52 protein-coding genes (2 of these 52 only partly in view) are annotated in these 56637 nt (G+C 66.9%); 29 read left to right on the forward strand and 23 right to left on the reverse strand.

Annotated features, from left to right (window positions below; translation table 11 throughout):
* The 6 genes from GQE99_RS00630 to GQE99_RS00655 form a co-directional block, all read left to right on the forward strand.
* Nucleotides 1–177: the 3' end of a CmpA/NrtA family ABC transporter substrate-binding protein gene (locus tag GQE99_RS00630; protein ID WP_161349654.1), read on the forward strand. The gene continues 1194 nt to the left of window position 1, outside the view; only the last 177 of its 1371 coding nucleotides appear in the window; its start codon lies off the left edge, out of view; it ends in the stop codon at nucleotides 175–177.
* Between the two features lie 80 nt (nucleotides 178–257).
* The gene (locus GQE99_RS00635; RefSeq protein WP_161349655.1) at nucleotides 258–1334 is read left to right on the forward strand and encodes an ABC transporter permease; all 1077 of its coding nucleotides are present in this window, start codon (nucleotides 258–260) and stop codon (nucleotides 1332–1334) included.
* Between the two features lie 5 nt (nucleotides 1335–1339).
* Nucleotides 1340–3031: an ABC transporter ATP-binding protein gene (locus GQE99_RS00640; RefSeq protein ID WP_161349656.1), complete on the forward strand. Its 1692-nt coding sequence runs from the start codon at nucleotides 1340–1342 to the stop codon at nucleotides 3029–3031.
* Nucleotides 3032–3036: 5 nt separating this feature from the next.
* Entirely contained in the window at nucleotides 3037–5469 is a 2433-nt protein-coding gene (nirB, locus tag GQE99_RS00645; RefSeq protein ID WP_161349657.1) for a nitrite reductase large subunit NirB, read from the forward strand.
* Nucleotides 5466–5798 (forward strand): nitrite reductase small subunit NirD, encoded by a 333-nt coding sequence (gene nirD, locus GQE99_RS00650; RefSeq protein WP_161349658.1) that lies wholly within the window; start codon nucleotides 5466–5468, stop codon nucleotides 5796–5798. Before nirB ends, nirD begins: the two co-directional genes overlap by 4 nt.
* The gene (locus tag GQE99_RS00655) at nucleotides 5798–8428 is read left to right on the forward strand and encodes a nitrate reductase (protein ID WP_161349659.1); all 2631 of its coding nucleotides are present in this window, start codon (nucleotides 5798–5800) and stop codon (nucleotides 8426–8428) included. The genes nirD and GQE99_RS00655 overlap by 1 nt, the downstream gene beginning before the upstream one ends.
* Nucleotides 8429–8439: 11 nt before the next feature.
* Here GQE99_RS00655 and GQE99_RS00660 read toward each other — a convergent pair whose 3' ends face one another.
* The 3 genes from GQE99_RS00660 to GQE99_RS00670 are packed head-to-tail and all read right to left on the reverse strand — an operon-like array spanning nucleotide 8440 to nucleotide 12995.
* Nucleotides 8440–9678 carry an L-rhamnose isomerase gene (locus tag GQE99_RS00660; RefSeq protein WP_161349660.1) on the reverse strand — a complete coding sequence of 413 codons (1239 nt, stop codon included), beginning with the start codon at nucleotides 9676–9678 and terminating at the stop codon, nucleotides 8440–8442.
* Between the two features lie 27 nt (nucleotides 9679–9705).
* Nucleotides 9706–10851, reverse strand: coding sequence for an alpha-hydroxy acid oxidase (locus GQE99_RS00665; protein ID WP_161349661.1), 1146 nt, complete (start codon nucleotides 10849–10851; stop codon nucleotides 9706–9708).
* A gap of 44 nt (nucleotides 10852–10895) precedes the next feature.
* On the reverse strand, nucleotides 10896–12995 hold the full coding sequence (locus GQE99_RS00670) for a bifunctional rhamnulose-1-phosphate aldolase/short-chain dehydrogenase (RefSeq protein ID WP_161349662.1): 2100 nt from the start codon (nucleotides 12993–12995) through the stop codon (nucleotides 10896–10898).
* A 188-nt stretch (nucleotides 12996–13183) separates the two neighbouring features.
* Between GQE99_RS00670 and GQE99_RS00675 the strand changes: the two genes are divergently transcribed.
* The 7 genes from GQE99_RS00675 to GQE99_RS00705 all read left to right on the forward strand — a co-directional run bounded on the left by GQE99_RS00675 (nucleotide 13184) and on the right by GQE99_RS00705 (nucleotide 20287).
* Nucleotides 13184–13984 carry a DeoR/GlpR family DNA-binding transcription regulator gene (locus GQE99_RS00675; RefSeq protein ID WP_161349663.1) on the forward strand — a complete coding sequence of 267 codons (801 nt, stop codon included), beginning with the start codon at nucleotides 13184–13186 and terminating at the stop codon, nucleotides 13982–13984.
* Nucleotides 13985–14028: 44 nt separating this feature from the next.
* A complete protein-coding gene (gene rhaS, locus GQE99_RS00680; protein ID WP_161349664.1) occupies nucleotides 14029–15030 on the forward strand; it encodes a rhamnose ABC transporter substrate-binding protein in 1002 nt (333 codons plus the stop codon).
* 71 nt (nucleotides 15031–15101) lie between these two features.
* Nucleotides 15102–16649: a sugar ABC transporter ATP-binding protein gene (locus GQE99_RS00685; RefSeq protein ID WP_161349665.1), complete on the forward strand. Its 1548-nt coding sequence runs from the start codon at nucleotides 15102–15104 to the stop codon at nucleotides 16647–16649.
* Nucleotides 16646–17635: an ABC transporter permease gene (locus tag GQE99_RS00690; RefSeq protein WP_161349666.1), complete on the forward strand. Its 990-nt coding sequence runs from the start codon at nucleotides 16646–16648 to the stop codon at nucleotides 17633–17635. The genes GQE99_RS00685 and GQE99_RS00690 overlap by 4 nt, the downstream gene beginning before the upstream one ends.
* Complete coding sequence (locus GQE99_RS00695; protein WP_161349667.1) at nucleotides 17632–18621, forward strand: ABC transporter permease; 990 nt, start codon at nucleotides 17632–17634, stop codon at nucleotides 18619–18621. Before GQE99_RS00690 ends, GQE99_RS00695 begins: the two co-directional genes overlap by 4 nt.
* Nucleotides 18621–18935 carry an L-rhamnose mutarotase gene (gene rhaM / locus GQE99_RS00700; RefSeq protein WP_202530522.1) on the forward strand — a complete coding sequence of 105 codons (315 nt, stop codon included), beginning with the start codon at nucleotides 18621–18623 and terminating at the stop codon, nucleotides 18933–18935. The genes GQE99_RS00695 and rhaM overlap by 1 nt, the downstream gene beginning before the upstream one ends.
* Nucleotides 18935–20287 (forward strand): FGGY-family carbohydrate kinase, encoded by a 1353-nt coding sequence (locus GQE99_RS00705; RefSeq protein ID WP_161349668.1) that lies wholly within the window; start codon nucleotides 18935–18937, stop codon nucleotides 20285–20287. The genes rhaM and GQE99_RS00705 overlap by 1 nt, the downstream gene beginning before the upstream one ends.
* Nucleotides 20288–20294: 7 nt before the next feature.
* On the opposite strand, the gene GQE99_RS00710 is transcribed toward GQE99_RS00705, so the two are convergent.
* The 6 genes from GQE99_RS00710 to GQE99_RS00735 are packed head-to-tail and all read right to left on the reverse strand — an operon-like array spanning nucleotide 20295 to nucleotide 26147.
* Entirely contained in the window at nucleotides 20295–21509 is a 1215-nt protein-coding gene (locus GQE99_RS00710; protein ID WP_161349669.1) for a four-carbon acid sugar kinase family protein, read from the reverse strand.
* Complete coding sequence (locus GQE99_RS00715; RefSeq protein ID WP_202530523.1) at nucleotides 21509–22771, reverse strand: RuBisCO large subunit C-terminal-like domain-containing protein; 1263 nt, start codon at nucleotides 22769–22771, stop codon at nucleotides 21509–21511. Before GQE99_RS00715 ends, GQE99_RS00710 begins: the two co-directional genes overlap by 1 nt.
* Before the next feature lie 2 nt (nucleotides 22772–22773).
* On the reverse strand, nucleotides 22774–23313 hold the full coding sequence (locus tag GQE99_RS00720) for a VOC family protein (RefSeq protein ID WP_161349670.1): 540 nt from the start codon (nucleotides 23311–23313) through the stop codon (nucleotides 22774–22776).
* 7 nt (nucleotides 23314–23320) lie between these two features.
* A complete protein-coding gene (locus tag GQE99_RS00725) occupies nucleotides 23321–24598 on the reverse strand; it encodes a TRAP transporter large permease (RefSeq protein ID WP_161349671.1) in 1278 nt (425 codons plus the stop codon).
* Nucleotides 24595–25134, reverse strand: a complete 540-nt coding sequence (locus GQE99_RS00730; RefSeq protein ID WP_161349672.1) for a TRAP transporter small permease — start codon at nucleotides 25132–25134, stop codon at nucleotides 24595–24597. The genes GQE99_RS00725 and GQE99_RS00730 overlap by 4 nt, the downstream gene beginning before the upstream one ends.
* Nucleotides 25134–26147, reverse strand: coding sequence for a TRAP transporter substrate-binding protein (locus GQE99_RS00735; protein ID WP_161349673.1), 1014 nt, complete (start codon nucleotides 26145–26147; stop codon nucleotides 25134–25136). The genes GQE99_RS00730 and GQE99_RS00735 overlap by 1 nt, the downstream gene beginning before the upstream one ends.
* A 155-nt stretch (nucleotides 26148–26302) precedes the next feature.
* Between GQE99_RS00735 and GQE99_RS00740 the strand changes: the two genes are divergently transcribed.
* The gene (locus tag GQE99_RS00740; RefSeq protein WP_161349674.1) at nucleotides 26303–27319 is read left to right on the forward strand and encodes a LacI family DNA-binding transcriptional regulator; all 1017 of its coding nucleotides are present in this window, start codon (nucleotides 26303–26305) and stop codon (nucleotides 27317–27319) included.
* Between the two features lie 75 nt (nucleotides 27320–27394).
* Here the strand turns inward: GQE99_RS00740 and GQE99_RS00745 are convergent, their stop codons facing one another.
* On the reverse strand, nucleotides 27395–28420 hold the full coding sequence (locus GQE99_RS00745; protein ID WP_161349675.1) for a LacI family DNA-binding transcriptional regulator: 1026 nt from the start codon (nucleotides 28418–28420) through the stop codon (nucleotides 27395–27397).
* Between the two features lie 148 nt (nucleotides 28421–28568).
* On the opposite strand from GQE99_RS00745, the gene GQE99_RS00750 reads away from it, so the two are divergent.
* The 6 genes from GQE99_RS00750 (at nucleotide 28569) to GQE99_RS00775 (ending at nucleotide 35808) form a co-directional block, all read left to right on the forward strand.
* On the forward strand, nucleotides 28569–29807 hold the full coding sequence (locus tag GQE99_RS00750) for an ABC transporter substrate-binding protein (RefSeq protein WP_161349676.1): 1239 nt from the start codon (nucleotides 28569–28571) through the stop codon (nucleotides 29805–29807).
* A 61-nt stretch (nucleotides 29808–29868) separates the two neighbouring features.
* The gene (locus GQE99_RS00755; RefSeq protein ID WP_161349677.1) at nucleotides 29869–30747 is read left to right on the forward strand and encodes a carbohydrate ABC transporter permease; all 879 of its coding nucleotides are present in this window, start codon (nucleotides 29869–29871) and stop codon (nucleotides 30745–30747) included.
* Complete coding sequence (locus GQE99_RS00760) at nucleotides 30740–31576, forward strand: carbohydrate ABC transporter permease (RefSeq protein WP_161349678.1); 837 nt, start codon at nucleotides 30740–30742, stop codon at nucleotides 31574–31576. The genes GQE99_RS00755 and GQE99_RS00760 overlap by 8 nt, the downstream gene beginning before the upstream one ends.
* A gap of 3 nt (nucleotides 31577–31579) precedes the next feature.
* Nucleotides 31580–32722 (forward strand): ABC transporter ATP-binding protein, encoded by a 1143-nt coding sequence (locus tag GQE99_RS00765; protein WP_161349679.1) that lies wholly within the window; start codon nucleotides 31580–31582, stop codon nucleotides 32720–32722.
* Between the two features lie 84 nt (nucleotides 32723–32806).
* Entirely contained in the window at nucleotides 32807–34150 is a 1344-nt protein-coding gene (locus GQE99_RS00770; protein ID WP_161349680.1) for a NosD domain-containing protein, read from the forward strand.
* Complete coding sequence (locus GQE99_RS00775; protein ID WP_202530525.1) at nucleotides 34147–35808, forward strand: glycoside hydrolase family 32 protein; 1662 nt, start codon at nucleotides 34147–34149, stop codon at nucleotides 35806–35808. Before GQE99_RS00770 ends, GQE99_RS00775 begins: the two co-directional genes overlap by 4 nt.
* 10 nt (nucleotides 35809–35818) lie before the next feature.
* On the opposite strand, the gene GQE99_RS00780 is transcribed toward GQE99_RS00775, so the two are convergent.
* Nucleotides 35819–36247, reverse strand: coding sequence for a MarR family winged helix-turn-helix transcriptional regulator (locus tag GQE99_RS00780; RefSeq protein ID WP_161349681.1), 429 nt, complete (start codon nucleotides 36245–36247; stop codon nucleotides 35819–35821).
* Nucleotides 36248–36461: 214 nt separating this feature from the next.
* Here GQE99_RS00780 and GQE99_RS00785 point away from each other — a divergent pair, with 214 nt between their 5' ends.
* The 8 genes from GQE99_RS00785 (at nucleotide 36462) to GQE99_RS00820 (ending at nucleotide 45089) form a co-directional block, all read left to right on the forward strand.
* On the forward strand, nucleotides 36462–37382 hold the full coding sequence (locus GQE99_RS00785) for a hypothetical protein (protein WP_161349682.1): 921 nt from the start codon (nucleotides 36462–36464) through the stop codon (nucleotides 37380–37382).
* Nucleotides 37379–38653: a 2-hydroxyacyl-CoA dehydratase family protein gene (locus tag GQE99_RS00790; RefSeq protein WP_161349683.1), complete on the forward strand. Its 1275-nt coding sequence runs from the start codon at nucleotides 37379–37381 to the stop codon at nucleotides 38651–38653. Before GQE99_RS00785 ends, GQE99_RS00790 begins: the two co-directional genes overlap by 4 nt.
* Before the next feature lie 48 nt (nucleotides 38654–38701).
* The gene (locus GQE99_RS00795) at nucleotides 38702–39835 is read left to right on the forward strand and encodes a CaiB/BaiF CoA transferase family protein (RefSeq protein ID WP_161349684.1); all 1134 of its coding nucleotides are present in this window, start codon (nucleotides 38702–38704) and stop codon (nucleotides 39833–39835) included.
* Nucleotides 39836–39869: 34 nt separating this feature from the next.
* Nucleotides 39870–40880 carry a TRAP transporter substrate-binding protein DctP gene (dctP, locus tag GQE99_RS00800; protein WP_161349685.1) on the forward strand — a complete coding sequence of 337 codons (1011 nt, stop codon included), beginning with the start codon at nucleotides 39870–39872 and terminating at the stop codon, nucleotides 40878–40880.
* 62 nt (nucleotides 40881–40942) lie between these two features.
* The gene (locus tag GQE99_RS00805; RefSeq protein ID WP_161349686.1) at nucleotides 40943–41458 is read left to right on the forward strand and encodes a TRAP transporter small permease; all 516 of its coding nucleotides are present in this window, start codon (nucleotides 40943–40945) and stop codon (nucleotides 41456–41458) included.
* Nucleotides 41459–41461: 3 nt separating this feature from the next.
* A complete protein-coding gene (locus tag GQE99_RS00810; RefSeq protein WP_161349687.1) occupies nucleotides 41462–42739 on the forward strand; it encodes a TRAP transporter large permease in 1278 nt (425 codons plus the stop codon).
* Complete coding sequence (locus GQE99_RS00815; RefSeq protein ID WP_161349688.1) at nucleotides 42712–43917, forward strand: cytochrome P450; 1206 nt, start codon at nucleotides 42712–42714, stop codon at nucleotides 43915–43917. The genes GQE99_RS00810 and GQE99_RS00815 overlap by 28 nt, the downstream gene beginning before the upstream one ends.
* Complete coding sequence (locus tag GQE99_RS00820; RefSeq protein WP_161349689.1) at nucleotides 43914–45089, forward strand: cytochrome P450; 1176 nt, start codon at nucleotides 43914–43916, stop codon at nucleotides 45087–45089. Before GQE99_RS00815 ends, GQE99_RS00820 begins: the two co-directional genes overlap by 4 nt.
* Before the next feature lie 22 nt (nucleotides 45090–45111).
* Here GQE99_RS00820 and GQE99_RS00825 read toward each other — a convergent pair whose 3' ends face one another.
* The 11 genes from GQE99_RS00825 to GQE99_RS00875 form a co-directional block, all read right to left on the reverse strand.
* Nucleotides 45112–46404, reverse strand: a complete 1293-nt coding sequence (locus GQE99_RS00825; RefSeq protein ID WP_161349690.1) for a hypothetical protein — start codon at nucleotides 46402–46404, stop codon at nucleotides 45112–45114.
* Between the two features lie 210 nt (nucleotides 46405–46614).
* Nucleotides 46615–47784, reverse strand: a complete 1170-nt coding sequence (locus GQE99_RS00830; RefSeq protein WP_161349691.1) for a helix-turn-helix transcriptional regulator — start codon at nucleotides 47782–47784, stop codon at nucleotides 46615–46617.
* Nucleotides 47785–48133: 349 nt separating this feature from the next.
* Entirely contained in the window at nucleotides 48134–48421 is a 288-nt protein-coding gene (gene csgH / locus GQE99_RS00835; protein WP_161349692.1) for a curli-like amyloid fiber formation chaperone CsgH, read from the reverse strand.
* 227 nt (nucleotides 48422–48648) lie between these two features.
* Nucleotides 48649–48990 (reverse strand): hypothetical protein, encoded by a 342-nt coding sequence (locus tag GQE99_RS00840; RefSeq protein WP_161349693.1) that lies wholly within the window; start codon nucleotides 48988–48990, stop codon nucleotides 48649–48651.
* 188 nt (nucleotides 48991–49178) lie between these two features.
* Nucleotides 49179–49559, reverse strand: coding sequence for a hypothetical protein (locus GQE99_RS00845; RefSeq protein WP_161349694.1), 381 nt, complete (start codon nucleotides 49557–49559; stop codon nucleotides 49179–49181).
* Nucleotides 49560–50001: 442 nt separating this feature from the next.
* Nucleotides 50002–50667 (reverse strand): NapC/NirT family cytochrome c, encoded by a 666-nt coding sequence (locus GQE99_RS00850; RefSeq protein WP_161349695.1) that lies wholly within the window; start codon nucleotides 50665–50667, stop codon nucleotides 50002–50004.
* 8 nt (nucleotides 50668–50675) lie between these two features.
* Entirely contained in the window at nucleotides 50676–51143 is a 468-nt protein-coding gene (locus tag GQE99_RS00855; RefSeq protein WP_161349696.1) for a nitrate reductase cytochrome c-type subunit, read from the reverse strand.
* Complete coding sequence (gene napA / locus GQE99_RS00860; RefSeq protein WP_161349697.1) at nucleotides 51140–53635, reverse strand: nitrate reductase catalytic subunit NapA; 2496 nt, start codon at nucleotides 53633–53635, stop codon at nucleotides 51140–51142. Before napA ends, GQE99_RS00855 begins: the two co-directional genes overlap by 4 nt.
* Nucleotides 53636–53666: 31 nt before the next feature.
* Nucleotides 53667–53927, reverse strand: coding sequence for a chaperone NapD (locus tag GQE99_RS00865; protein WP_161349698.1), 261 nt, complete (start codon nucleotides 53925–53927; stop codon nucleotides 53667–53669).
* Entirely contained in the window at nucleotides 53920–54414 is a 495-nt protein-coding gene (locus tag GQE99_RS00870; RefSeq protein ID WP_161349699.1) for a ferredoxin-type protein NapF, read from the reverse strand. The genes GQE99_RS00865 and GQE99_RS00870 overlap by 8 nt, the downstream gene beginning before the upstream one ends.
* A 5-nt stretch (nucleotides 54415–54419) precedes the next feature.
* The gene (locus GQE99_RS00875; protein WP_161349700.1) at nucleotides 54420–54593 is read right to left on the reverse strand and encodes a hypothetical protein; all 174 of its coding nucleotides are present in this window, start codon (nucleotides 54591–54593) and stop codon (nucleotides 54420–54422) included.
* A gap of 147 nt (nucleotides 54594–54740) precedes the next feature.
* Between GQE99_RS00875 and GQE99_RS00880 the strand changes: the two genes are divergently transcribed.
* Nucleotides 54741–55379: a Crp/Fnr family transcriptional regulator gene (locus GQE99_RS00880; RefSeq protein WP_161349701.1), complete on the forward strand. Its 639-nt coding sequence runs from the start codon at nucleotides 54741–54743 to the stop codon at nucleotides 55377–55379.
* 105 nt (nucleotides 55380–55484) lie between these two features.
* Here the strand turns inward: GQE99_RS00880 and xylB are convergent, their stop codons facing one another.
* Nucleotides 55485–56637, reverse strand: the 3' portion of a protein-coding gene (gene xylB, locus GQE99_RS00885; RefSeq protein ID WP_161349702.1) for a xylulokinase. It continues 293 nt past the right edge of the window; 1153 of the gene's 1446 nt are visible here — the last part of the coding sequence; its start codon lies beyond the right edge, outside the window — the gene reads right to left on this strand; its stop codon occupies nucleotides 55485–55487.

A 56637-nucleotide genomic window follows, 5' to 3' on the forward strand; every position in this document is an offset into this window, starting at 1 on the left:
GCCACCCCCGACATGTTCCCCGGCGCGGATGAGGACGGCTACAAGGCGCCGACCCCGGCCGAGGACATCATCGACGGCATCCCCTTCGATGGCACGCAGCCCAATGCCTATCTCGACAGCCTGCCGATCGGCCTGAAGGGCGACCAGCGCGTCGTCGGCAACGAGATCCAGGGCTGACACGCCGCTCCTCCGCCCACCCGAGCGACATCGCTCGACGGGCGGAGGAGCGCCCCATCCATTCCACCGAGGACGTGACCATGACCACCGTCGATCCCAATTTCGCGGATGCCGAGACCCGCAAGGCCCGGCGCTTTACCCGCATCAACAAGGCCGACTCCTACTTCCGGGTCCTCGGCCTCGCCTGGATCACACCGATCCTGAAAGCCATCGCCGGCGACAACCCGAAGGCGCAGATGAAGGACCTGTGGCGCCTGCTGGGCGTGCCGCTTCTGGCCATCGCCGCGTTCCTGCTCCTGTGGGGCACGCTGGCCCCGCGCGTGCAGACCTCGCTCGGCGCCATTCCCGGCCCCGCCGCGGTCTGGACCGAGGTCGTGAGCCTGCACCAGGACGCCGTGGACAAGGCCGCAAAGGAGGCCGACCACCTGGCCCGCGTCGAGGCGCGCAACGAACGCATGCTCGAGCAGGGCCGCCCCGAGGACGTGCGCGACATCCCGTTCACCGGGGCGCCGAGCTACTACGACCAGATCTGGACCTCGATCCAGACCGTGTTCTTCGGCTTCCTGATCGGTTCGCTCATCGCCATTCCGCTGGGCATCGTCGCGGGGCTCTCGCCCACCGCGAACGCCGCGATCAATCCGCTCGTGCAGATCTTCAAGCCCGTGAGCCCGCTGGCCTGGCTGCCGATCGTGACGATGATCGTCTCCGCCGTCGCCGCCTCGGGCACCGAGGGGCTTCTGCCCAAGAGCTTCATCATCTCGGCGATCACCGTGACGCTCTGTTCGCTCTGGCCGACGCTCATCAACACCGCGCTGGGCGTGTCCTCGATCGACAAGGATCTCGTCTCGGTCTCGAAGGTGCTCAAGATGAACACGCGCACGAAGATCACCAAGCTGGTGCTGCCCTCTGCGCTCCCGCTCATCTTCACCGGTCTGCGCCTGAGCCTCGGCGTCGGCTGGATGGTCCTGATCGCGGCCGAGATGCTCGCCCAGAACCCCGGTCTCGGCAAGTTCGTCTGGGACGAGTTCCAGAACGGCTCCAGCCAGTCGCTCGCCCGGATCATGGTCGCCGTCTTCACCATCGGGATCATCGGCTTCCTGCTCGACCGGGTGATGTACGCGCTGCAATCCGCCTTCACCTTCTCGAACAACCGGTGAGCCCCATGTCAGTCATCGAATTCAAGAACGTCTCCAAGAGCTTCGGCGAAGGGGTGCACGAAACCCCGGTGCTGCGCGACGTCGACCTGAGCGTGGAGGAGGGCGAGTTCCTGGTGCTCCTGGGCTTCTCGGGCACCGGCAAGACCACCCTCATCAACCTGATGGCCGGCCTGGAATTCCCGACGAAGGGCGAGGCCCGCTTCAAGGGCCGGCCGATCGACGGCCCCGGACCGGAGCGCGGCGTGATCTTCCAGAGCTATTCGCTCATGCCGTGGCTCACGGTGCACGGCAACGTCATGCTGGCGCTGGAATCGGTCTTCCCGAAAATGCCCCGCGCGGAGAAGGAGGCGACCGTCGCGAAATACGTCGAGATGGTCGGGCTGACCCACGCCGTCGGGCGCCGCCCGGCCGAGCTGTCGGGGGGCATGCGCCAGCGGGTCAACGTGGCCCGCGCGCTCGCCATGAACCCCGAGGTCCTGCTGCTGGACGAGCCGCTGTCGGCGCTCGACGCGCTGACGCGGGCCAACCTCGGCGACGAGATCGAACAGATCTGGAACCGCGACAAGAAGACCTGCGTGCTCATCACCAACGACGTGGACGAGGCCATCCTGCTCGCCGACCGGATCATCGCGCTGAACCCGGACGGGACGCTCGGAGAGGCGTTCGAGGTGGGGCTGGCGCGGCCGCGCGACCGGTCGGCCATGAACCACGACGAGACGTTCAAGGCGCTGCGCGCGCAGGTGACGAATTACCTGATGGACGTGGGGATCGAGGCCAAGGTCGAGGGCACCCGCGAGCTGCCCAACGTCACGGCGATCCACGACACGCCGGAGCTGCCCACCGCCCAGGCGAAGGCGGCCGCCTCGAAGATCGAGGACCGGTACCTGGAGTTCTCCAAGGTCCACAAGGTCTACCCGACCCCCAAGGGGCCGCTCACCGTGGTCGAGGATTTCGACCTCATGATGAAGAAGGGCGAGTTCATCTCGCTCATCGGGCACTCGGGCTGCGGCAAGTCGACGGTGCTCACCATGACCGCCGGGCTCAACGCGATCTCCAAGGGCGGGATCGTGCTGGACGGCAAGGAGGTGGTGGAGGCCGACCCGGAACGCGCGGTCGTGTTCCAGTCGCCAAACCTCTTCCCGTGGCTCACCGCGAAGGAGAACGTCGCGATCGGGGTCGACAAGGTCTATCCGAAAGCCAGCCAGGCCGAGCGTCAGGACGTGGTGGAATACTACCTCGAACGGGTGGGGCTGGGCGACGCGATGGACAAGTCCGCCGCCGACATGTCGAACGGCATGAAGCAGCGGGTGGGCATCGCACGGGCCTTCGCCCTGTCGCCCAAGCTCCTGCTGCTCGACGAGCCGTTCGGGATGCTCGACAGCCTGACGCGCTGGGAGCTCCAGGAAGTCCTCATGGAAGTCTGGAGCCGCACCAAGGTCACCGCGATCTGCGTCACCCACGACGTGGACGAGGCGATCCTGCTGGCCGACCGCGTGGTGATGATGACCAACGGGCCGCAGGCCACGATCGGCAAGATCACCAACGTCGACCTGCCGCGCCCGCGCACCCGCAAGGCGCTGCTCGAACATCCCGATTACTACCACTACCGCGAGGAGGTCCTGGGCTTCCTCGACGAATACGAACACGGCGCCACGCCCAAGGCGAAACCGGCGCCCAAAGCGATAGCCGCGGAGTGAAAGCCATGACGCAGAAACTCGTTGTCATCGGGGCCGGTATGGCCTCGGGCCGGATGCTGGAGCATCTCTTCGATGCCGATCCCGACGCCTATGACGTCACCCTGTTCAACGCCGAGCCGCGCGGGAACTACAACCGGCTGATGCTGTCGCCGGTCCTGTCGGGCGACAAGACCTACGACGAGATCGTCACCCACGATGCCGACTGGTACGCCGCGAACGGCGTGACCTGCCGCTTCGGCGAGCGCGTGGTCGAGATCGACCGCGCGCGAAAGGTGGTCGTCGGCGAGCAGGGCGAAGTGCCCTACGACAAGCTCGTTCTCGGCACCGGGTCGAACCCGTTCATGATCCCGCTGCCGGGCCATGACCTCGAGGGCGTGATCCCCTACCGCGATCTCGAGGACACGCAGGCCATGATGGGTCTGGGCGATACGCCGGGCGCAAGGGCCGTGGTCATCGGCGGGGGTCTCCTGGGGCTCGAGGCGGCGGCCGGCATGGCCGCGCGCGGCATCGACGTGGCGGTCGTGCACATCATGGGCCACCTGATGGAGCGCCAGCTCGACGAGGCGGCCGGATACCTCCTGCGCAAATCGCTCGCGGACAAGGGTATCACGGTCATGTGCCAGGCGAACTCGAAGGAGATCGTCGGCGAGAACGGGCGGGTGAAGGCGCTCAGGCTCGACGACGGCACGGAACTGCCCTGTGATCTTCTCGTCATGGCGGTCGGCATCCGGCCCAACATCAAGCTGGCCGAGACGGCCGGGCTTGCCACGGGCAAGGGCATCCACGTGGACGACCGGATGATCACCTCGGACGCGGACGTGCTCGCGCTGGGCGAATGCGTCGAACACCGCGGGGCGATCTTCGGCCTCGTCGCGCCGCTCTACGACCAGGCGAAGGTGCTGGCCAGCACGCTGCTCGGCGAAGAGGCGGCGTTCGTGAACAAGGAGGTGTCCACCAAGCTGAAGGTCACTGGCTGCGACCTGTTCAGCGCGGGCGACTTCGCCGAGGGCGAGGGGCGCGAGGACATCGTCTTCCGCGACCCGGCGCGCGGCGTCTACAAGCGGCTCGTGCTGCAGGACAACCGGATCGTCGGGGCCGTCATGTACGGCGACACGGCGGATGGCGCGTGGTTCTACAACCACATCAAGGAAGGCACCGATGTCGCCGACATGCGCGACACGCTGATCTTCGGCCCGGCATTCCAGGGGGGCGGCACCGCGGACCCTTTGGCAGCCGTTGCAGCCTTGCCGGATGATGCGGAAATCTGCGGCTGCAACGGCGTTTGCAAAGGCACCATCGTCGAAGCGATCGAGGGCGGGGCAGTGGACCTGGGCGCCGTGCGCGCCACGACCAAGGCGTCGAATTCCTGCGGGACCTGCACCGGGCTTGTCGAGCAGGTGCTGGCCGTAACGCTGGGCGACGATTTCGCCATGCCCGCGGCGCAACCCGTCTGCGGCTGCACCGATCTCACCCACGAGGACGTGCGCCGGCTCATCAAGTCGCAGGAGCTGAAATCGCAGCCCGCGGTCTGGCAGGAGCTGGGGTGGAAGACCCCGAACGGCTGCCACGTCTGCCGCCCGGCGGTGAATTTCTACCTGTTGGCCGACTGGCCGCTCGACTACATGGACGACCCGCAAAGCCGTTTCGTGAACGAGCGCAACCACGCCAACATCCAGAAGGACGGCACCTATTCCGTCATGCCCCGCATGTGGGGCGGGATGACCGATGCGGCCGAACTGCGCGCCATCGCGGATGCCGCCGACAAGTACGGCGCGGCGGTCAAGGTGACGGGCGGTCAGCGCATCGACCTTCTGGGCGTGCAGAAAGAGGACCTGCCGGACATCTGGCGCGACCTCAACGCTGCCGGGATGGTCTCGGGCCACGCCTATTCCAAGGGCCTGCGCACGGTGAAGACCTGCGTGGGCAAGGACTGGTGCCGGTTCGGGACGCAGGACAGCACCGGGCTGGGCATCCGGCTCGAGAAGCTCCTTTGGGGGTCGTGGACGCCGCACAAGGTCAAGCTCGGCGTCTCGGGCTGCCCGAGGAACTGCGCCGAGGCGACCTGTAAGGACGTGGGCGTCGTCTGCGTCGACAGCGGCTACCAGGTGTCCGTCGCGGGGGCCGCCGGCATGGAGGTGAAGGAGACCGAGCCTCTGGTGAACGTGACCACCGAAGACGAGGTGGTCGAATGGGTCACCGCCTTCATCCAGCTCTACCGCGAACAGGCCAAGTACCTCGACCGCCCCTACAAGTGGGTTGCCAAGGTCGGGCTCGACTGGGTGCAGGAGACGTTGGGCGACCGGGCGGAACGCGCCGCGCTCGTCGAGCGCTTCGAGATCTCGCAATCGGTCTATCGCACCGACCCCTGGGCGGCGGAGGTCGCCAAGTCCGAGCGCTACGCGCCGCTCGCAAATCTCATGCTGGAGGCTGCGGAATGAACTGGATCGACATCGGCCATATCGACGACATCCCGGAACGCGGCGCACGGTTGGTGAAAACCCGCGCGGGCTGCGTCGCGGTCTTCCGCACCGGCGCCGACGAGGTCTTCGCGGCCTCCGACAGCTGCCCCCACAAGGGCGGGCCACTGTCCGAGGGGATCGTGCACGGCCGCCACGTGACCTGTCCGCTCCACAACTGGGTCTTCAGCCTCGAGACCGGCGAAGCCCAGGGCGCCGACGAGGGCCGCATCGCGACCTACCCGATCCGGGTGGAGGAGGGGCGCCTGCTCCTCGATGCGGCCGAGCTCGCGGCGCGGAGCGCGGCCTGATGGCGACCGGCGACGGGACAGCCATTCGCTCGACCTGCCCCTATTGCGGGGTGGGCTGCGGCGTGCTTCTGCGCCCGGACGGGCAGGGCGGGCTCGACGTGACGGGCGACCCCGATCACCCCGCGAACCGGGGACGGCTCTGCTCCAAGGGTTCGGCACTGGGCGAAACGCTGGGGATGGAAGGCCGGCTTCTCACCCCGATGATCGGCGGGCAGCCCGCGGACTGGAACCGTGCGCTCGACACGGTCGCCGCTCGGTTTCGCGACGCGGTCGCCGAACACGGGCCCGACAGCGTCGCGCTCTATGTTTCGGGCCAGATGCTGACCGAGGATTACTACGTCGCCAACAAGCTCGCCAAGGGGTTCATGGGTACGGCGAACATCGACACGAACTCGCGCCTGTGCATGGCCTCGACCGTGGCGGGACATCGGCGGGCCTTCGGGACGGACACGGTGCCGGGCACCTACGAGGACCTGGACGAGGCCGACCTGGTCGTGCTCACCGGTTCCAACCTCGCCTGGTGCCATCCGGTCCTCTACCAGCGGATCATCGCGGCGCGCGAGACGCGCGGCACGAAGATCGTCGTGATCGACCCGCGCCGGACGGCCTCCTGCGAGGTGGCCGACCTCCACCTGCCCATCGCGCCCGGCGCGGACGTGGCCCTGTTCAACGGCCTGCTGGCCGAGGTGGCCCGGCGCGGGCTGATCGACGCGCATTTCGCCCGGAACCTTTCGGGGCTCGAGGACACGCTGCGCGCGGCCGGGGCCGATGATCTTGCTGCGACCGGGCTCGGCGAGGACGACCTGCGCGCCTTCTTCGACCTGTGGTGCGGGACCGAGAAGGTCGTCACGATCTTCAGCCAGGGGGTGAACCAATCGTCCTCCGGCACCGACAAGGTCAATGCGATCCTGAACTGCCACCTCGCCACCGGGCGGATCGGCAAGCCGGGGCAGGGGCCCTTCTCGGTGACCGGTCAACCCAACGCGATGGGCGGGCGCGAGGTCGGGGGGCTCGCCAACACGCTGACCTGTCACCTCGACCTGGAAAATCCCGCGCACCGCGCGACCGTGCAGGACTTCTGGGACGCCCCGGCGATGCCCGAGGCGGCCGGCCTCAAGGCCGTCGACCTGTTCGAGGCCGCGGGCGACGGCCGGATCCAGGCGCTCTGGATCATCCACACCAACCCGGCGGTCACGATGCCGGATGCCGACCGGGTGCGCGACGCCATCGCCGCCTGCGATTTCGTCGCCGTCTCCGACGTCACCGGCCACACCGACACGGCCCGGTTGGCCGACGTGCTTCTGCCCGCGGCAGCCTGGGGCGAGAAATCCGGCACCGTGACCAATTCGGACCGCACCATCAGCCGCCAACGCGCGGCCGTGCCCGCACCCGCCGGCTGTCGCCCGGACTGGGACATGCTGGCAGAGGTCGGGCGCCGGATGGGCTGGGCCAATGCCTTCGCCTACGACACCCCGGCGCAGATCTTCCGTGAATACGCGGCCCTGTCCGGCGCGGCCGCGCGACATGGTCGCGACTTCGATATCTCCGGCCTCGCCACGCTCACTGATGCGCAATACGAGACGCTTTCCCCTGTGCGCTGGCCCGTCTCGACCGGTCGGACCGGCGGGCGGTTCTTCGGCGACAGCCGCTTCTTCACCCCGGACGGGCGCGGGCGCATGGTCGCGGTCTCGGCGCGCGCACCTGCGGCGGCCCGGGACGACGCGCGGCCCTTCCGGCTCAACACGGGGCGTATCCGCGACCAGTGGCACACGATGACGCGCACCGCGAAATCCCCGCGCCTGTCCTCGCACCTGCCCGAGCCGTTTCTCGATATCCACCCGGAAGACGCGGTGCGGCTGGAGCTGTCCGAGGCCGCGCTGGTGCGCGTCGAAAATGCCCGTGGCAGCGCCATCCTGCGCGCCCGCGTGACCGACAGCGTGCGCCCGGGGCAGGTCTTCGCGCCCATGCACTGGACCGGCGAGACGGCGCCCTCGGCCCGGATCGACGCGCTCGTTCCCCCCGTGGTCGACCCGGTTTCGGGCCAGCCGGAGAGCAAGGCGGCGACGGTTTCGGTCGCGCCCTTCGCGGCCGCGTGGCATGGCTTCGCGGTCTCAAGCGTCGCGCCGGACCCGCGCGCAGACTACTGGGCGCTGTCTCGCAGCCGACAGGGCTACCGGCTCGAGCTGGCCGGGGCGCAGGAACCGGCGGACTGGCTGCGCACGGCCGCCGACCTGTTCGGCCTCGATCCCGACAAGGCGCAGCATGTCGCGGACCCCGCGCGCGGCGGACACCGGATCGCGTTCTTCAAGGGGGATCGGCTGCTGGCGGCGCTGTTCGTGGCCCGCGAACCCATGGCACTCGCGCGAGACTGGCTCGCCACCCAGCCGGGCGAAGCCGCGCCGGGCATCCTCGCCGGTCGTGCGCCGGAGGGGCTGGCGGACCCCGGGCCCGTCGTCTGTTCCTGCTTCTCGGTCGGCGTGAACACGATCGTGGACGCGATCCTCGACCAGCGCCTGACCACCGTCGACGAGATCGGCGCGGCCCTCCAGGCCGGCACCAACTGCGGTTCGTGCCGCTCGGAGCTCTCCGATCTGTTGGCCTCGCAATACGTGCAGGCCGCGGCAGAATAGCCCAGGCGGCCTCAGCCGCGCGTCGCGACCCGTGATTGATACCCGTCGAGCTCACCGACGAGCGCCTTGCCGGTGGGCCGGTCGTTGCGCGCGCAGAACTCGGCCCAGACCGTGCTGAAGGGCATGTCCTTCAGCTCTTCGGTCAGCACGAAGCGCGTGGTGAAGTCGAGCGCCGCCTCGGCTTCCTTCAACCGCGCCTGCGGCATCAGGAGCGCTTCGAGCAGCGCCTTCTGCATGTTGCGCACGCCGATGACCCAGGCCGCGGTGCGGCTGATCGTGGCGTCGAAGAAGTCGAGCCCGATATGTGTGCGACCCAAGAGATCTGCGAAGACCAGCTCCTGCGCCATGCCCCGGATCGCGTCGTCCAATAGGATCACGTGGTCGCTGTCCCAGCGCATCGGGCGGCTCACGTGCAGGAGCAGTTCGTTCACCGACAGCGCGACGGAGGACAGCTTGTCGGCGATGTTCTCGGTCGGGTGGAAATGGCCCATGTCGAGGCAGAGGAGCGTCCCCTTGCGGATCGCGTAGCCCAGGTAGAATTCGTGGCTGCCCACGGTCATCGCCTCGACCCCGATCCCGAAGAGCTTGCTCTCCACCGCGTCGCGCAGGTGCGCCGCGTCATGGGCAGGCGCCAACATCTGGTCGAGCGAGGCTTCGAGCCGCTGCCGCGCGGCCATGCGATCGACCGGCATGTCCTTCGACCCGTCCGGCACCCAGATGTTGTTCACCGCCGCCGTGCCGAGTTCCTCGCCCATCTTCGCGGCGATCTCGCGCGACCGCTTGCCGTGTTCGATCCAGAAGTCGCGGATGCCCTTGTCGGGATGCGACAGGGTCAGGTTGTCGTCGGCCTTGGCGTGGGCGAAGAACGTCGGGTTGAAGTCGAGCCCGATGCCCTGCTCGCGGGCCCAGTCGACCCAGGGCGCGAAATGACGGTATTCGATCTCGTCGCGGTCCGGCGTCTCTTCCGTGTCCAGGTAGAAGGCATGGAGGTTCAGGCGATGCTTGCCGGGGATCATCGAATAGGCGAACTCGAGATCGGCGCGCAGTTCGTCCGGGGTGCGCGCGCGGCCGGGGTGGTTGCCGGTGGCCTGGATGCCGCCGCCGGAGGCGCCGCTCTGGCCCTCGAACCCCACCACGTCGTCGCCCTGCCAGCAATGCACCGAGATCGGGATGCGGGCCAGCGCCTCCATCGCGGCTTCAGTGTCGACGCCCCATTCGGCGAACGCGTCCCTGGCGGATTGATAGCTCATTCTTCCTCCCTGCCGGCGATCCGGCGTTTATCTTGGTCGCAGCATGTCGCGGGTCAGGTCCGACACCGTCGCCGCGCCCATCAGGCGCATGTCGCGTTCGACCTCGTCCTTGAGCAGCCCGACCATCCGTTCGACCCCGGCCTGTCCGGCGGCGGCCAGCGGGAACAGGTAACCGCGCCCGATACCCACCGCCTTCGCGCCCATCGCGAGCGCCTTGACGATATGGGTGCCGCGCTGGATGCCGCTGTCCATCATCACGTCGAGCTTGTCGCCCACCTGGTCCACGATGCCGCCGAGCGCATCGAACGGGGCGAGCGATCCGTCGAGCTGCCGCCCGGCGTGGTTCGACAGCACCACCGCGTCGCAGCCCAGCTCGGCCGCGCGGGCCGCGTCGTCGGGATGGATGACGCCCTTGAGGCAGAACTTGCCGTCCCAGAGCTCAATCATCTCGGCGAGGTCGTCCCAGTTCATCGTGGGGTCCAGCATCTCGGTGAAATAGCGCCCGATGGACATGGTGCCGCCGCCCATGTCGACGTGGTCGTCGAGCTGGGGCAGGGCGAATTTCTCGTGGCGCACGTAATTGATGCCCCAGGCCGGTTTCATGGCGAATTGCGCCATGCCGGCGAGCGTCAGCCTGAAGGGGATGGAGAAGCCGGTGCGCTTGTCGCGCTCGCGGTTGCCGCCGGTCATGCTGTCGACGGTGAGCATCATCACGTCGACGCCCGCCTCCTTCGCGCGCTGCATCATCGCGCGGTTCAGGCCACGGTCCTTATGAAAGTAGAACTGGTAGACCTGCGGCGTGTCGTGTTTGCGCCGCAGCTCTTCAAGCGACGTGGTACCCAGCGACGAGACGCCGAACATCGTGCCGTATTTCGCCGCCGCCGCCGCGACCGCGCGCTCCCCGTCGTGGTGAAAGAGGCGCTGGAGCGCGGTGGGCGACAGGTAGAAGGGCAGGGCCAGTTTCTGTCCCATGATCTCGACCGACAGGTCCACGTCCTTGGTCCCGCGCAGCACGTGCGGCACCAGGTCGACCGCATCGAACGCCGCCGAGTTGCGCCGCATCGTCACCTCGTCGTCGGCGCCGCCGTCGATGTAGTTGAAGATGGGCGATGGCAGGCGGCGCTTCGCGAGCCGCCTGAAGTCGTGGAAATTATGGCACTGAGACAGTCGCATGGGTCCTCCGCTCCGCAAATGGGGCGGCGCGCCGCCCCGCTCCGTCAGCGCGTGAAGGCTTCCTTGTTGCCCGCATCCACGTTGACGATGTTCCCCGTGGATTTAGCCGAGGTATCGGCGGCAAAGAAATAGGCAGCTTCGGCGATGTCTTCGGGCAGGACCGAGCGCTTGAGCAGGGAACGGTTGCGATACATCTCTTCCAGCCCCTCCTTGTCGGTGCCGTAGGTCGAGGCGCGCTGGTCGAGCCATTCGCCTTCCCAGATCTTGGAGCCGCGCAGCACGGCGTCCGGGTTCACCACGTTCACGCGGATGCCGGCCTCGGCGCCTTCGAGCGCGAGACAGCGGGCGAGGTGAATCTCGGAGGCCTTGGCCGTGCAATAGGCCGAGGCGTTCGGGCTTGCCGCAAGGCCGTTCTTCGACGCCACGAAGACCACGGACCCGCCGATGCCCTGCACGCGCATTACCTTGAACGCTTCGCGCGAGACGAGGAAATAGCCGGTGGACAGGATGTCCATGTTCTTCTGCCAAAGCTCGAGGGAGGTTTCCTCGACCGGGGCGGACGAGGCGATGCCCGCGTTCGACACGAGGATGTCGATGCCCCCGAACTCGACCGAGAGGTCGGCATAGGACGCCGTGACCTCGGCCTCTTCAGTGACGTTCATCTTCACCGTGCGCACCACGTCGCGCCCGTAGCGCTGGACGAGGTTCTCCTTGGTGGCTTCCAGGTTGTCCTCGTTGATGTCGGCGAGCATCACGCAGGCGCCTTCCGACAGGTAACGTTCGGCGGTGGCCGAGCCGATGCCGCCCGCGCCCCCCGTGACCAGCGCGACGCGGCCGGCCAGCGACTTGGGCTTGGGCATGCGCTGCAACTTGGCCTCTTCGAGGAGCCAATATTCGATGTCGAAGGCTTCCTGCTCGGGTAGACCCACGTATTCGGACACGGCCGAGGCGCCGCGCATCACGTTGATGGCGTTCACGTAGAACTCGCCCGAGATCCGGGCGGTGGCCTTGTCCTTGGCGAAGGTGATCATGCCGACGCCGGGGACCAGGTAGACGACCGCGTTCGGGTCGCGGATCGCCGGGCTGTCGTCGCGTTTGCAGCGCTCGTAATAGGCCGCGTAATCCTCGCGGTAGGCGGCGATCTGGTCAGCGAGCCCATCCATCACCTCGTCGAGGTTGTTCTTCGCAGGATCGAAATTCACCACCAGCGGGCGGATCTTGGTGCGCAGGAAGTGGTCGGGGCAGGAGGTGCCGAGCGCGGCCAACGGCTCCATGTCGCGCGCGTTGACGAATTCCAGCACCGTGTCGCTGTCCTCGAAATGGCCGACCATGTGCTGGTTGCCGGAGACGAAACCACGGATCGCCGGCATCAGGCGGGCCGCCACGGCGCGGCGTTCTTCGGGGGTGAGGCTCTCGTGGATCGCGCCACCGAAGGCATCCTGTCCGGCGGTCTTGTCGGCGAACCAGTCCATCGCGCGCTGGATGATGCCGATGGTCAACTCGTAGCATTCCTTGGCATCGTCGGCCCAGGTGAAGAGCCCGTGGCTCTCCAGCACGACGCCCTTCGCCTCGGGGTTCTTCTTGCAGAAATCCTCGAGCCAGAGGCCCAGCTCGTAGCCCGGCTTCTTCCACGGCAGCCAGCCGATCTCGTCGCCGAACACCTCCTGTGTCAGCTCCCTGGAGTTCTTCGAGGCGGCGATCGCGATGATCGCATCGGGGTGCATATGGTCGACGTGCTTCTTGGGCACATAGGCATGCAGCGGCGTGTCGATGGAGGCAGCGCGCGGGTTCAGGTTGAAGGTGCAGTGGGGCAGGTAGCCGACCATCTCGTCTTCATACTCGACGCCACGGTAAAGGTCCTTCAGCGCATTCAGCTTGTCCATGTAGAGGGTCGCGAACCCGTCCATCTTGATGGAGCCGACATCACCACCGGACCCTTTGACCCAGAGTACTTCGACCTGATCGCCGGTGAGCGGATCGGTCTCCATCACCTTGGCCGAGGTATTGCCGCCGCCGTAGTTCGTGATTCTCTTGTCCGAGCCCAGGAGGTTCGAGCGGTAGAGCAGTTTCTCGGGCTCGCTCATCCCCTTGGATTTCGCGTCATCCCACAGGTTTTCAAGCCGGTTATCGGCGCGCGTCAGCATGATGTTCCTCCCATGAAAGCCGCGATATGCAGCCAGAGCCATTGGCGGGAGCCTGCGAGAAACGCCGGCCCAAGTCAACCAAAACCAATCAAGAATGATCATGCTGCGTTGCAAAATGATCGAATATGAAAACTTTTGATTGACGCATGACCAGAATCGGGCATGCTGTCAGGAACGGGAGGACGAAGATGCACGAAACGGAACGCCACCGGCTTATCCTGTCCGCGGTACAGGAGCGCCCCATCGTCACGGTGGGTGAGCTGGTCGCCTTGACCGAGACCTCCGAAGCGACGATCCGGCGCGACATCGCCACGCTGGACAAGCAAAAGCGCCTGCGTCGTGTGCGCGGCGGGGCCGAGGCGATCACGCCGCCGCCCCTGCCGGGGCTGGCCGGCCGGCCGTTCGCTGTGAACCAGACGATCAACGCAGAGGAAAAACAGGTGATCGCGCGCGAAGCTGTCGCACTGTGCGACGACGGCGACCCGATCATCATCAACGGCGGCACCACGACGTTCCAGATGGTCCACCACCTTGCCAACCGGCGGGTACAGGTGATGACCAACAGCTTTCCGATCGCCGAGCACCTGCTCAAGCACACCAAGAACACCGTCATGGTGCCCGGCGGCGCGCTCTACCGTGAACAGAACATCATCCTCAGCCCGTTCGAGAACGACATGACGCGCCATTATTATGCCAAGCGCATGTTCATGGGCGCCTACGGGGTCGGCCCGATGGGGCTGATGGAGAACGATCCGCTGCTCATCCAGGCGGAGGAGAAACTGATCGGCCAGGCCGATGAGCTGGTCGTTCTCGTCGACAGTTCCAAGTTCGAGAACCGCTCCAGCCTCGTGCTGTGCGGGCTCGAGCGGATCGACGTCGTCATTACCGACGAAGGCATTTCGGACCGGGTCGCTTCGATGCTCGAAGCGGCCGAGGTCCGGGTGATCGTGGCCCAGTCAGGGGCCACGCGGAAAACGGACGCAAGCTGAACGATTACGCGTCCGCCAAGATACTCAGCCAGGGAGGTTATATCATGAGTATGACGAGGAGAATGTTCGGTGGCGCAGCGGCTGCGGCACTCATGCTGGCGGGCGGCGCGGCCCAGGCACAGGACGACAACGTCCGCATCGCGTTGGTGGTGAAGGCACTGGGCATCGGGTTCTTCGAAGCCGCCGCCGAAGGGGCCGAGGAGGCCGCGGAAGAGCTGGGCAACGTCGAGGTCATCTACACCGGCCCGACCGACACCACCGCCGAGGGGCAGATCGAGGTCATCAACTCGCTCATCGCCCAGCAGGTCGACGCCATCGCCGTGTCCGCCAACGACACCGACGCGCTGGTTCCGGCACTGAAAAAGGCGATGCAGCGCGGCATCAAGGTGATCTCCTGGGACTCCGGCGTCGCGCCCGAGGGCCGGATGCTGCACCTCAACCCGTCGTCCAATTCGCTGATCGGCAACATGATCATCAAGCTCGCCGCCGACGAGCTGCCGGAAGGCGGCGAAGTCGCGGTGCTGTCGGCCACCACCACGTCGACGAACCAGAACATCTGGATCGAAGAGATGAACAAGGTGATGGACAACTACCCGGACATCGAGGTGGTGGGCACCGTCTACGGCGACGACCTTGCCGACAAGTCCTACCGCGAGGCGACCGGCCTGATGCAGACCTACCCGGACCTCGACGCGATCATCGCGCCGACCTCGGTGGGCATCGTGGCCGCCGCGCGTGCCGTCGAGGACGCCGGCAAGGTGGGCGAAGTGAACGTCACCGGCCTGGGCCTGCCCTCCGAGATGGCCGGCGCCATTGAATCGGGCGCGTCCAAGTCCTTCGCGATCTGGAACCCGATCGACCTGGGCTACTCGGCGACCTATCTCGCCTACCAGCTCGCCACCGAGCAGGCCGAGGCCGAGCCGGGCGCGGAAATCCCGATGGGCCGCATGGGCACGCTCACCCTCGACGAGAACAACGAGGGCGCGATGGCCGATCCGTTCGTCTACGACGAGACGAACATCGACGACTTCAAGGACATCTTCTGATCTCCTCCCGCCCCGGCGCGCGGGTCCGCCCGTGTGCCGGGGCACCTTCATCCAACCGATCGGAGGCCGCGATGCAGATGAGCATCGAGACCCAAACACGCGAAGCGTCGCCGGTGTCGACCGACCCCGTGCTGACACTCGACGGGATCACCAAGACCTTTCCGGGGGTCAAGGCGCTCGACCAGGTGTCGCTCGAACTCTACCCGGGTCAGGTGACCGCGCTGGTGGGCGAGAACGGGGCGGGCAAGTCGACCATCGTCAAGACGCTCACCGGTATCTACCAGCCCGACGAGGGCACGATCCGTGTCGCGGGCGAGGACGTGCATTTCGCCACCGCGCAGGACGCCTCCGCCGCCGGGATCACCGCCATTCACCAGGAAACGGTGCTCTTCGACGAGCTCACCGTCGCCGAGAACATCTTCATCGGCCATGCCCCGAAGGGCCGCTTCGGGATGATCGACTGGTCCGAGATGCGCCGCCGGGCGCGCGAGATCCTCGACCGGATCGACGCCGATCTCGACCCGGACATGCCGCTGCGCGATCTGGGGATCGCCTCCAAGCACCTTGTCGCCATCGCCCGCGCGCTCTCGGTCGATGCGCGCGTCGTCATCATGGACGAACCGACCGCCGCGCTCAGCCACAAGGAAATCGAAGAGCTCTACGAACTGGTCGAGCGCCTGAAGGCAGAAGGCCGCGCGATCCTCTTCATCAGCCACAAGTTCGACGAGATCTTTCGCATCGCCGACCGGTTCACCGTGTTCCGCGATGGCAAGCACGTGGGCGCGGGCCTGATTTCCGAGATCACCGAGGCCGACCTCGTGCGTCTCATGGTGGGCCGGGACGTCGACCAGATATTCCCGAAACGCGAACACAAGCTCGACGGCGAAGTGCTGCAGGTCGTGGGCTATTCCCACCCGACCGAGTTCGACAGCATCGGTTTCACCTTGCGCAAGGGCGAGATCCTGGGCTTCTACGGCCTGGTCGGCGCCGGCCGGTCCGAGGTGATGCAGTCGCTCTTCGGGATCACCAAACCCTCGAAGGGCGTGGTCAAGATCGATGGTGACATCAAGGTTATCCGCTCGCCCGCCGACGCGGTCGACAACGGGATCGTCTATGTCCCCGAGGATCGCGGCAAGCAGGGTGCGGTGATCGGGCTGCCGATCTTCCAGAACATCACGCTGCCCTCGCTCAGCCAGACCTCGCGCGCGGGGTTCCTGCGGATGTCGGAGGAATTCGCGCTCGCGCGGGAATACACGGAGAGGCTCGACCTGCGCGCCGCATCGCTCGACCAGGACGTGGGCAACCTGTCCGGCGGCAACCAGCAGAAGGTGGTGATCGCCAAGTGGCTGGCCACCAAGCCCAAGGTCATCATCCTCGACGAGCCCACCAAGGGCATCGACATCGGATCCAAGGCGGCCGTGCATGCCTTCATGGCCGAACTGGCCGCGCAGGGACTTGCCGTGATCATGGTCAGTTCGGAAATCCCCGAGGTGATGGGCATGTCAGACCGCGTGATCGTCATGCGCGAAGGATTGATCGCGGCGGAACTGGAAGGCGACGACCTGACGCCGGAAACACTGGTGCGCCACGCGGCGGGCATCGGGGAGGAGGACCAATGATGGCGTTCCTGAAATCACGCGAGGCGATCCTCGGGGGCGCGATCCTCGTGCTCCTGGCCCTGATCGCGAGCCGCTTTCCCGGCTTCATCGCGCCCGCCAACCTCGCCCGCGTCTTCACCGACACCTCGCCGCTCCTTCTGCTCGCCCTGGGCCAGACCGTGGTGATCCTCACGCGCTGTATCGACCTGTCGGTGGCGGCGAACCTGGCGTTGACCGGCATGGTCTGCGCGATGCTGAACGCGGCGATGCCGGGCGTGCCGGTGATCGTGATCCTCGCCATCGCCGTCGGGCTCGGCGCGATCATGGGCGCGTTCAACGGCATCCTCGTGTGGAAGCTCGCGATCCCGCCCATCGTCGTGACGCTGGGCACGATGACGATCTATCGCGGTATCATCTTCCTTATCTCCAACGGCGAATGGGTCAACGCACACGAGATGAGCGCGGCCTTCACCGGCTTTCCGCGCGCCTCGATCCTCGGGCTGCCCGTGCTCGCATGGTTCGCCATCGTGCTGGCGGCGCTGTTCATCCTGATGATCGCGCGCACGCCGCTGGGCCGCTCCTTCTATGCCGTGGGCGGCAATCCGCACGCGGCCGTCTATACCGGCATCGACGTGGGCCGGACGCAGTTCTGGGCCTTCGTCATCTCCGGCGCGCTCGCGGGTCTGACCGGGTATCTCTGGGTCGCGCGCTACGCCGTGGCCTATGTCGACATCGCGGGCGGTTTCGAGCTGGAGGTCGTCGCGGCCTGCGTGATCGGGGGCATCTCGATCGCCGGGGGCGCGGGGACCATCCTGGGCACGATCCTGGGTGCGCTCTTCCTCGGGATCGTGAAGAACGCGCTGCCGGTCGTCGACATCTCACCCTTCTGGCAGATGGCCATCTCCGGCGCCGCGATCATCACCGCCGTGGCGTTCAACGCCCGCAGCGCGAAGGCCAAGGGCCGTATCATCCTGCGCCGCGCGCAGGCACAGGGAGCACAGGCATGACGGACGCATCCAACACCCGCCACATCCCCGATCGCCTGCAGTCAAATGCGGCGCGGATCCTGAAAAGCTGGGAAGTCCTGCTTGTGGGCGTCGCGATCCTGATCTTCGTCGCGAACAGTTTCGCTTCGCCCTACTTCCTGAACGCCTGGAACCTGTCGGACGCCACGTTCAACTTCACCGAGAAGGCGATGATCGCCTTCGCGATGGCGCTCCTGATCATCTCGGGCGAGATCGACCTGTCGGTAGCCGCGATCATTGCGCTCGCGTCCACGGCGATGGGGGCGGCAGCACAGGTCGGGGCCGGGACATTCGAGCTGGTGCTGATCGGTCTGGTCACGGGGCTGGCCGCCGGGGCGTTCAACGGCGTGCTCGTGACCATGATGGGTCTGCCGTCCATCGTGGTGACCATCGGCACCATGAGCCTCTTTCGCGGGATCAGTTACATCATCCTGGGCGACGGGGCCTTCCGGGGCTATCCGGACGGATTCGCGTTCTTCGGGCAGGGCTATGTCTGGTGGGTGCTCTCGTTCGAATTCGTGCTCTTCGCGGTGCTCGCGGTGATCTACTACGTCGTTCTGCACCGGACGAACTTCGGGCGCACGGTCTATACCATCGGCAACAACGCCACCGCCGCGTCCTTCTCGGGCATCCGGGTGGCGCGGGTGAAGTTCATCCTGTTCCTGCTCACCGGTCTCATGTCGGGCGTCGCGGCGATCTGCCTGACCTCGCGGCTGGGCTCGACGCGCCCATCGATCGCGTTCGGCTGGGAGCTGGAGGTCGTGACGATGGTCGTGCTCGGCGGCGTGTCGATCCTGGGCGGCTCGGGGTCCATCCCGGGCGTGGTGATCGCGGCTTTCGTCATGGGGCTAGTGACGTTCGGGCTCGGCCTTCTGAACGTGCCGGGCATCGTGATGTCGATCTTCATCGGCCTGATGCTGATCGGGGTCATCGCGCTCCCGCGCCTCTGGGCGAAACGGAGGGCCTGATGCACAAGCACGCTTTCAAGATGAAGCTCAACCCCGGCATGGCCGCGGAATACAAGCGGCGTCATGACGAGATCTGGCCGGAGCTCGTCGAGCTCCTGCGCGGGGCGGGGGTGTCGGATTACTCGATCCACCTCGACGAAGAGACTGACATCCTCTTCGCCGTGCTCTGGCGCACGGACGACCACCGGATGGACGACCTGCCGCGGACCGACATCATGCAGCGCTGGTGGGCGCACATGGCGGACGTGATGGAGACGCACCCGGACAATGAACCGGTGGCCAAGGACCTCATCCCGATGTTCCATATGCCCTGATGCATGTCGCGGTTCTCGACATAGGCAAGACCAACGCCAAGGTGGCGCTGGTCGACACCGACACCATGAGCGAGCTTGCCGTGGTGACGCGGCCCAACACCGTGCGCCCCGGGCCGCCTTATCCGCATTTCGACGTGGAAGGGATCTGGGACTTCCTGCTCGAGAGCCTGTCGGTCTTCCAGGCCGACCACGGCATCGACCGGATCAGCGTCACGACCCACGGCGCGACCTTCGTGCTGCTGGACGAAACCGGCGAGCTGGCCACGCCCGTCATGGACTACGAATTCACGGGGCCGGAGGCGTTGGCCGAGGCCTATGACGCGTTGCGCCCGGATTTCTCCGAGAGCGGATCGCCGCGCTTGCCCGTGGGGCTGAACGCTGGCGCCCAACTGCATTGGCTGCTCGAGTCGCAAGATGGACTGCGCGAACGCGTCGCGCAGGTGGTGAGTTATCCGCAATACTGGTCGGGCCGGCTGACCGGGCATTTCGCGAACGAGCTGACCTCGCTCGGCTGTCACACGGACCTTTGGAACCCGCACATCGGGCGGTTCTCTTCTTTGGTGGAGGCATTGGGCCTGTCCGCGAAGATGGCGCCGCTCGCGCTGGCGAGCGACGAGGCCGGAGCGCTCAGGCCGGATATCGCCGCACGCACCGGGATCGCGCCCGGCACATCCGTGATGTCGGGCATCCACGACTCGAATGCTTCGCTCTACCCGCACCTGCGCCGGATGGCGGCGCCGTTCTCCGTGGTTTCGACGGGAACCTGGGTCGTCGCGATGGCGATCGGCGCGCGGGAGGTGACGCTCGACCCCGCGCGCGACGCGCTGGTCAACGTGAACGGATTGGGCGATCCGACCCCCAGTGCGCGCTTCATGGGCGGACGGGAATACGAACGGATGCGCGGCGAAACAGCCGCGCCGAGCGGCGCCGATGTCGCGCGCGTCCTCGAGGCGCCGTTGTTCCTGCTGCCCGCGATCGAGATGGGCTCCGGGCCCTTCGCCGGACACCGCGGCGGCTGGAGCGTGCCGGACATGACACCGGGAGAGAAATCGGTCGCGCTGTCGTGGTACCTCGCGCTGATGACGGCGACCTGCCTCGACATGATCGGGGCGCGGGGACCCAGCGTTGTCGAGGGGCCCTTCGCGCGCAATGCGCACTTCGTGGACATGTTCGCCGCCGCCACCGGGCGTCCGGTCATCCTGTCCACCTCGGCCACGGGGACCAGCAGCGGGGCGGCGCTTCTGGCCGACCGGAACGCGACGTTCGAGATGCCCGGTCGGACGGTCGAGGTGGCGCGGCCAAACCTGAAAGCCTACGCCCAGGCCTGGGCGGAACGCGTGGCGCGAGCCTAGGTGCGGCTCAGAACCGGGCGGCGAACCTGTCGAACAGGTCGGCAGACCCCATCTGCCCGCCCTTCAGCATCACCGGCATACCGTCCTGCGCGAGGTCCGCGTGACGCCCGAGGCAGACGCAGGCCCCCTGTCCGAGATCCGCGAGGAAATCGAGCGCGTCGAAGCCCATCCGCGCCACGATCCGGCTCGAGGAATCGCCCCCGGCCAGCCCCAGGGCGCGCAGCGGGACCTGCCGGGCCACGGCGGTGACGAAGGCGGCGCAATCGTCGGCGAGCCGGTCGGGGCTGCGGCCGTAATCTGCGCCCGGCTCCAGGTGAACGAGAAGCGGCGCCTCACGGTTGAGGCGTGCGGCGACCCGGTCGATCGTGGCCGGATCGCCGAGGCGTGCGGGGGTGAGTGCGAGCGGTTCCAGGGACGCGGCGCGGGCGACCTGGTCCGCCGTTACGGAGGACCGGGATCCGGCGAAGACCAACAGACCGCCCGGACGCGTCGGGGGTAGGACCGGGGCGCGCCGTGTCGGCGGGCCGCCCAGGATCTCCGCCACGCTGCTCGCCCCGACCAGAAGCTGCCGTCCCCCTGCAATGTCGAGTGCGGCGCGGATGCGCGCCTGGTCCTCGGCCGTGGTCACGTCGACCAGAGCGGGCGCCCTGCGCAGCCGGGTGGCCACGTTGTCCGGGTCGGGCAGGTCGGCCAGCGTGATCCATTCGGACAGGTCCAGCCCCTGCGCGCCCAAGTGGCGGCCGAGGTCGGCTTCCGTCATCGGTGTCACCGGATGGTTGGCCATGACGGGGTGGCGGTCGATGCGGTGGACCATGCCGTCCGGTCCGCGCGCGAAGAGGGTGCCGAACGCGCAGTGGCGGCCAAGGCTGGGTTGCCCGCCGATCACGGCGGTCACGTCCGGTTCGAACCGCGCGATGAGTGCGCTCGCCACCGCGCCGATGGAGCCGACATGCGGTGCGCTGTCGAAGGTGGAGCAGACCTTGAGGTGCAGGCGGCCGGGCGCTTCGCATTCGATCATCGGCCAGAGCCGGTCCACGACCTCTTCGGCGCGCTCCGGGGAGAGCGAGCGCAGGTCGGTCGCGATCCCCAGCACGTCAAGCCCGGCTGCAGGTGCGGCCCTGCCGGTGACGAGCCGTGTTGCCAACCCGCGCCCTGCATATGTCGCGAGACTGTCGGAGGCGCCGGTGAAGTCGTCGCCGAGAAAGACGATCCCGGCGCCCATCACCGCGCCCCGAAGAAATCCATCGCCGCAGCGAGCGCCGGCCGCGCGGGCGCGACCGCGTCCAGGGGCTCACCCCGCGACAGGGCCTCGTGCGCCTCGCGCAAGGAAGCGATGCCGGCCGCCGGGCCGTCCGGATGGGCGAGGATCCCGCCGCCGCACATGAACATGAAGTCGGCGCCTTGGGCGGCCTCTGCCGCGGAGGGCAGGGTGCCCGCCCACTGGCCGGAGGAGAAGGCGGGCATCACCCGGTCGTCCGTGCTGGTGCTGAGCGGCGTGAGGCACGCGCGCGCGGCCTCGGTCACCTCGTCGGCGGAATCGACGAACTTGCCGCCGATCCCGTGGACATGCATGTGATCGACCCCCGTCAGCCGACAGAGCGCCTGGTAGGCCGGGAACGCCATGCCGAGGGCGGGGTGGCGGCTCATCGCGCCGAATCCGTTGCGGTGAGCGTGGATGGCAAGGTCGGTGTGGGCGCGCAACGTCTCCATCCCCGACAGACCGCACCAGTTGAGCGAGGCCATGACGCAGGTGCCGCCGTTCTGCGCCACAAGATCCGCGTGACGGCGCATCGCGTCGGTCTCGTCCGTGATGTTGAAGGCCATCATCACCCGGCGGCCCGATCTATCCTCGGCACGCTTGATCGCGTCCATCACGAGCGGCACGCGTTCGGACAGGGGTGCGGTGTCAGGGTTCGCGCAGACCTCGTCGTCCTTGATGAAATCAACACCTGCCGCGCAGAGATCGCCCACGAGGTTGGCGATGGCGTCGGGCGTCATGCCCACATTAGGCTTGATGATCGTGCCGAAGACGGGCCGGTCGGCCACGCCGACGCTTTCGCGGGTCCCGCCTATGCCCTGCGTGGGCAGGGGGAAGCGGGCGCGGTACGCGGCGGGGACAGTGACGTTCATGAGCTTGAGCCCCGTCACCTCGCCCAGGTCGTAGAGGTTGCCGGACACGGTCGCGGCGAGCGTCGGCAGGTTGCGCCCGATGTTGCCGGTGGGAAACGCGATGCGCACATGGGCGCGGCGGAAGGGCCCGGGCGCCCCCTTGCGCTCCACGTAGGCCGAGGCGAGTGTCGGGGCCGGGCGCTCTTCCAGCTCCTTGATGCTCAGCACCTCGGCGGCCGCCCGGGCGCGCAGTTCATCGGTTTCCCCCGCCACGCGCACGAAGGTGCCTGAGGATTGCTCGCCCGCCATCATGGCGGCGACATCCTCGAGCGGGAACGGGGTCTCGATCAGGTAGTCGGCGACGATCCGGCTCATGGTCAGATGGCCGAAAGGTCGGGGAAGGGCCGGACCGGATCCTTGCCGTCCCAGCCGACCGACTCCGCGCGGATCATTTCGAACATGCGCCCCTTGGGCCCCATCACCTCGGAGAGTTCTATGCAGGTGCCCGGGTGGTGTTCCTGCTCGAAATAGACGAAGCGCCCGTTCTCGCCGACGCAACCCGACATCTTCACGGTGAAGCCGCGTGCCTCCATCATGGCGAGGTCGTCGTCGAACCGCGTGGTCCAGAACGCCACATGCTGAAGGCCGCGCAGGCCCTTCTGCATGAAATCGCGGTACATCGACGGCACGTCGTTGCGGGTCTGGATCAGCTCCACCTGCATCTCGCCGGAATTGGCGAGAGCCACGGAATTGTGCGGCTCGTAGCTGTGGCCGTCGTAGATGTAATCCACAATCGGCACCTGGGGATTGTAGAACCACGGTCCGACGCCCATCGTGTCCGACCAGTGTTTCATGCCCGCCTCGATATCGTCCACGACGATACCCAGCTGGCGGATCGGGCCGAGAAGATTGCTCATGCGCGCCTCATTTCATCAGTGTTGTGGGGAGCCACGTGGACAGAGCCGGCACGGTCGTGACCACGAGAAGGGACAGGATCAGCGGGATGAAGAAGGGCATCACGCCGACGATCACCCGGGTGATCGGCATCTTGGTGATGATCGTGATCATGTAGAGTGACATGCCCACCGGCGGCGTCAGGAGCCCGATCATCAGGTTCAGCACGAACACGATGCCAAGCTGAAGCGGATCGACGCCCGCCATCGTCAGCGCCGGGGCCACGATGGGCGCGATGATCAGGATCGCGGCAATGCTTTCCAGCACCATGCCGACCACGAGGAGCAGCAGGTTCACCAGGAGCAGCAGCACCAGCGGGTTGTCGGACAGGCCCAGCAGCAGGCCCGATACCTTCATCGGCACCTGGTCGAGCGTCAGCACCCAGGCGAAGAGCGCGGCGGTGGCCACGACGAAGAGGATGTTGGCGGTCGCCGTGGTCGTCTCGCGCAGCGCCTCGATCAGGCCGCGCAGGCTAAGGCTGCGGTATATGAAGAGGCCGATGAGGATCGCGTAGGCGACCGTGACGCCCGCGACTTCGGTAGGGCCGAAGTAGCCCGACATCAGCCCGCCGATCAGAAGGACCGGGGCGAGTAGGGCGGGGATCGAGATCAGCGTCTTCTTCGCCACGTCCGCCGGGCGCGCCGCGATGTCGTCGCGCGGCAGCGACTTGGTGCGGGCGACCACGGCGACCTGCACCATCAGGAAGGCGGTGAGCAGGAGCGCGGGAACGATCCCGGCCAGCAGAAGCTGCACGGCCGAGACGTTGGCGACGCTCGCGTAGATGATGATCGGGATCGAGGGCGGGAAGATCGGGCCGATGGTGGCGGCGGCGACGGTGAGTCCGGAGGCGAACTCGGGCTTGTAGCCCTGCCGCGTCATCTGGTCGATCTGGATCTTCCCGAGTGCCCCGATGTCGGCGAGCGCTGCGCCCGAGACGCCGGAGAAAATCAGTGAAACGAGGATCGACACCTGCGCCACGGCACCGCGAATGCGGCCGAGCACCATGCGCACGAGGTCGAAGAGATGCGTCGTCACGCCGGTCGCGTTCAGAAGCGCGGCGGCGAAAATGAACAGCGGCACGGCCAGCAGCGGCGAGCTGTCGAGCGCATTGAGGCTGCGCTGGGCCAGCACCGACACCGGCAGACCGTGGGTCACGATCACCACCGCGGAGGACAGGCCAAGGCAGACCGCGATGGGCGCGCCCGCGACGAGCAGGACGACGAAAATGGTCAGGAGCAGGGCGGTCATGTCGTCTCCAGCGCCTCTTCGTCCCCGGCCGGGCCGTAGGGCTGCGACGGGGTCTTGCCGCGCAGGGTCGCGACGATACGCTCGGCGGCGACGATCGCGAGGAACAGCGACCCGGTAAGCGCGAGGGAATAATAGAACCAGTTCGGGACCCGCATGGCGGGCGTGAGGAACTTGCCGGCGCGCGGCAGGAACTCGGCGAAGCTCCACAGGAGCAGCACGCCGAAGGCGAGCGTCGCGATGTCGGCGAGAAGCGTCAGCCAGCGCGCGGACCGTTCGCTCAGGAGGTCCGGAAGCAGCGACACCGACACGAGCGCCTGGCGTCCGGCGAGCGCGGGGACCGACAGGAAGACGAGTCCGATGCCGGAAAACCGGGCCAGCTCGTCGGCCCAGGGCAGCCCGAGATCGAAGAAGTTGCGCGCGGCGACCTGCAGCACGACGAGGCTCGCCATGAGGGCGAGGAGGGCGAGGCCGAGCCCCACCCCCCAGTGCGTGACCCGCGCGAGCATCGCGCGGGGGGAGGACACCTCCGCAGGCATCAGCCGACGGCCGCGATCTTCGCGTAGAGGTCGCCGTACTCGGCGCCGAAGCGGTCGTCGACGAGCTTGGACACGCCCGCGCGGAAGCCTTCGAGGTCGAGCCCGTCCTCTTCGCCGATCACGGTCATGCCGAGATCGCGCAGCTGCTGGGTTTCGCCTGCCTCGTTGTCGAGAATGGCGTTCGTCGCCTTCTCGCGGGTCTGGTTGGCAGCGTCGCGCACGGCGTCCTGTTCGGCGCCCGACAGGCCCTGCCACACGTCCTCGTTCATCACGACGACCTCGGCGTTGGACATGTGGCCGGTCAACATGAGGTGGCTCTGCACCTCGTAGAGCTTGACGTTCAGGACCACGTTCACGGGGTTTTCCTGGCCCTGCACCACGCCGGTGGCCAGCGCGGTCGGCACTTCCGACCAGTCGACCGGGACGGCGACGGCCCCCATGCCCTCGACGGCGGTGGTGTAGATCGGGAAGGGCACGGCGCGGATCTTCGTGCCTTCCAGGTCGGCCGGGCCCATGACCGCCTTGTTGCAGGTCAGGTTCCGGCGCCCGAAGTAGTGGGCGTAGATCACGCGCACGTTTGCGGCGTCGATCAGGCCCTTGTTCAGTTCCTGCATCACCGGGCTTTCCACGTCCGTCACCGCCATCAGGTGGTCGATGTCACGATAGAGGTACGGCGTGTCGAGGGCCGCGAAGGGCTGGTAGAGCGATCCCAGCGCGCCGGCGGTGTTGTGCGAGAACGCGATGGTGCCCAGCGAGACGGCCTCGGCCAGCTCCTGCAGCTTGCCCAACTGCGAGTTCGGGAAGACCTGCACTTCGAGATCCCCGCCGGAGGTCTGGCCAAGCGCTTCGGCGAACCAGTCGGCCTGAGCGCCCGCGACCGAGGCGACCTCGTTGTTGTGCCCGTAGCGCAGGGTCGTGGCGGCAAGCGCGGGCCGCGCGATCAGCGGGGCGGCCAACGCGGCCCCGCCAAGGGCCAGCACGGATCGGCGGTTGAGTCCGGTGGATTGGGTCATCTCTCTCCTCCCAAGAAGCGGTGATGTGTTTTGAAGGGTGAAGGCGTCGACCGACGCGCTCCCTCCCCAGTCACGACGGCTTTGACGAATGGTAGGGAGATCGGGCATGATTGGTCCAGAAGTTTGAAATGATTGTTTTTGATGGGTTGCTGCAGATGCCGGACAGTGAAAACAAACCGCTCCTGGTCGATATCGCCGCGCGGGCGGGCGTGTCGATGGCCACGGTGGACCGGGTGATGAACCGGCGCAAGGGCGTGGCCGACCGCACCCGCCGCAGGGTGCTCGAGGCCGCGCGGGCGGTGGGCTATGTGGGCGAGGCCGAGGCGGAACACATCGGCGCGGCGCGCCCGATGAACGTGACGGTGCTGCTGCCCTCGGGCACCAATCCCTATCTCCGGCTGCTGGGCGACCGGGTGCGCGCGCGGGTCGAGCGCTCGGGCGTCACCGACCCGTTCCTGCGTTGCTACTTCATCGAAAGCTTCAATGCCGCGGCGCTGGCCGACGCGCTGCGCAAGAGCGCGGGCTGGGCCGACGCGATCGCCTTCTTCGCCATCGAACATCCGGAGGTGCGTGCGGCCGCGGCGGAGGTCGCCACGCAGGGCACGCGGCTCGTCACCATCGTGTCAAACCTCGGTGAACGGGCGGGCATTTCCCACGTCGGGCTCGACAATCACGCGGTCGGACGCACCGCCGGGCTCCTCGTGGGACGGTTGGCGGGGCGGGATGCGGGAGCGGTCGCGCTGGTCGCGGGCTCGCGCAACTACCGCGCGCACAGTGAACGCGAGGCGGGTTTTCTCAGCCTGATCGACGAGATGTTTCCGGGCCTCAAGCTCGTCGGCCTGCGCGAGGGGCACGACGACGCAGCCGAGAACTACCGCCACACGCTCGCGCTTCTGGAGCAGGAGCCGGACCTCGCGGGGATCTACAACGTCGGCGGGTCGTCCGGCGGCATCACCCGCGCGCTGCGCGAACGCGGGCGCGAGAACGTGGTCTTCGTCGGACACGGGCTGACTGCCGACACGCGGCGCGCGCTGCTCGACGGGACGATGGACGCGGTCTTCGACCAGGACCCCGACCTGCTGATCGACCGCGCGATCCGCACGTTGGCCGAGCCGGACACGCGTCCGGCGGCCCTGAAGCTGGACATCTACTTCCGTGAGAACCTGCCGTGATTTTTTCCGCGCAGATGCCCGCGTCCGCGATGACGGTCTCACCGACCGATCGTGTGCCTCGTGGCCGGGGCCGGCTCAGCCCGGCTCCTGCGTGCAGGAGCCGCGCGCGATGACGGGGCAGGGGAGGGCGAGGCGATCGCTGGGGACATCCTGGCCCTCGATCAGCTTGGTCAGTCGCTCGGCGCCCCGGTAGCCGAGTTCGTAATAGGGCAGCGCCGCGGTCGTGAGCTCGGGTTTCAGGGCGAGCGACACGGTCCTGAAGTCGTCGAAGCCGACGATGCTGATGTCCTCCGGGATGCGCAGCCCGAGGCCCAAGGCGGCGAGATAGGCCTGCAGCGCGATCTCGTCGTTGCCGCACATCAGCGCGGTGGGCCGGTCGGGGCCGGAAAGCATCTTGCGGGTCTCTTCGAACACGAGGTTGGTCTCGGCCCCGATGGGGCCCTCCATGCCCAGCCTGATGTCGATGTCCGCCTCCGAAAGCCCCGCCTCGCGCACCGTGTCGCGAAAAGCCTCCAGCCGCATCTCGGCCCCCAGCAGGCGCGGGTTCAGGCGAAGGTAGCCGATCTTGCGGTGGCCGTGTTCCAGCACATGGCGCGTCAGGTCGCGCGAGCCCTGGTAATCGTCCGGTTCGATCGACGGGTAGCCGTTCGACGGCTCGGGGTGGCAGTTCACCAGCACCGTCGGGATGGACACGGCCCCCGGCGATGGCGATATCTCGCGGTGATACATCGAGACATAGAGGACGCCCTCGATCCTGTGCGACTGGAATGTCCGCCAGATCTCGCGCTCCTTGTCCCTGTCGTCGTTTGTGTTGGCCAGCAGGACGGTGAGGCGGTTCTGTTCGGCCCAGTCCTGGATGCCGCGCACGATGTCGCCCGAATAGGGGGTCGTCGAGATGAAGTCCGTGATGATTCCGAAGGTGTAGGACCGGCTCGACCGGACCGAGCGGGCGGCCATGTTGGGCACGTAGCCCAACTCCCGGATGACCTGCTCGACCTTCGTCTTGGTCGCGGGCTTCACGTTGGGTTCCCCGTTGACCACGCGCGACACGGTCTTGTTTGAAACGCCTGCGGCCTTGGCCACGTCCACGATGCTGACCATTTGCGATCCCTCCCGTCGCAGACACCCTATACAAGCAAAATGACAACGTCGACATATTTTGTTGACAACGTTGTCATTCAGATTCTAGCTGTAGGACGTGGAGTCGCGCCTCGCCGCGGTTTCGCCACCAGATCTTTGGGAGGACACCATGAAGAAACTGATGAGCACCAGCCTCGTGGCGCTGGTATCCACTGGCTTCACGGCGCAGGCCGAAAGCATCAACATCCTCGTCGAAGGTGGCGGGAAGATGTTGCAGGAGGCCGTGGCCGAGAAATTCACCGAAGAGACCGGGATCGAGGTGGTCTTCACGGAGGTGCCCTACCAGGGTGTCTTCGACAAGCTCTCCGCCGAGATCGCCTCGGGCTCCTCGAACTTCGACATCGCGACCATCGACGTGGTCTGGAATGCCAACTTCGCGCCCCATGTCGACGACCTGTCGGGGCTGTTCACCGATGAGGTCCGGGCGGACCTGCCGTCGGCGCTGGTCGAGGACGCCAAGGTCGACGGCAAGATGATAGGCATGCCCGCCTGGGCCAATGCCGAGATCGTCTTCTACCGCAAGGACCTGTGGGAAGACCCCGACAACCAGGCGGCGTTCAAGGCGGAATACGGCTACGACCTCGCCCCGCCAGCGACCTGGGAGCAATGGCGCGACATGGCCAGGTTCTTCACCAAGGACGACATGCACGGCACGGCGACCGTGGGGCTGTTCTCGGAAGAGTGGATGGCCCATGTGCTTCAGGCCGGCTCGCCGGGCGTGATCCTCGACGACGCGGGCAACGTCATCCTGGACAACGATGCGCATGTCGAGGCGCTCGAGTTCTACCGGGCGCCGCTGTGCGAGGACAATTCGTCCCCCGAAAACGCGCTCGAAATCGGCTGGGGCGAGGCGCAGAACCTCTTCTACCAGGGCCAGACGGCAATGATGAAGTTCTGGGCCCACGCCTACCGGCTGACGCCGGAGGACTCCAAGGTCGCCGGGCGCGTGGGCGTGGCCCCCATGCTCGCGGGTTCGGCCGGGATCGCCGGTATTCCGGGTCCATGGTACAACGTCATCCCGTCCTCGGCCGAGAACAAGGACGCGGCGAAGCAATTCATCGCCTACGCGGTCGAGCACAACGCGATGGGCATCGAGGCCCCGCTGGGCCTTGCCGCGACGAACTCGGCCTATGAAAGCTACATGGGCAAGGACGGCTACGAGCACTTCGGCCCGCTGCTTGAAACATTGGGCGCCGATGCCACCCAGGGGCGGCCGATCCACCCGGACTACCAGGAGCTGGTGGACGAGGCGGTGATGCCCGCCTTCCAGGCCGCGCTCGAGTGCGAGGACAACGTCGAGGAGCTCCTCGCGGACGCCGCCGAGATCGCCCGCGACATCCTGGACTGATCCGGGACAAACGGCGGGGGAGGCGTGCGCGCCTTCCCCGAACACCCAAGGGAGGCCGACCATGACCGAACGCAGGTTCGTGTACCTCATGCTTGCACCCGCCGCCCTGTTCCTCGGGCTGCTGGTCGCCTATCCGGTCGGCCTTCTCGTCTTCAACTCGTTCTTCACGGTCGAGACGATCACGCCGGACGTGCGCGAATGGGTGGGGTTCGAGAACTACATCGACGCGCTGACCTCGTCGCGCATCGCCGACAGCGCCTGGCGCACGGTGAAGTATTCGGTCTTCGCGCTGGGCTTCGAGCTGATCTTCGGGTTCTGCGCGGCGCTTCTGTTCTCGGCCATCGCAGAGAAATCCCGCTGGCACCGCACGATCTTCGCGTTGCCCCTGATGGTGCCGCCGATCGTGGCCGGCCTCCTGTGGCGCTTCCTGCTGGTCGGGCAGATCGGCATCCTGAACTACGGGCTCGCGGCCATCGGCCTGATCGACGACCCCGGCGATATCCGGTGGCTGTCGGACGCCGACATCGTGATCTATTCCGTCGCCTTCGCCGACATCTGGCTCACCACGTCCTTCGTGGCGCTCGTGGCCTATGCGGGGCTGACCAACATCCCCCGCGACCTGATCGAGGCCGCGCGCGTGGACGGGGCCAACGCGCTCAAGCGCTTCTGGCACGTCACGCTGCCGCTCCTGCGCCCGGTCATCGCGGTCATCATCATCGTGCGCGGGGTCGACGCGGCCAAGACGTTCGACCTGATCTGGATCCAGACCCAGGGCGGACCGCGCAACCAATCCGAGGTCTTCTCGATGAACATCTACCAGCGGATGGTGCGCTTCGGCGACCTGGGGGAGGCGTCTGCCTCGGCCACGCTGTTCCTGATCGTGATGCTGGTGCTGGCCGGGATCGCCTACTGGAAGATCTGGAGGCCCAGCCATGACTGATGCCGGAAACCGCGACATCGGCAAGGTGCTGATCAACGCCTTCGCGTTGCTCCTGGTGCTGTCCTACGCGCTGCCCTACGTCTATCTCCTGATGACGTCCCTGAAGCCGGCGGCGGATGTTCAGCAGATCCCGCCGAGCTTCTTTCCCGACCGCATTTCTCTGGAAAACTTCGGCGAAGTGCTGGGCAGCGCCACGCTTCCGAGCGCGTTCGCCAATTCGCTGATCACGGCCGTGCTCACGACACTGCTGTCGCTGGTGCTGGCGGTTCCGGCGGCCTATGTCGCCGCGCAGTACCGCCGGCGGATCACGGTGCTCTTCCTGCTCTTCGCGCTGGTCACGCGCATGGTGCCGGCGGTGTCGCTGGGGGTTCCGCTCTTCCAGCTCCTCAAGACCCTTGGGCTTCTGGACACGACCACGGGGCTGGTCCTCGCGCACACCTCCACCGCGGTGCCTCTCGCGCTCCTGCTCATGGCCGCCTTCTTCGAAGGGGTGCCGCGCGAGCTGGAAGAGGCGGCGCGCATGGACGGTTGCACCCGGTTCCAGGCCTTCGTGAAGGTGGTGCTCCCGGTGATGAAGTCGGGGATCGCGATCACTGCGCTCTTCTCCTTCATCGCAAGCTGGAACGAATTCCTCTACGCGCTGCTGCTCACCTCGGAGAATTCGAAGACGGCGCCCATCGTCATCGCGGAATACAACTCCGTCTACGGGCTCGCCTGGGGCCCGATGACGGCCGCGGCGGTGCTCTACTCGCTCCCCGTCATCATCGTGACGCTGGCGCTTCAGAAACAAATCATCGGCGGGCTGACCTTCGGGGCGGTCAAGGGATAGGACATGGCTGAGATATCGCTCAACAACATCAACAAGGTCTACGGCGACGATTTCCACGCCATCCATGACCTGAGTTTCGACATCCGCGACGGCGAGTTCATGGTCTTCGTCGGCCCCTCGGGCTGCGGCAAATCCACCGCGCTGCGCATGGTCGCGGGGCTCGAGACCATCACGAGCGGCACGCTGACCGTCGGCGGACGCGTGGTGAACGAGGTGGACCCGAAGGACCGGGATGTCGCCATGGTATTCCAGTCCTACGCGCTCTACCCGCACAAGTCCGTGCGCGAGAACATCGCCTTCCCGCTTCTGATGGCAAAGGTCCCGAAGCCCGAGATCGACCGGCGGGTCGAGGAGGCCGCCGAGATCCTCGAACTCACCGCCCATCTCGACCGCAAACCGGGCAAGCTCTCCGGCGGGCAGCGTCAGCGGGTGGCGATGGGCCGCGCCATCGTCCGCCAGCCGGCCGCCTTCCTGATGGACGAGCCGCTGTCGAACCTCGACGCCAAGCTGCGGGTGCAGATGCGCGCTGAGATCGCGAGCCTCCAGCGCCGCCTCGGCGTGACGACGATCTACGTGACCCACGACCAGGTCGAGGCGATGACGATGGGCGACCGGGTCGCGGTGATGAAGGCCGGACGGCTCCAGCAGGTCGACACGCCGCAGGCGCTCTACAACCGCCCCGACAACGTCTTCGTCGCGGCCTTCATCGGCTCGCCCTCGATGAACCTCTACGAGGCGGAGCTGGACGGAAGAACCCTGACCCTGGGCACGAACAGCTTCGACATTCCCGACGCGGTGTTCGAGAAGCGCCCTTCGCTTGCGGGCGCGCAGAAGCGTCCCGTGATCGTCGGCATCCGCCCCGAACACATGGACGACGCCGACGTGCGGCCGGCCTCGGCGCAGATCCGCGCGCGCGTCACGCTGGTCGAGGCACTGGGCGCGGAATCGATGGTCCACCTCGCCATCGACGCCCCCTGGGTCGACGCAGGCGATCCCGACGCGGTCGGCGAGATCGGCGACGGGAAGGCCGCGGTGGCGCGTTTTTCCCCGAAGTCCGGCGTGGCCGCGGGCGATACCGCAACGGTCGCGATCGAGGCGGAGGAACTCCATTTCTTCGACCCCGAAACCCGCCTCAGCATCTGGTGACCCGGGCGCTCGAGCGCCGCGCCACCCAAGACATGTTCGCCCGCACCCGTGCGCGGCCGAAAGATTTCCGGAGAGACATTCAACATGGCCAGTCAGAATTGCTACGATGTCACCCAGTGGCCGGTGGGCGACCCGCACGAAGATGTGGGCGCCGTCATCAACAGCATCATCGCGGACATCAAGCGGCGCCAGGACGACCCCGACCGGGGCGACGGGGGCAAGCCGGGGGCGGTGATCCACATTCCGCCGGGCGACTTCAGGCTGCGCACGCAGGTGGTGATCGACATCAGCTTCCTGCGGATCACGGGCGCGGGGCACGGTTTCACCTCGTCGAGCATCAGGTTCAACACGTCCCGCGAGGAACTGGCCAAGTGGCACGAGCTCTGGCCGGGCGGCAGTCGCGTGCTGGTGGATCTTCCCCCCGCGCACGGCGCGGACGGTGCCGCGTTCCTCGTCGCGCGTGAAGGCGATCCGCGCATCAGCTCGGTCGAGTTCGAGGGCTTCTGCATCGATGGCCTGCATTTCACCGGGACGGAGGCGGACAACCCCGAGAATTCCTACCGCAACGGCAAGACCGGCATCCATGTCGCCAGCGCCAACGATTCCTTCCGGATCGTCGGCATGGGACTCGTCTACCTCGAGCACGGCGTCACGGTCGACGACGCGGATGCGCTCAGCATCGACAACAACTTCATCGCCGAATGCGGCAATTGCGTCGAGCTTCGCGGCAGGGGACAGGCGTCGCGGATCGCCAACAACCTGATCGGGGCCGGCTACGACGGGTATTCGATCTTCGCCGAGAATTACGGCGGCATCCTCGTCACCGGGAACAACGTCTTCCCGCGCGGGGCCTCCAGCCTGTACTTCTCGGGCGTGGCGCGGTCTTCAGTCACCGCGAACAGGTTCCATTCCTTCTACCCCGGCATGCTGGTCCTTTCGGACGGGTGCGCGGAGAACCTCGTGTCGTCGAACCACTTCTTCAGGGACCGTGAACCGTGGGAGCCGATGGTCGCCTTCGACAACGGGCGCGACGATCTTTTCGGCCTTGTGCATATCGACGGGGTCAACAATTCGGTGATCGGCAACCACCTGTCTCTCTCCATCGACCCTGGCCACCTGAAGCCCGCCGGCGAGCGGCCGGTGATGATCCACGTCGCCGGCGGGACGGGCAATTACATCGCCACCAACCACGTCGTCGCCACGACCGAGGCGGCGGGGACGACCGACGCGCCCGCCAGCGCCTGTTTCGCGACGCAGGTGGGTGCGCTTCTGGCATCGGGCACGGGCACGCCGCTCGAGGTCACCACGGTGCGCGTGGGCGAGGGGGCCGCGTCCAACACGGTGCTGGATTCCGGCACGGCGGCGCAGGTCGTGCTGGACCGGTCGGCCAACGCCTTCCGGCCCACGCCGGGCGTGGAGGCGGGATGATGCACGCCGAAACGATCGAGCTGGAGGAAGGCACGCGCGTCGAACTCTGGGCGCGCGGTCCGGGAGCGATCAGGGCCCTGATCGACGGTGTCGTCGTCTGGCAGGTCCCGGCCTTGTCCGAGCACCCGGGCTATTACAAATACCACCACCGCGAAGCCTGCGCCGTGACGTTCGAATGGGACGAGCCGGAGAGCATCCTATGGGTCTACTCGTGGGAGCCGGGGCGCGTGGAGGACTGTGGAATAACGGTCTGGGAGTTCGGAGCGACGGGCATCACGCGGCGCACCGGGACAGAGATCGACGCCTGGATGCGGGCGGACACCAAACGGCCCGGCTTGCACTTTTCACCCATTCGCCAATGGATGAACGACCCCAACGGGCTGTGCCGGATCGGTGAGACGTGGCACCTGTTCTACCAGTTCCACCCGTCCGGCACCGATTGGGGCCCGATGCACTGGGGCCACGCGGTCAGCACCGATCTGTTCCACTGGACCCACATGCCGGTCTTCCTCCACCCCGAGCAGAACTGCTGGCAGCTTGGCGCGACCGGAGGCGCCTTCTCCGGCAATGCGTTTCGCGACCGCGATGGCGCGCAGATGTTCTTCTACACCGAGCGCCTGCCGGCCTATGACCTGTTTTCCGGCTACCGCGAGATCCAGAAGCTCGCGCGTCCCGGGCGTGGCCTTGTCACGGCCGAGAGCATCACGACCGTGCTCGAGACGCGGCCGGACGGGGTCGAGCACGACTTCCGCGACCCGAAAGTCTGGTGGGACGCGGTGCGCGGGGAATACCGGATGATCCTCGGCGCTTCGCTCGACGGGGATCCGGCGGTTCTTCTCTACGGGTCCGAAAACCTGCTCGACTGGCGCTACCTCGGCCCCCTCTACCGCGCCCCCGCACGCTTCCGCGGGGAAGGGGCGCGGGCGGTCGAATGCCCCGATTTCTTCGAGATCGACGGCAAGTGGGTGCTGGTGATGGGGTTTGTTGGCCATACCGACCCGGTGTCGGGCCGCCACAACCTGCTCTACGCGCTCGTCGGGGACTTCCGCGACGACCGCTTCGTGCCGGACAACGACGCCCTGCAGCTTCTCGACTTCGGGACCGACTTCTACGCGATGCAGAGCTGTGCTGCGGACGGCCGACAGATCGCCTTCGCCTGGCTCTTCAACTGGGAGGACCGCAAGCCGCCCGGCTCTCCGTATTCCGGGGAAATGTCCCTGCCGCGTGAACTGTCGCTCGACGCGTCGGGCCGGCTCTGCATGGCCCCGGCCCGCGAGTTCGAGGCGCTGGCGCGGGAGAGGGGCGAGGTGCGCGACGGCGCCGCCGCGCTGCCCGACGCTCCGTTCGACCTCGTCCTGACCGGCGGGCTCGAGGGCGCGCGGATCACGGCCACGCAGGCGGGTGGTACGTCCTTCGAGGTCGGCGTGACCGACGGCGTGCTCTGGGTGCGTCTGCCGCAGGACGACGGGCGCATCCGTTACGACGCGCGGATCGCGCCCGAGGCCGACCTGCGGGTGGTCCACGATCGCGGGATCATCGAGATCTTCGCGGACGGCGGCGCGGTCTGCGGCACCCGGCGCAATTACAAGCACACGTCGCCGGACGCGCTCACGGTCACGACCAACGGGCGGGCGACAATCTCGCACCCCGAGGCGTAACGGCGGCCCCTCAGTCGCCGCCGGAGACCGGGTGCATCGACACGCGTGCGGCCAGCGACGCGTGGAGCTTTTCGAGCACGCGGAAGAACACCTCCTGCTCCTCGGAAGGGATCCCGCGCATGACGTCGGCGTTGAGCGGCACCGACAGTTCGCGGATCGCGGCCACCATCTTGTGCCCCTCGGAGGTCAGCGTGATCGCATTCATGCGCCGATCGCCCGAAACGCGCTGCCGCTCGATCAGGTCCTGTGCCTCGAGCGACTTCACCAGCTTGGCGATGGCGGATTTCTTCATGGCGAGGTTCTCGGCCAGGTCGTTCTGAGAGATGCCCGGGTTCACCCAGATCATGCACAGAATGCCGATCGACCCGGATTCGAGCTCCAGCGGACCCCGGATCGACGCCCCGAATGACCGCAGCATGGCGTTCAGATTGCGGATCATGAACGGAAGATCCGTCACGAGCGGGCCCAGTATCACCCGCGGTCTCCCGGTTTGCTTGTTGTCCGTCACGACGATCCTCCCAATTCCCGGCAGAGTTCAGAATTCGAACCCGGATTGCAATGGTTGACGCTCCGTGATGGTTCATTTAGTGAACGAATATATCAGGGAGGACACAGTGCGAATAGGTGTATTCGGATGCGGAGCGCCGCTTGGCGTGTTCGCGTCCATCGGGCTGGCTCCGGTCGATGTCACCCTGCGACAGGCAGGGACGGGCACGGCGGCCGACAGGTATATCGAACCCTTCATGGACCCGTTCGCGGCCTCGGTCCTGCGCGGCATGGCGGCGGGCGACTTCGATGACCTCGACGCCATCGTCTTCCTGCGCGAAAGCCCGGGCGCGATGATCGCCTGCCAATACGCCTTCGAACTGGCCCGGCGCGGCGTGCTGCCGAAGGCGGCACCGCAACCGATCATGCTCAACATCCTGCCCGCAGATCACGACGCGGCCGAGCGCTTCAACCGGGCCGAGCTCGACCGGCTCACCGACACGCTCGCCACGCTTGGCTGGACACCCGAAGCGGGGATGGTCAGCCCGGCCGAGACCTTCGAACGGCTGATCTCGATGCAATCGGCGGGCATCCTGTCCGGTGCCGCGGCATTCGAAAAGCGCCGTGCGCTGGCCGAGACGGGGATGGCCGAGCTCGCGGGGCAGGCCGCGCGGCTCGACGGCCCGCGGATCGCGCTCCTGGGCGCACCGCTGGGCAACGCCGCGCTTCACGCAGCACTGGACGCCACCGGCATCCTCGCGCTGGACCAGCAGGCGCTGGACCAGGCCCACGTGGCGCGGGGCCGGACGCTGGCCGATGCGCTCGCCGCGCAGGCCGGCAACCCGTTCGCCGCACGACAGCCCGAACCGGTCTACGTCGACGCGGTCCGGGCGGCCCTCAAGGCGCACCGGATCGACCGCGTGACCTGGCAGGTAGAACCGCATGACGACCTCTGGGGATGGCTCGCCCCGCAGGTGCGCGCGCTCTGCATGGAGCTGGGGATCGGCTTCACCGACCTGGGTTTCGTCCCGCGTTGGCCCATGCCCGCCGACCTCGACGCCCTGCCGCTGGAGGAGGCGGTCGCATGAGTTACGAGCCGCTGCCCACCTCCGCCGAAGCGATGGGGTACCAGCGCGACTGGACGCGCTCCCTGCGCGCCCGGATCGAGGACGGGGCGCAGTTCGCCTTCGTCAATGCCGACACCCCGCACGAAATATTCCACGCGATGGACATGCCGGTGGTCGTGAACCAGTGGTGGTCCTCGGTCATCGCGGCCAAGCAATTGTCGACCCACACGCTCGACCGCGGGGCCGAGATGGGGTTCCACGACAACCTCGCGAAATACTCCGCCCTGCCGATCATCTCGGCGCTGGACGACAACCCGGACATGCAGCCGTGGGGCGGGCTTCCCGACCCGGCGATCCTGTGCGCGCGTCAGAGCGCGGACGATCAGCAGCGGTTGTTCCAGCTCTACGCGGAGAAGGCCGGCGCCCGGCTCGCACTCCTCCACGCGCCGGCGCCGGCCGAGAACCTGAATGACTGGTGGGTGCGCGCCCGCGACGACTGGGAGGCACTCTACGGCACCGCGCGGCTCGACCTGATGCAGGCCCAGATCGACGACCTGATCGGGCAGGTAGAGGAGATCACGGGGCGGGCTTTCGATCACGCGGGTTTCGGCGCCTACATGGAGCAGATCGAGCGCCAGGAGCTCATCTTCGAGGACGTGAACCTGATGATCGCCGGGGCCGAGCGGATGCCGGTGCGCATCGGCGAACAGATCCCCAACGTGATGATCCCGCAATGGCACCGCGGCTCGGACTGGGCCGTGGCGCATGCCGAGCGCTTCCGCGACGCGGTGGGTGAGCGGATCGAGGCGGGGGGTGCCGTCGTCGAGGACGAGCGCGTGCGCATGATGTGGATCGGCGCGGGGCTGTGGTTCGACACCAAGTTCTACACCGCGTTCGAGGAAGAGTTCGGCGCGGTTTTCGCCTGGTCGATGTACCTGCCGTTCGCCGCCGACGGCTACGTGCGCCGGGCGAAGGGCGACTATCTGCGCGCGCTCGCGGCCCGGGTGGTGACGATGAACGAACAGCTCCACCAGGCGCCGTGGGCCAATGCGTGGCTCGCGAAACAGGCGCGCGACTACCGCATCGACCTGGCCGTGATCCTTGTGCCCGAGGCCGACCGGCAATCGGGCTACGCGACCAATTTCATTGCCGAGGACCTGCGCGATGCAGGTGTCGAGGTGGTCGAGATCCACGCGGACATGGTCGACGCGCGCCGTTGGGACGGGGGGCGGGCGAAGGCGGACGTGGCGGCCGGCATCCGGCGGGTGATCGCCCGGGAACACGAACGTTGACAAGTCCTATAATAGTTCACAAAGATACATAATTAGGGAGGACGAGACATGGCGCGCGCGCTCGAAGGCTATAACGTTGTCGATTTCAGCCACGTCGTGGCCGGTCCGCTCGCGACCCATTTCCTCGCCCTGAACGGGGCGCGGGTGATCAAGGTCGAGACGCCCACGGGCGACCTCCTGCGAAAGTATTCCCCGAATCGCGAAGACTGGGGCATGGCGCCGTCGTTTCGCGGCATCAACATCGGCAAGGAAAGCGTTGCGCTGGATCTCAAGTCCGAGGGCGGGCTTGCCGCCGCGCGCCGCCTGGTCGCCGGGGCCGATATCGTGGTCGAAAACTTCCGCCCCGGGGTGATGGACCGGCTGGGGCTGGGCTACGAGGCCGCCAAGGCGCTCAACCCCGGGATCATCTATTGCTCCGTTTCGGGGTTCGGCCAGACCGGCGACATGAAGGATGTCGCTGCCATCGACCAGATCGTGCAGAGCCTGTCGGGCCTCATGCGCATATCCGGCAACGAGGGCGACCCGGCGATGCGGATCGGTTTTCCCGTCGTCGACACCTACACCGGCCTGCTCGCGGCCTTCGCGATCCAGACCGCGGTGATCCAGAAAGAGCGCGGGCTGGTGGAGAGCCAGAACGTCGATGTCGCCATGCTGGACGCCACCCTCGTGATGCTGTCGTCGGTGGTCAATCCGCTGATGATGGCCGGTCAGAAACACGCGCGCACCGGCAACCGCGGTTTCAGCCGCGCGCCGACCGCCGACACATTCGCCTGCCGGACAGGCGAGATCACGGTGGGCGCGGTCGAGGAACATCACGTCGAGAAGATGCTCGCCGTGCTGGGCGTGTCCGAGCTTCTTGACGATCCCCGCTTCGCGACCCGGATCGACCGGCTGACCAACGCGGACGCGATGCGCGAGAAACTGGCACGGGCGTTCGAGACCCGCGATGCGGCCGAGTGGGAGCGCCTGCTGCGCGACGCGGGCCTGTCGGCGGCGCGTGTCATGGACGTGGAAGAGGCCATCGCGATGCCGCACCTGGCCGAACGCGACCTGTTTCTCGACATCGACGGCGACCGGGTGCTGAACGCGGGCTTCCGGCTCGAGACCGGGGGACCCGGGGCAGAGCAGGGGGCGCCCGAACTCGGTGCGCAGAACGAAACGATACCAGAAGAGGCGGTCTGACCGCCGGAATTCAACGACCTTCAGGGAGGAGAAAATGAAGGATTTCATCAAGACCACGGTGCTTGGCGCCGTTCTGGCCAGCGGCGCGACGGCTGCCCTGGCGACCGAGTTGCGCCTGTCGGTGGAGACCCCGCCGGGCCACGTGCGCAACCTGGCGGCCGAACGCTGGGCCGAGGCGATCGAGGAGGCGTCGGGCGGCGATCTCACGGTCGAGGTGTTCCCGGCTGCACAGCTCTACAAGTCGGCCGACGCGATCCGGGCGCTCGCCTCGGGCGCGCTGGACATGTCGATCCAGGCCAACGTGACCATGAGCCAGTTCGAGCCGAACCTGTCGTTCTCGATCCTGCCGGTCTTCTTCGGGCGCACGGCGGAAGAAGCGCGCGCGATCCTCGAAGGGCCGATCGCGGACGAGACGGGCGAGATGCTCGCGGCCAAGGGCATCAACGTGCCGGGGTCCGCGTTCCTGTTCGCACCGCAGCATACCGCGTTCACCACGGATACGGTGGTCGAAAGCTACGATGACCTGCCGGGCCTGAAACTCGCCACACCGCCGTCGCCGGTCGTGGTTTCCGTGCTCAAGGAAATGGGCGGTGCCCCGCAGGCTGCACGCCGGTCGGAAATTCCGCTGATGCTGAGCCAGGGCCAGATCGACGGGATGGGCGGCGTGACCGAGCTGACCATCATCGGCGGCAAGCTTTGGGAGTCGGGCATCCAGAACATCTTCGCCGACAATGCCGGCTGGGGGTTCTACATGCCGGTCGTGTCGCAGCGCACGATGGACAAGCTCAGCGAGGAGGAGCAGGCCATCATCCGCGACACCTGGGCCGAGGTGCATGACTGGGCCAGCGACTATGCCGCCGGCGAGATGGAGAGCGCGCGCGAAACGTTGGCCGAGCACGGTGTGAACGTGGTGGATGCCGATCTCGACATGGTGGCCGAGAAGCGTCAGGCCCTGCTCGACCTGCAAGACAAGATCGTCTCGGACGGCGGCATGGATGCCGACTTCATCGCGCGCGTGACCGAGGCGCTCGACGGCTCGATGTAATGCGACACCCGCGCCGCCCCGCGCGTTCGGGGCGGCGCGGACCAACACCCGACAGGTTTCCAATGATCCCCCGAATTCTTCATGTCTGGTCTCGGGTCGAGACCGTTCTGATCGGCGTCCTGCTGATCATCGCGCTGGTGATCTTTCTCGGCGGCGGGCTCCTGCGCGTGGTCGCGCCGGCCTTCGCCGTCGACTGGGCCACGGAAGTCTCGATCTACTTCATCATCTGGGCGACCGTCCTGGCGGGCGCGGCCATCGTGCAGGAGGATCGCCACCTGCACACCGAGGTCTTCATCGCGGCGCTGAGCCCGCGCATGCGCCGGGTGCTGGGGTGGGCCATGTCGATCCTGTCCATCGCCTTCATCGCGGTGATGCTGGTCTACGGCTGGCAGGCCTACGAGTTCTCGAACCTGCTGGACGAGCGCTCCGGCTCGTCGCTGCGCACGCCGCAGGGCTTCGCGGTGTTTCTGCCGCTACCCGTCGGCATGGCGCTGATCCTGGTGCGCTGCGCACTGATGCTCATGAACGGACACAGGCCCTTCGGGCACCTGTCGAACGCGCCGGAACGGGGGGAATAATCGATGGATGCCTTTATCGGCCTCGGGGGCATGCTCCTGCTGATGGCGCTCGGCGCGCCGATCTTCGTGGCCCTGGGCGCTACGGCGATGATCATGATCGCGATCGAGGGTCGGCCCTTGATGGATGCCGCGGCGCATACGGTGTCGGGCCTGAACTCACCCACCTTCGTTGCCGTGCCGTTCTTCGTGCTTGCGGCCACCTTCATGCAGAAGGGGGGGATCGCGCGCATCATCATCGACGCGGCGGAGACCTGGGTCGGCCATTTCAAGGGTGGGCTCGGGCTGGTCGCAGTCATCGCGACGACATTGTTCGCGGCCATTTCCGGCTCGTCCGTCGTGACCGCGATGGCGATGGGGACGTTCCTGATCCCCGCCATGGTCGCGCGCAACTACGACCGGCCCTTCGCATTGGGTCTCGTGGGTGCCTCGGGCACCATGGGCATCCTGATCCCGCCGTCGCTGTCGATGATCCTCTACGGTCTCATCGCAGAGGAAAGCGTGCCACGCCTGTTCATCGCCGGGGTCATCCCCGGTCTCATCCAGGCGCTGCTCCTGGGCGGCTGGGTCATCTTCTACTCGCGCCGCAAGGGCTATGCCTCGGGCGAGCGGGCCACGCGCCAGGAGTTCATCTCCAAGAACCTGCGCGCACTCCCCGCGGTCGCGATCCCGCTCTTCGTCTTCGTGGGCATCTACTCGGGCTACACCACCGTGACCGAAAGCGCGGGCGTCGCGGCGGTGGCGAGCGTCCTGGTCGCGGTCTTCGTCTACCGCGAAGTGACGCTGAAAGAGATCTTCTCGATGACCGCCGAGGGGATGAAAGCCGCCGCGGGCGTGTCCTTCATCGTGATGTTCGCGCTGCTCTTCGCGCACTGGATCACCGGGTCGGGCGTGCCCACGCGGCTCGTCGAGTCCGCGATCGCACAGGATCTCCAGCCCTGGCAGTTCCTGCTCGCGCTCAACGTCATGATGCTGATCCTGGGCATGTTCCTCGACGCGATCGCGGTGATGCTCATCGTGACGCCGATCATCCTGCCGGTGCTGGGCCCCCTGGGCATCGACCCGGTTCACTTCGGCATCGTGCTGATCGTGAACATGGAGATCGCGTTCCTCACCCCGCCGATCGGCCTGAACCTGTTCGTTCTGTCGTCGATCTCGAAGGCGCCGATGTCGGAGGCCATGCGCGGCATGATCCCCTTCGTCCTGATCATGGCGTGCTTCCTTGTCCTTATCACCTACGTTCCGGAGATCACGCTATGGCTGCCGAACAGATTGATGAACTGAGGTCCGTCTGGGATCCGCACGACCCGGAGACGATCGAGAACTACCCCGCCGTCTGGCGCGAGCTGCGCGAGACGCACCCGGTCGCCTACAGCGACAACTGGGGCGGGTTCTTCACGGTCATGCGCTACGAGGACATCCAGGCGGTCGAGAAGGATCACGAGACGTTCACGGCGACCAAGCTGTCGATCGTGCCCGCCTCGCCCAAGCTCGGGCTGCCGCGCCTGCCGCTTCAGAAGGATCCGCCGGAGAGCGAACGCTACCGCAAGGCGATGAACCCGTCGTTCAAGGCCAACAAGGTCAAGACCTTCGAACCGCAGCTGCGCGCGCTGGTGGACCGGCTGATCGCCGAGGCCAAGGCGAAGGACGCGGCCAACATCGACTTCCCCGAGCAGATCGGCGAGCCGATGAGCCAGGGGTCGCTGGGCCTGCTCGTGGGCTTCGACACGGAAGAATCTCTAGAGATCGGGCGCCTGTCGGCGACCTACGTGCATGCGATCCAGAACCGCGACATGGGCACGGCGGCGAAGATGTCGAAGGGGGTCGACGCCTTCGCGATCAAGCTGGCGCAGAGCCGGCTGGAAGACCCGCGCGATCCCGAGAGCGACATGGTGTCGTCCATCCTCGCCCACCCGGTGAAGGGGGATCCCTTCACCGAGACCGAGCTGGCGGGCATGGTGCGCCTTCTGCTGGTGGGCGGCCACATCGCCTCGCGCTGCCTGATGAACTCGCTCGCCTGGCACCTCGCCACGCACCCCGACCACGTGCGCCTTCTGCGCGAGGATCCGTCCGTGAAGCCCACCTTCCGCGACGAGATACTGCGCTTCTACCCGGCGAACCAGAGCCTCGCGCGGGTGGCGACGAAGGACACGGTGCTGAATGGCACCTTCATAAAGAAGGGCACCCCGGTCGCGATGAACTATGGCTCGGCCAACCGCGATCCGCGTGCGTTCGAGGACCCCGAGACCTTCGATCCCTACCGCAGCCCGAACCGGCACCTCACCTTCGGCTATTCCACCCACCAATGCATGGGGCAGGCGATGGCGAAGATGCAGGTGGACGTGATGACCGACGCGCTGATCGCCCAGCCCGGGCTCAAAGTCGTGGGCAAACCCACATGGGGGCGCTGGACCGAGTTCGGCATCAACACCCTGACACTCGACATGCGAGGTGACACATGACCCACGAGGTGGACTTCAAGGTTCCCGAGAAAGAGGACTTCGACAGCCCGCACGCGCTCTTTGCAGAGCTGCGCAGCCATTGCCCGGTGGCCTGGAGCGGCGACATGGGCGGGTTCTGGGCCGTGACCAAGCACGCCGACGCGAAGGCGGTTCTGGAGAACTGGCAGATGTTCACGACGACGGTGCAGAACGTGGTGCCGCGCGTGGCCACGACCCAGCGCCGGCCCCCGCTGCACCTCGACCCGCCGGCCAACACCCCCTATCGCAACGCGATCCAGCGGTTCCTCACGCCCCAGCGCCTGGCTGACTGGGAGCCGCGGCTCGAGGTCATGGTGGCGCGGTTCCTCGATCCGTGGATCGAGAAGGGCGGCGACGTCTGCGAGAACTTCTCTTTCCTACTACCGATCGCGCTCCTGGCCGAGTTCTTCAACCTCTCGCCCGAGAAGGCCGAGCTGATCCGCGCGGTGGGGGCCGAGTTCAACATGGCGCTCCAGCGCCAGGACTTCGACACGCTGCGCCAGAAGTCGGACGAGCTCTACGATATTGCCGCCGACCTGATCGCGGACCGCCACGCCAACCCGCGCGACCCGGACACGGACCCGACCGCGAGCCTCCTGGCCGTGCGCGTGGACGGGGAACCCCTGGCCGACGACCTGGTCCTGGGGGCGCTGCGCCAGTTCCTGCTGGTGGGGATCATCGCGCCCACAACCTTCATCGCCTCGATGGCGGTGCACCTGGCGCGCCATCCCGAGCATCACGCCGAACTCACCGCGAACCCGGACCTCGTGCCCGACGCGCTCGAAGAGCTCCTGCGGCTTTACACGCCCTACCGCGGCTTCGCGCGCACGGCGCGTGAGGATACCGAGATTTCCGGCTGTCCGATCTCGAAGGGCGACCCCGTGGCCATCGTCTTCACTTCGGCCAACCGCGACGAGGACGTGTTCCCCGATCCGCACAGCTACCGGCTCGACCGCGAGGCGCGCGACCTGCTGACCTTCGGGCGCGGTCCGCACATGTGCCCCGGCGCACCGCTCGCCCGGGTGCTCCTGCGCGAAACGCTCAAGCAGATCACCCAGAAGACGGAACGGCTGGTCCAGACGAGCGATATCGAGATGACCAATTGGCCCGAATACGGACCTCTCAGCGTCGCGTTCGACGTGGTGAAGCGTTAGGGCAGGGGCGGCAGGCGTCGCCTCAGAACGTGATGCCGTAGGACACGCCGACGCCGACACTCCAGGACGTGCCGGTGGTTACGTAGGTCTCGCGGAAGGGGGCGCCGGTGCCGCTGTAGCTGGCGCTTCCCGCCCCGAACGATCCCGGGGTGGAGCCGGTGGTGCGCGTGGCGATGGTGGGCACGTTCCAGGCGTAGTCGCCGAAGAGCGACAGCCCCAGGACCCCGCCGCTTTCGAGGTAATGGGACAGCTTGACGCTGGCGGCCACCCGGCCGCTCACGCCCTGAAGGCTCATGGACGTCGAATTGCCCTGCAGGTTGAACGCCGTCGGGATACCCGTTGGCCGTGCGGGCACGGAGACCGCGCTGGTGCCGACGTAGTCGCTGTCGAAGTAATCGAGCCCGCCCGACATGCCGAGCGTGATCCCCCAGTCCGGCGACAGCAGGCGCGTGAACGTGACACCGGCCGTCCCGCCGTAGCTGCGGGTCGTCAGGCGGTCCTCGGTCGACAGCGACAATTCGATCGGGTCCACGCCCGCGATCACGGGGTCGATCACGAAACGCTCGGTGCGGCGCAGCGTGCGGTCGGTGAAGGTGAAGCTCGGCCCGGCGCTCGCGAATATGCTCCAGTCGGTGCCGCTGGTGATCGCGCGGCCGATGAGCACTTCGGTTTCGAGCGAGAACTGACTGTCGCTCCAGTCGGTCACGAGGCTCGTGTCGCCCAGGTCGCCCGCCGCGGCGAAGGCGAAGCCGTCCTTGTCGAAGATCGCCCCGTAGGCGGCGGCGGTCGGCGCGCTGCCGTCGGTGGTTTCGGCGGTGAAGACGCCGCCCTCGTTGGTGGTGCTCAGCGCAACCTGCGAGACGCTGCCGCCGGGGCCGGACGAGGCCGACGAGTTGATCGTCGCCGAGTCGCCGGAGCCATCGAGAATACTTGCGTTGGTCGACGCGTCGGCCGTGCCGCCGCTGGTGTCGGTGGTCGCGTCGATCGCCCCCTCGGGCGGCGACCCGAAGCTCAGGAAGACCGGGCCGGAAAGCGCCGTGCTGGTGCTCCCGCTGGCCGAGGTCAGGCCGACGGAGGTGTTCCACTCGAAATAGAGCGGCTCGTCCCCCAGCCCGCCAAGGGCCCAGGCATTCGACATGGAGACCTCGAAGCCGGTGCGCAGGCCGGGGCCCGAGAACGTGCCGGAGGGGGCAAGGCTCTGGGTTGTCCAGGGCGCCGACCCGGTCACCGTGAAGCCCATCCCGAACGCATGTCCGGCCGGTCGCAGCGTGAAGGTGTTGCCGGCCTGCGGCGCACTCACGAGCGGGTCGCCCAAGGCCGGGCTCGGACCGCCCGCGACGGCCGCGGATACCCCGGTGACGGTCGCACAGACCAATGACGCGGCAACCAGTCTGAAACCGAACGGTGCTGCGGGGATTTTGCCCGAAAAAGCAGGCTTTCTGTGCATGACTGTCGCCGATCTTACCTGATGCGCTGACCATGGGGCCATCACCCGTGATAAGCCAGCGAGAGGGATTGGCAAGCGTCAGGCCGGGCTCGACATCGCCAAAACCTGGAGCGTTGCAACAAGGTCAACCTGCCGGTTCGTGCCGGTCTTTCGCATGACGGAAACGAGCTGGTTGCGAAGTGTCTGTTTGGACAGTTTTTTTCGCACCGCGATGTCACCGATGCTCATGCCGGACAGAAGCCCCGCCGCCAGTTCCGACTCCCGCGTGGTCAGTCCGAAGGTCTGCCACAGCATGTCGTGACTGAGGTGGAACACCTCGGCCGGCTGGTGGGCGATCACGGCGATTCGCTGCTCGCTGCGCGGATCGACCCGCGCTGTCGCCTCCTGTAGCGACGAGGGCGGCGGATTGAGGCGGACGAGCGTGAAGAAGGTGCGGCGCTGCCGGTCGGTCTCCTCGAACCTGAGCCAGCTTCGGTTGGACGCGGTGTTCGTGCTGAGCGCATGCACCTCGCGCTTCAGGTCCGCGTCCGCCTCGGGTTCGATGCCGTGAAGACTGCCGTCCGGGCAGAGCAGGATCGACTCGCAGGACCGGACGAGCGTCTCGGCCTGGGCGTTCATGCATTCGACCCGGCACTGGGAATCGACGATCGCCGTCGGAAACGGGATGAGCCGAAGGATCTGGTCGCGTTCGCGCTGCGCCTCGCTCAGTGCGCGCCGCAGGTTGGCCGTCTGGGCAACGTTGCGAAGATGCGGACTGACCTCGGTCAGAAGCTTGCGGGCGGCCGGTGCGACGTCGATCTCGTCGCGCTGCGGAAAGCGGATCTCGAGAACCTTCTGCCGGGTGCCTTCCCGGAAGAACACGACCCCGACGCCAAGCTCGAAATCCCCGCGCTGGGACAGCCAGGTGCGGTAGAACCGCGTTTCCTTCATTTCGTCGAGGCTGATGAGGTCGCGCTGCTGGAAAACGCTGCCCACGGGCTGCTGCCACTGCTTCTTGAACCACGCCGAATTGGCCGAAATCGCGACCGAGAATGACCGGGCCGCGTCCAGGTCCAGGCCCCGGTGCAACAGGTAGTTCCCCGAGACCTCGACGGTGTCTTGCGACACCAGGAGGATCGCCGCATCCGGCAACCGCGCGGCCAGCATGTCCAGGACTTCCTCGTGATAGTCGGATGCCAGCGCGGCATGGAACCATCGCGCGACATCACCGCATCCGAACGCGATGCGTTCTTCCTTCGATACGAACATTTCTTCCCCCCTGCGATCTCTAAATCAAAATTGCAAAACACGATCCTTCTTCGCCAACATCACCCGGCAACATCCTGTCGCGGAAGCCGCAACAGGGTCATTGATCATGCGCAACGCTCGATGGTTTTTCTTAATTGAACAGAGGGGCGAGACCGCCCTTGCGCAGGCTTGGGACAATGATGCTTCGGATCGGCCCTGCGCCGGCCTGAATCCGAAAAGGAGTATGATACCCTTGAAAAGGTTATACTAATCAGCATTCACATTGGGACGTACCGAGTAGTTAAATGGAAATCGGCACGCTTGGCAAGTGATCTTATACCTATGGACGTAAGCGCCCGTCACGCCGCGCTCAGAGCTCGGCCGTGCAGATGTCGCCGCGGTCCGAGGTGATGACCAGCGTCGCCGTGATCGTGTCGCCCCCGATGGAGTTCATCGAGATCGTGCCCAACAGCTTTTCTTCGCTGCCGTCGAGAGCGAAGAGCCCTTCCTGCATGGTGCTGGAGCGGCCGTTCGGACCCTCTTTCTTCACGAACAACCGGTAGCTTCCGCTGCCACCCGTCGCGGACCAGACGATGCCGCGCAAGTCGTAGCCGTGCGTCGTCACCAACTTGTCGATCTTGCATCCCATGTTGTTCATGCTTCTGGCTCCTCCCAGGGCCTGGGCGGCGGGCGCGGCGGCGAGGCAGGCGAGGACGAGGGCGCAGACGAGACCGGAAAGAGTGCGGCGCACCGGGCGTCTCCCGTCTTCCTGGATGAGTCTGGTGACCTGGTCTGGTTGCATTGCCTTGGGTCCTTGCGTGTCTGGCCGAAGATCTTGGCTTTGGTCTTCCGGCGGAAGCGGCCGCGCCCTTTGCGGGCTCCGGTTCACGGATGGTGAAAGATCTCAACGGTGGTCGATATGCTCATGTTGCCCGTCGAGTAGGAACCACCGCCGAACGCCGACTGCCCAATGGCATCGGCCTGCATGATCGCCGACATGTTGTTTTCGCCGGTCTGAACCTGTTGTGCCGCGAGGTCATTGCCAGACTGGAAGATGCCGGAGATGTTGTTGCGCCCGTTCTGAACGGTCGTCGCTGCGTTTCCGTCGCCGAATTGCCCGGTGAAGGCGAAGTTGTGCCCGGTCTGGTCCGTGGTCGACGTGTTGTCGGCAAGAGTGGGGGCACCGGCGGCGCAAAGGGCGAGAGTGGCGAAGATAATACGTCTCATCGCTTAACTTGCTCCTGTGTTAATATTGGAAAGCCCGGCGATATGCCGGGCCGCCCGCCGGAGACCTGATCGGGACAGATCGGGACAGTGGGGTGTGGAGCCTCCGACGGGCGGGTTCGTGTGGGCGGTCCCGGGCGGGCCATCAAATCCGATGATTGACCCGTCCGGTTCACGCGACACCGGCCCTATTACGGGTGCGCCGGCGTGTAGGCGTCGGACTGAACCGTGAGCGACACGTTGCCGTGGCCCGCCTGGTTCGTTTCCGAGTAGTGGCCGTTGGTGCCCACCTGCAGCGTACCCGCCACGTTGCCGGTGCCCCACTGATCGGTGACCGACATGTTGCCGACGCCGATCTGGGCGGTGCCCGAGGTGTTGCCGAAGCCATCCTGAATGGTCAGGCTGCCGTTCGCGATGCCGACCTGGCCGGTCAGCGACAGGTTGCCGTCGCCGCCCTGGAACGTGCCCTGGGCGTTGCCGAGGCCCAGCTGGTCAACGATCGAGACGTTGCCCGCGAGGGCAGTCCCGGCGGTGAGGGCGGTGATGGCGATGGTGGAAAGGAAGAATTTCATGGGATTAACCCCCTAGGTTAGACTGTTGAAGTTTTCGTCCACCGGCGATGTTGCCGATGAGAAAAAGCTAGCAACGAGGGGGCCGCCGCTCTCGGTCTCAAGCATCCTTCAGTGTTGGAATTCGGGGCACGGTTTCGCGCATTTGGCCACCGTGCATGACACCCGGTTCATGCTTGGCCGCATTTGCACGCAGGGGCAGGCATCCGGGTCCGGAATCGCGCGAATGCGGTCGCAGTTCATCACGCCACGCCAGGTTTTCCGGCATATGCGCCAACGCCTTGGTATATTTGCGTGGTCAGGGGGCCGTTCGTACCAGTGGAATCCGGCGTTTCGGCGTCGACCTGCGGTTGATGGAGGAATAACCCCGGCCGCGCGGTCTTTGTTCCGGCCGCTGAACGGCGGAAATGGCGGGGCGGGGCGCAGGTGCGCCGCCCCGCCGTCGTCAGTTGGCCGCCGTGCGCGCGAGGTAGTCCTGCACCAACGCGGTCTGGTGCCCGCGCATCTGCGGACGCTCCAGCAGGCGCGAGGCCTGTTGCTCGGACATGTCGGGCAGGGTGTGCGCGATGCCCTTGTGGCAATCGATGCAGGTGCCGTCGCCGGGGCCGAGCACGCGTTCATGCGTTTCCGCCGCGCGCGGGCTCTGGCGCGAGAAGTCCATCGCGATATAGCTGTGGCAGTTGCGACATTCGAGGCTGTCGTTCGCCTCGAACCGCGCCCATTCCCGCTTGGCCATTTCCAGGCGGTGTGCCTCGAACTCCTCGCGGGTGTCGATTGTGCCGAAGATCCAGCCGTAGACCTCTTTCGATGCCGCCATCTTGCGCGCGATCTTGTGGGTCCATTCGTGCGGAACGTGGCAGTCCGAGCATTTCGCGCGCACGCCCGAAGCGTTGGTGAAGTGCACGGTCTGCTGCAGGTCGGCGTAGACGTTGGCCTCCATCTCGTGACAGCCGGTGCAGAACGCCTCGGTATTGGTGACCTCGAGCGCGGTGTTGAACCCGCCCCAGAACACGATGCCGCAGATGAAGCCGCCCAGCGTCAGGAACCCGAGCGAGAAATGCGTGCTCGGACGGCGCATGATGCGCCAGAAGGTCTTGAGGGTCTTGCGCATGATCGCCCCTATTCGCTGTCCTGGCTCATTCCGATGAGCGTGTCGATGTCGATGAAGGTGTTCGTCACCAGCGGTTCGTCATCCGTCTGGGTGACGTGGCACTGGGTACAGAAATACCGGCGGGGCGAGACCTGGGCCAACACCTGTTGATGGCGGTCGACGTAGTGCGTGACGGACACCATCGGCGCCTGGCTGCGCCCGGTCGCGGCGCGGGCGTGACACGACAGGCACTTGTTGAAGTTGGCGCTTACCTCGTAGCCCTCGATGTCATGCGGGATGACCGGGGGCTGCTCGGGGTAGTTGCGCACCTCGCGCAGGCTCGCGTCGATGGCCGGCCGCATGGGCGGCGGCGTTTCATCCTGCGTGGGCGGTGTCGGGCGCAGGGACGAGATCGTGGCCTGCTGGGCCACCGCGACCCCGGCGGCGAGAACGCCGCACAGGGTGATGATCTGAATGGACGTCCGGGGAAATCTCATGTCGCGGCCTCCACCTTGCAGGCGCATTTCTTGAAATCGGTCTGCTTCGAGATCGGGTCGGTCGCGTCCAGCGTCAGCTTGTTGATGAGCTGGTTGGCGTCGAACCAGGGCACGAAGATCAGCCCGCGAGGCACCTTGTTGCGCCCGCGTGTTTCGACGCGGGTCAGCATGTCGCCGCGGCGAGAGGTCAACTTCACCTCGCTGCCCCGATGCAGGCCAAGCTCGCCCGCGTCCTCGGGGTGCATGTAGACCATCGCGTTGGGATAGGCCTTGTGAAGCTCGGGCACCCGGTCGGTCATCGAGCCGGAGTGCCAGTGTTCCAGCACGCGGCCCGTGACCAGCCAGAACGGGAACTCGTCGTCCGGGCTCTCCGCCGGCGGCTCGTAGGGCAGGGCGAAGATGTTGGCGCGCCCGTCCGGCTTGCCGTAGAACTCCACGCCCGCGCCGGGAGTGACGTAAGGGTCGTAGCCCTCGCGGTAGCGCCAGCGCGTCTCTTTCCCGTCGACAACCGGCCAGCGCAGCCCGCGCTCCTCGTGGTAGCGGTCGAAATCGGCCAGGTCATGGCCGTGATCGCGACCGAAGCGGGCGTATTCCTCGAACAGCCCCTTCTGCACGTAGAACCCGAAGGCATCGCTTTCGTGGTTGGGATGGGCCTCGGTCTCGGAGATGTCGTAGGCGTCGACGTTGCCGTTGGCGTAGAGCACCTCGAACAGCGTCTTGCCGCGATACTCGGGCGCGGCGTCCAGAAGCTCGGCCGGCCAGACCTCGTCCGTCGTGAAGCGCTTGGAGAACTCCATGAGCTGCCAGAGGTCCGACTTCGCCTCCCCCGGCGCGTGGACGAGCTGGTGCCAGAACTGGGTGCGCCGTTCCGCGTTGCCGTAGGCGCCTTCCTTCTCGACCCACATGGCGGTGGGCAGGACGAGGTCGGCGGCCTGGGCAGTCACCGTCGGGTAGGCGTCCGAGACCACGATGAAGTTGTCCGGGTTGCGATAGCCCGGGTAGGTCTCTTCAAGCAGGTTCGGCGCGGCCTGAAGGTTGTTGTTCACCTGGATCCAGTAGGCGTTGATCTCTCCGTCCTTGAGCTTGCGGTTCTGCAACACGGCGTGCGCGCCCACCCACCCGGGGACGGTGCCCTCGGGAAGCTTCCAGATCTCTTCGGCCACCTTGCGGTGCTCGGGGTTCGCGACGACGAGGTCGGCGGGCAGCCGGTGGGCGAATGTGCCCACCTCGCGCGCCGTGCCGCAGGCGGACGGCTGGCCCGTGAGCGAGAAGGGCGAATTGCCCGGCTCGGCGATCTTCCCGGTCAAAAGGTGCACGTTGTAGATCATGTTGTTCACCCAGACGCCCCGGGTGTGCTGGTTCACGCCCATCGTCCAAAGCGACATGACCTTCTTGTCGGGGTCGGCGTAGATCTCGGCCAGCGCCTCGATCCGGCGGGCGGGCACGCCGGAGAGCTCCTCGGCATATTCGAAGGTGTAGGGCTCGAGGAATTCCTCGAACTCCTCCAGCGTCATGTCCGAGGAGCCGCCGACCGCGTCCGCGTTTTCGGCGGCCTGCTCGAGCGGATGCTCGGGCCGCAGGCCGTAGCCGATGTCGGTGTTGCCGCGCTTGAAGTTGACGTGCTTGTCCACGAAGTCGGTGTTCACGCGGCCGGTCTTGATGACGTGGCGCGCGATCGCGTTCAGGAGCGCGAGGTCCGACTGCGGGGTGAAGGTCATCTCGATATCCGCGAGGTCGTAGCACCGGTTGCGGTAGGTCGAGAGGACCACGACCTCGGTCTCCGGTGCCGACAGCCGCCGGTCGGTGAGGCGGGTCCACAGGATCGGGTGCATCTCGGCCATGTTGGAGCCCCACAGCACGAAGGCGTCCGCATGTTCGAAATCGTCGTAGCATCCCATCGGCTCGTCGATACCGAAGGTGCGGATGAAGCCGGCCACGGCCGAGGCCATGCAATGGCGCGCGTTGGGGTCGATGTTGTTCGACCGGAAGCCCGCCTTGTAGAGCTTCGAGGCGGCGTAGCCTTCCCACACCGTCCACTGTCCGGACCCGAACATGCCGACGGCTTCGGGCCCCTTTTCGGCCAGCGTTTTCTTGAACTTTTCCGCCATCACGTCGAAGGCTTCGTCCCAGCTCACCTCCTCGAACTCGCCGTTCTTGTCGTAGACCCCGTCACGCTTGCGCAGGAGCGGCATGGTCAGCCGGTCGGCGCCGTACATGATCTTGGACAGGAAGTAGCCCTTCACGCAGTTGAGGCCCCGGTTCACCTCGGCCTCCGCATCGCCGTGGGTGGCGACCACGCGGTCGTTGCGCGTCGCGACCATTACCGAACAGCCGGTGCCGCAGAACCGGCAGGGCGCCTTCGACCAAGTCAGCTCGGTCTCGTCGCGCGCGGTCGGGATGTTCTGGGCGAAGGCGGGCGCCGTCATGCCGGCGGCGGCGCTGGCGGCAGCGACGGCTTTGGCCTTCAGGGCGTCTCTTCGGGTCATGGTCATGGTGGATCTCCTGGCTGTCGGCTGGGTCGGATCAGAGGGGGCGGGCAAGCTCTTCGGGCGGCTCCACGTGGTGGAAGACCAGCGTCGCGGCGAGCACGTCGGGCAGAAGCTGGATGCGCGTGAGGGCATCGTTGAGGGTGCGCTGCCCCTCGGCCTCGAGCGTGACGACAAGCTTGCCTTCGGGCGAGCGCCCGTGCACCTCGCACCCCTCGGCCTCGAGGCGGTCGGCCACCGCGTCGAGCGTGTCGGGTCTCGTGTGCACGAGCAGGCTCGAAAGATGATGTTCAGGCATCGGCGGGCTCCTGTTCGCGGATCTGGATCGCACCGGTGGGGCAGACCGGCACGCAGCCGCCGCACCCGGTGCAGGCGTCGGCGTCGACGCGCATCTCGGCCCGGCCGCCTAGCATGGGGCGGGCCCGCAGCGCGTCATGATCGCAGGCATCCTCGCACGCCCGGCAGGCGATCCCCTGCGGCTCGAGGCAGCCCGAGGCGACCACGGCGACCGCCGTCCAGGGCGGGTCGCGCTCGAGGTCGAAGACGGGTTCGGGGCAGGCTTCGGCGCAGGCCGCGCAGAAGGTGCAGGGGGACGAGAAGTCGAGCACCGGGTGCCCGCCGCGCCCCTGGTGGAGGATGCCTTCGGGACATGCCTCGACACACGCGCCGCAGCCCGTGCAGGCCTCCCGCATGATTTCGGACGTGGTCCAGGGCATGACGTCGGTCGGGTCATGTCCTCCGAGAAAGGCGCGGCGCGATACGGCCGTGGAATCCTGTGCTGCCATGCCGGTCAGCTTCCCGGCGGGCCGAGGAGCAGTTGCTGCATCCAGACCACGAAGCCGAAACCGCCCACGAAAACGACCGCGAGAATCGGGAAGAGGACGAGGGCAAGAAACAGGAAGGCGACCGTTTCCTGGCCCTTGGATGCGCTGTGTGGTTCGGGTGCGCTGCTGTGCTCGTCCATTGCGCCTCTCGGTAAAGATCCTGATTCAAAACCAACATTTCACATCTCTCGGTTGAATTTTTGATGTGTGTCAGTTTTGCTGGTCCCGGGAGCAGGGTTTTTGCGCGGATTTGACGCAGCTCGGAAATACCTTGGAAAGGACCCGTTATGCCGCATGCTCATGGACCAACGCTCTGCTCTGCCTGCCCCCTTGCCGAAGCGGGTCTGCCGCCGGCCGCGCTGGGTGCGGCGGGGGCCGCGATCGGGGTCATCCAGGTGGCCAAAGGCCAGCTGAGGACCTGCGAAGACCTCTCGAACCATTTCGCCATCGTGCGCAAGGGCGCCCTCAAGGTGGAGTTCCTGAACCCCGACGGGCGCGCCGAGATCGCCGGGTTCCTGTTCCAGGGCGAGGTCCTCGTGTGCTCGGTCAGCGACCAGGACGTCGCCATCACCGCGCTCGAGGATGCGGCGTTCTGCGATGTGCGTCCCGACCGCATCGCCCAGGACGTGGCCGGTGCCGCCGCCGCGCTGACCCGTTTCACGCAGGCCGTGGCCGACCAGTCGGGCCTCGACCAGCGCCGGCTCATCCAGGCCCGGAGCGGACCGGTGGAAGACCGGCTCATGTGGTTTCTCGAGGACGTTGCGGCACGCCAGAAGAGCGACGCGGTGCACCTGCCGATGCCGCGCAGCGATATCGCCCATTACCTCAACACCAGCGCCGAAAGCGTGAGCCGGGCCTTCACCAACCTGCGCGCGCGCGGGGCGATCGAAACCCGGTCGCCGCGCCGGATCACGCTGACGAACTGAGCGGCGGTGCGCGGCGAAGCGGTCGATGCCGTCGTCACCGGTCCCGCGGAATACGTGGTGATCGCATGCTGACAGAGGCCACGCCGCGCATTGGCCCGAGAGGGCTCACTGCATCGCGGCCTGCACGGATTTCAGCGCCGGGTAGAGTGCGCGGTAGCCGGCGAGGCGCGGGCGCAGGCGCTCGGTCTCGGCGGGCCGCGGAGTGAACCAGTGGCGCACCTCGGGTTTGGCCATGACGTCGTGCGGGTCCGCGCCGCAGGCGACGCAGGCCAGCCGGGCGGCCCCGAGGGCGGGCCCGATGTCCGCGCCGTCGCTGCGCCCGAGGCGGCAGGCGGTCGCGTCGGCGATGGTCTGCATCAGGAAATCGCTGCGCGTCCCGCCGCCGATGGCGAGCAACGTGTCGGGCAGGGTGCCCGCCGCCGAGAGCGCGTCGATCGCGTCGGCGAAGGAGAAGGCCACCGCTTCCACCACCGCGCGCATCAGGCTGCCCTGGGTGGTGGATTCCCCGAGCCCGTGGAACCCCGCGCGGATGTCGCTGTCCCCATGTGGCGTGCGCTCGCCCGTGAGGTAGGGCAGGAAGAGGGGGCCGGGGCGCGCCACCTCTGCCTCGTCCAGCAATTCCTGGATCGGGCGGCGCAGCAGGTCGGCCAGCCAGGCCATCGGGCGCGCGCCGTTCAGCATGGCGGCCATCTGGAACCACAGGCCCGGCATGGTGTGGGCGTAAGCATGGACGCGGCTGTCCGGGTTCGGCCGGTAGTCGGCCGTCGTCACGAAGAGCTGGCCCGAGGTGCCGAGCGAGATGAAGCCGTCCCCGGCCTCGACGGCGCCGATGCCCGCCGCGCCGGCGGCCGCATCGCCCGCGCCGGCCGCGACCGGGATGCCGGGGGTCAGGCCCAGTTCTCCGGCCGGCCCCGGCAGGAGCGCGCCGGCGATATCCGTGCCCCGGCGCACCTCGGGCAGCCATTCGGGCCGGGTCGCACTGATCTCGCACAGCCGGGTGGACCAGGTGCAGGTGCGTTCGTCGAACCACGATGTACCGGCCGCGTCGGAGGGGTCGGTCACAAAGCGTCCGTGCAGGCGGAAGCCGAGGTAATCCTTGGGCAACAGAACGTGGGCGATGCGCGCATGGGTGTCCGGTTTGTGGCGGGCCAGCCAGCGCAGCTTGGGCGCGGTGAAGCCCGGCATCGGGAGCACGCCGGAGATCTGGCCGATCTCCGGCTCCTCGGCGCGCATCTCGGCGCATTCGGTCGCGGCGCGC

It is taken from the genome of Maritimibacter harenae, assembly GCF_009882975.1.
Classification (GTDB): Bacteria; Pseudomonadota; Alphaproteobacteria; order Rhodobacterales; family Rhodobacteraceae; genus Maritimibacter; species Maritimibacter harenae.

Coding starts and splice junctions, on each gene's coding strand:
- GQE99_RS00635 (WP_161349655.1), top strand. CDS start 258: ATGACCACCGTCGATCCCAATTTCGCGGATGCCGAGACCCGCAAGGCC.
- GQE99_RS00640 (WP_161349656.1), top strand. CDS start 1,340: ATGTCAGTCATCGAATTCAAGAACGTCTCCAAGAGCTTCGGCGAAGGG.
- nirB (WP_161349657.1), top strand. CDS start 3,037: ATGACGCAGAAACTCGTTGTCATCGGGGCCGGTATGGCCTCGGGCCGG.
- nirD (WP_161349658.1), top strand. CDS start 5,466: ATGAACTGGATCGACATCGGCCATATCGACGACATCCCGGAACGCGGC.
- GQE99_RS00655 (WP_161349659.1), top strand. CDS start 5,798: ATGGCGACCGGCGACGGGACAGCCATTCGCTCGACCTGCCCCTATTGC.
- GQE99_RS00660 (WP_161349660.1), bottom strand. CDS start 9,678: ATGAGCTATCAATCCGCCAGGGACGCGTTCGCCGAATGGGGCGTCGAC.
- GQE99_RS00665 (WP_161349661.1), bottom strand. CDS start 10,851: ATGCGACTGTCTCAGTGCCATAATTTCCACGACTTCAGGCGGCTCGCG.
- GQE99_RS00670 (WP_161349662.1), bottom strand. CDS start 12,995: ATGCTGACGCGCGCCGATAACCGGCTTGAAAACCTGTGGGATGACGCG.
- GQE99_RS00675 (WP_161349663.1), top strand. CDS start 13,184: ATGCACGAAACGGAACGCCACCGGCTTATCCTGTCCGCGGTACAGGAG.
- rhaS (WP_161349664.1), top strand. CDS start 14,029: ATGAGTATGACGAGGAGAATGTTCGGTGGCGCAGCGGCTGCGGCACTC.
- GQE99_RS00685 (WP_161349665.1), top strand. CDS start 15,102: ATGCAGATGAGCATCGAGACCCAAACACGCGAAGCGTCGCCGGTGTCG.
- GQE99_RS00690 (WP_161349666.1), top strand. CDS start 16,646: ATGATGGCGTTCCTGAAATCACGCGAGGCGATCCTCGGGGGCGCGATC.
- GQE99_RS00695 (WP_161349667.1), top strand. CDS start 17,632: ATGACGGACGCATCCAACACCCGCCACATCCCCGATCGCCTGCAGTCA.
- rhaM (WP_202530522.1), top strand. CDS start 18,621: ATGCACAAGCACGCTTTCAAGATGAAGCTCAACCCCGGCATGGCCGCG.
- GQE99_RS00705 (WP_161349668.1), top strand. CDS start 18,935: ATGCATGTCGCGGTTCTCGACATAGGCAAGACCAACGCCAAGGTGGCG.
- GQE99_RS00710 (WP_161349669.1), bottom strand. CDS start 21,509: ATGGGCGCCGGGATCGTCTTTCTCGGCGACGACTTCACCGGCGCCTCC.
- GQE99_RS00715 (WP_202530523.1), bottom strand. CDS start 22,771: ATGAGCCGGATCGTCGCCGACTACCTGATCGAGACCCCGTTCCCGCTC.
- GQE99_RS00720 (WP_161349670.1), bottom strand. CDS start 23,313: ATGAGCAATCTTCTCGGCCCGATCCGCCAGCTGGGTATCGTCGTGGAC.
- GQE99_RS00725 (WP_161349671.1), bottom strand. CDS start 24,598: ATGACCGCCCTGCTCCTGACCATTTTCGTCGTCCTGCTCGTCGCGGGC.
- GQE99_RS00730 (WP_161349672.1), bottom strand. CDS start 25,134: ATGCCTGCGGAGGTGTCCTCCCCCCGCGCGATGCTCGCGCGGGTCACG.
- GQE99_RS00735 (WP_161349673.1), bottom strand. CDS start 26,147: ATGACCCAATCCACCGGACTCAACCGCCGATCCGTGCTGGCCCTTGGC.
- GQE99_RS00740 (WP_161349674.1), top strand. CDS start 26,303: ATGCCGGACAGTGAAAACAAACCGCTCCTGGTCGATATCGCCGCGCGG.
- GQE99_RS00745 (WP_161349675.1), bottom strand. CDS start 28,420: ATGGTCAGCATCGTGGACGTGGCCAAGGCCGCAGGCGTTTCAAACAAG.
- GQE99_RS00750 (WP_161349676.1), top strand. CDS start 28,569: ATGAAGAAACTGATGAGCACCAGCCTCGTGGCGCTGGTATCCACTGGC.
- GQE99_RS00755 (WP_161349677.1), top strand. CDS start 29,869: ATGACCGAACGCAGGTTCGTGTACCTCATGCTTGCACCCGCCGCCCTG.
- GQE99_RS00760 (WP_161349678.1), top strand. CDS start 30,740: ATGACTGATGCCGGAAACCGCGACATCGGCAAGGTGCTGATCAACGCC.
- GQE99_RS00765 (WP_161349679.1), top strand. CDS start 31,580: ATGGCTGAGATATCGCTCAACAACATCAACAAGGTCTACGGCGACGAT.
- GQE99_RS00770 (WP_161349680.1), top strand. CDS start 32,807: ATGGCCAGTCAGAATTGCTACGATGTCACCCAGTGGCCGGTGGGCGAC.
- GQE99_RS00775 (WP_202530525.1), top strand. CDS start 34,147: ATGATGCACGCCGAAACGATCGAGCTGGAGGAAGGCACGCGCGTCGAA.
- GQE99_RS00780 (WP_161349681.1), bottom strand. CDS start 36,247: ATGATCCGCAATCTGAACGCCATGCTGCGGTCATTCGGGGCGTCGATC.
- GQE99_RS00790 (WP_161349683.1), top strand. CDS start 37,379: ATGAGTTACGAGCCGCTGCCCACCTCCGCCGAAGCGATGGGGTACCAG.
- GQE99_RS00795 (WP_161349684.1), top strand. CDS start 38,702: ATGGCGCGCGCGCTCGAAGGCTATAACGTTGTCGATTTCAGCCACGTC.
- dctP (WP_161349685.1), top strand. CDS start 39,870: ATGAAGGATTTCATCAAGACCACGGTGCTTGGCGCCGTTCTGGCCAGC.
- GQE99_RS00805 (WP_161349686.1), top strand. CDS start 40,943: ATGATCCCCCGAATTCTTCATGTCTGGTCTCGGGTCGAGACCGTTCTG.
- GQE99_RS00810 (WP_161349687.1), top strand. CDS start 41,462: ATGGATGCCTTTATCGGCCTCGGGGGCATGCTCCTGCTGATGGCGCTC.
- GQE99_RS00815 (WP_161349688.1), top strand. CDS start 42,712: ATGGCTGCCGAACAGATTGATGAACTGAGGTCCGTCTGGGATCCGCAC.
- GQE99_RS00820 (WP_161349689.1), top strand. CDS start 43,914: ATGACCCACGAGGTGGACTTCAAGGTTCCCGAGAAAGAGGACTTCGAC.
- GQE99_RS00830 (WP_161349691.1), bottom strand. CDS start 47,784: ATGTTCGTATCGAAGGAAGAACGCATCGCGTTCGGATGCGGTGATGTC.
- csgH (WP_161349692.1), bottom strand. CDS start 48,421: ATGAACAACATGGGATGCAAGATCGACAAGTTGGTGACGACGCACGGC.
- GQE99_RS00840 (WP_161349693.1), bottom strand. CDS start 48,990: ATGAGACGTATTATCTTCGCCACTCTCGCCCTTTGCGCCGCCGGTGCC.
- GQE99_RS00845 (WP_161349694.1), bottom strand. CDS start 49,559: ATGAAATTCTTCCTTTCCACCATCGCCATCACCGCCCTCACCGCCGGG.
- GQE99_RS00850 (WP_161349695.1), bottom strand. CDS start 50,667: ATGCGCAAGACCCTCAAGACCTTCTGGCGCATCATGCGCCGTCCGAGC.
- GQE99_RS00855 (WP_161349696.1), bottom strand. CDS start 51,143: ATGAGATTTCCCCGGACGTCCATTCAGATCATCACCCTGTGCGGCGTT.
- napA (WP_161349697.1), bottom strand. CDS start 53,635: ATGACCATGACCCGAAGAGACGCCCTGAAGGCCAAAGCCGTCGCTGCC.
- GQE99_RS00865 (WP_161349698.1), bottom strand. CDS start 53,927: ATGCCTGAACATCATCTTTCGAGCCTGCTCGTGCACACGAGACCCGAC.
- GQE99_RS00870 (WP_161349699.1), bottom strand. CDS start 54,414: ATGGCAGCACAGGATTCCACGGCCGTATCGCGCCGCGCCTTTCTCGGA.
- GQE99_RS00875 (WP_161349700.1), bottom strand. CDS start 54,593: ATGGACGAGCACAGCAGCGCACCCGAACCACACAGCGCATCCAAGGGC.
- GQE99_RS00880 (WP_161349701.1), top strand. CDS start 54,741: ATGCCGCATGCTCATGGACCAACGCTCTGCTCTGCCTGCCCCCTTGCC.